Below are 42,523 nucleotides of genomic sequence, written 5' to 3'. Positions count from 1 at the left end.
ACGTCGCCACCGAACTGAACAACAGACCCCGCAAGACACTCGACTGGGCCACCCCAGCCGAACGGTTCGAAGAACTACTCTGCGGCCACGAGATCAAGCGTGGTGCAACGACCGCCTGAAACCGCCGACGGAAACGTCCGTGACTACCCCTGCGACGGTCAGAAACGTCCGTTACTACCCCAGCAGGCGCAGGGTTCGGGGTCAGCGGCGCTAGCGACCCTGCTTGGCGACGGCGGCCGCAGCAGCGGCAGCGGCCTCGGGGTCGAGGTAGCGGCCGGGGACGGCCGGGCGCATGTCCTCGTCGAGCTCGTAGACCATCGGCATGCCGGTGGGGATGTTCAGGCCGGCGATGTCCTCGTCGCTGATCCGGTCGAGGTGCTTGACCAGGGCGCGCAGCGAGTTGCCGTGCGCGGCGACGAGCACCGTGTTGCCGGCGCGGAGGTCGGGGACGATCGAGGACTCCCAGTAGGGGAGGAACCGCGCGATGACGTCCTTGAGGCACTCGGTGCGGGGCAGCTCGTCGCCGAGGTCGGCGTACTGCGGGAGGCCGACCTGGGAGTACTCCGCGTCGTCGTCGAGCGGCGGCGGGGGCACGTCGAAGGAGCGGCGCCAGAGCATGAACTGCTCCTCGCCGAACTCCTCGAGGGTCTGCTTCTTGTTCTTGCCCTGGAGCGCGCCGTAGTGGCGCTCGTTGAGCTGCCAGGAGCGGCGGACCGGGATCCAGTGCCGGTCGGCGGCGTCGAGCGCGATGCAGGCGGTGCTGATCGCGCGGCGCTGCAGCGAGGTGTGGAGGACGTCGGGGAGCACGCCGGACTCGCGCATCAGCTCACCGCCGCGGACGGCCTCGGTGCGGCCCTTCTCGGTCAGGTCGACGTCGACCCAGCCGGTGAAGAGGTTCTTGGCGTTCCACTCGCTCTCGCCGTGGCGGAGCAGGACCAGGGTGTAGGTCACTCGGTGCCCTCCTCGGCCTCCGGCGGGGCGGAGCCCTCGACGTCGTGCGGCTCGACGGAGACGCCCTCGCAGTCGTACTCCTCGCCGGAGCCCGTGGAGCCCGGCGCGTTGTCCAGGCCCTCGTACTCGTCGCAGGCCGGGACGACCGGGACGGTCATCTCGATCTCCTCGCCGGAGGAGAAACCGAGGGTCAGCGGCACGAAGTCGCCCGGGTCGAAGTCTCCGGTCAGTCGGACGCCGCCGGACTGGAGCAGCGTGACCAGGCCGCCCTCCTTGATCTCCAGCGGCTCGAACTCGCCCGCCTCGACGGTCGCGCCGTCGGCGCCGGTGATCGAGTCGAATTCGGTCGGCTCGGCCTCGTGGTAGTTCGAGAACGTGGTGAGGAACGTGCCGGACCCGGCGCGCTCCGACACGATCACGGCCCCGACGACGTCGACGTCCCCGGAGCGGTCGTTGCCGCTCATCGAGATCGTGTTGACCCGGTCGGTCGCGGGGTTGAACCCGCACGCACCGAGCGCGGGCACGGTCAGCACGAGCGCGCCCAGGGCGAGCGCGGTGTTGCGTCGGAGCAGCATGGTCTGGAGCCTCGCAGGGTGAGCGGCCAATGTGCGCCTCAGCCTAGCGGTGGCTACTGCGACAGGCCGACCGAGGTGCCCGCGAAGGCCAGCCCGAGCAGCACCGCGCCGAGGTAGACCGAGGTGAGCGTCAGCAGCCGCGCGGCGCCGAGCCGCAGGCCCAGGCGCAGCGGCAGGTAGGTCCAGCCGTCCTTGTTGTCGGGCACCAGGCCCCACAGCGCGCGCAGCACGTGCACGCCGATGCCGAGCAGCGCGAACAGCGCGACCATCGCGACCTCCGGCGGGTTGCCCTCGTAGCGGCCGCCCCAGCCGCCGTAGGAGAGGTACGCCGGGTACAGCGCGAACGACGCCGCCCACGGCACCCACGACAGCAGCCCCTTGCGGAGCACGACGTTGCCGAGCAGCCCGATCGCGACCGCCAGCAGGTAGCAGCTGCCGGCGGTGATGCCGGTGGAGACGGCCAGCGGCACGAGCAGCAGCACGCCGCAGGCGATCGCGAACCACACCGACCCCGGGTCGAGCCGTTCCTGGGCCACCGGCTTGCCCGGCAGGTCGTGGCGGGCGTCGCGCCTGCGGTCGACGAGGTCGTTGTGCCAACCGAGGATCGTCTGGCCGACGAGCACGGTCAGCAGCACGACGCCGACCTCGCGCAGCTCCCGCCCCGCGAGCGCGGCGCACGCGGCGATGCCGAGCGCGGTCACCACCGCCTGCCGGGGGTGGGCCGCCTGCGCGAGCAGCACCGGCTCGAGGTCGCGGAGGCCGCGCCGACCGCGTACGACGGGTGCTTCGGGCTGCGGCTCGGGCCCCGGCGCGGGCTGCGGCTCGTCGGTCTGCTCGTCGGCGGTGTCCGTCGCGCGGTCCTCGACCGCCACGGAACCACCGTCGTCGGCCCCGGCAGTACCACTTCGACGCCGGAAGCGCTCCCTCATCGCCATGTCGGAAGTATCGCCTGCGTCACGTCCGGGAACGGGCGAACCACGCGGTTCACCTGCGGTTTCGTGCTTCCGAGGGGTGGTCGCCAGGCCTCCGCCTGCACATCGGACCGCAGTCTGTCAAGACCGCAATGTGGCTCTGACCTGCAACAACGCTGTCCGGAGCGGTCCAGACGCGTGATAAGATGGTGCTCTAGGAAGGGGTACCTGACATATGACTTTCACCGTCGGCGAAACGGTTGTTTATCCGAACCACGGGGCCGCTGTCATCGAGGACATCGAGATGCGGACCATCAAGGGAGAGGACCGGCAGTACCTCGTCCTGCGGATCGTCGCCCAGCAGGACCTGGTCGTGCGCGTCCCCGCGTGCAACCTCGACCTGGTCGGCGTGCGCGACGTCGTGGACAAGGCCGGGCTGGACCGCGTGTTCGACGTCCTGCGTGCCGCGCACGTCGAGGAGCCGACCAACTGGTCGCGGCGCTACAAGGCCAACCTCGAGAAGCTCCACAGCGGCGACGTCATGAAGGTCGCCGAGGTCGTGCGCGACCTGTGGCGCCGCGAGCGTGACCGTGGCCTGTCCGCGGGCGAGAAGCGGATGCTGGCCAAGGCCCGCCAGATCCTGGTCTCCGAGCTCGCGCTCGCCGAGAAGACCAACGAGGACAAGGCGGAGGCCCTCCTCGACGAGGTGCTCGCTTCCTGACGCACCTGCGCACCGCGTGACCGAGGCCCCCGGGGATTCCCCGGGGGCCTCGGTGCGTCCGGAGGTCCCGGCGCGGCTCACATGACGGTGCGGCGGCCTAGGCTCGGGCCGTGGACTACGACTGGGACGACGACGAGCAGGTCCGGGCGCTGGGGACGGTCGTGGAGACCGGGCGCGGCTCGCTGCCGTTCGCGCTGGTCCACGGCGAGGCGCTCGTGGTCGCGGCGTCCTGGGCGCTCGGCGAGACCGGCGTGACGCTGGTCGACATCGGCACGGAGTGGGCCGGGCTGGTCGAGGCCGGCGAGCCGCTGGTCCTGCACGACGCGCTCTGCCCGATGGCTCCCGCCGAGTTCCTGGCGGCCTGCCTGGCCCGCGCGGTCGAGCGCGACGTCGTCGTGGTCGGCACCCGGCCGGTGACCGACACCGTCAAGGAGACCGCCGACGGGTTCGTCGGCGGCACGGTCGACCGCAGCGGGCTGGTCGCGGTCACCTCGCCGGTGGTCCTGCCCGCGAGCGTGGTGGCGCAGCTCGACGGGTTGCCGTCGCTGGACTTCGTGGAGCTGGTGGAGGACCTGCGGGCGCGGTTCCCGGTCGAGCTCGCCGACGCCCCGCCGTCGGCGCGCCGGGTGACGAGCGAGGACGACGTACGCCTGCTCGAGGCGCTCACCACGCCCGAGAAGTAGGCCCGAGCGCTAGAAGCCCCGGCTCACCGCGAGCGCCAGGTCGACGTCCTCGGGGAAGGTGATCTTGAGGTTGCTCGACGTGCTCGGCACCGCCGCGATCCGCACCGGCGCGTCGGCCGAGGGGTAGCGCTCGAGGCAGCTCGCGGTGTCGGTGCCCTCGAAGCCGTCGACGTCGGCACGGCGGTACGCCGCCAGCAGCGCGTCCGCGCGGAAGGCCTGGGGCGTCTGCACGCCGGCGAGCCCCGGCGGCAGCGGCCCGGCCGTCGGCTCGACCGGCAGCACGCCGCTCAGCGGCACGACCGGGATCGCGCCCCCGTGCTCGCGCGCCGCGGCGATGGTGCGCGCGAAGAGGTCGGGGCCCGCGAGCGGCCGGGCACCGTCGTGGACCGCGACCACGTCGACCTCGCCGGCCTCGATCGCCGGCGCGAGCGCCCGCAGCGCCTGCCACTCCGAGGCGTGCCGGGTCGCGCCGCCGGTGACGACGCCGACCTCGACGCCGACCTCGACGCCGCCGAGGTGCGGCACGACCGCGTCCGCGACGGCCCGCTCCTCGCCGGCCCGGACGACGAGCAGCACCCGCGCCACGTCCTCGAGCGCCAGCGCGTCGCGCACCGACCAGGCGAGGACGGCGGCGGGGCCGAGGGGGAGCAGGACCTTGTTGACGGCCGCGCCCACCCGCGAGCCGGAGCCGGCGGCGAGGATGACGACGGCAGCGGGCACGCGTCGCAGGCTAACGCCCGGGTGCGCGACGATTTACACGCCCGTTGCACGACGAAACTCAGCCGAGAACATGCCGGACCTACGTTCGGCCGGGTGACCCCGCGAGCCGCGCACGACCAGTGGCAGCCGGTCTGCGCCCTCGACGAGCTCGAGGTCGAGCGCGCGGCGACCGCGCTGGTGCACGGGCAGGCGATCGCGATCTTCCGGCTCGCCGACGACCGGGTCTTCGCGCTCGGCAACCACGACCCGTTCGCGAAGGCCTCGGAGGTCGGCAAGGGGATCGCGAAGGGGATCGTCGGGCGGCGCGGGGACGTGCCGTTCGTGGCCTCACCGGCCCACAAGCACGCCTTCGACCTGCGCACCGGCAAGTGCCTGGACGACCCGACGGCGGCCGTGCCGGCGTACGACGTCCGGGTCGTCGACGGCACCGTCCTCGTCGGCCACCGCAAGGCGGTCGCGGCGTGACCACCCTGGTGACGGTGGCCGAGGGCTCCTGCCCGGTCGCGCGCGAGGTGACCCGCCGGGCCGCGTCGTCGCTCGGCGTGCCCGCGGTCGCGACCTGGGCCGCCGACCTGCCGGCGGCGCTGCGCCGGGTCGTGGGGTCGTACGCCGTCGTACCGATGCTCCTCGCCGAGGAGACCGCGCTGTCCGGGGCGCCCGGGTCGCCCGGTCGCACGCTCGGGCCGCACCCGCTCCTCGCCGCCGCCCAGGCGTCCCGGCTGCTCGCCGCCGGCGCGCGACCCGGCCGTCCGGTCGTGCTCGTGGGCGCGGGGCCAGCCGACCGGCTCCACGGCGCGGCCAGCCTGCTCGCCGACACCTGGACCGGACCGGTGCAGGTGGCGACCCTCGACGCGGGCGGGCCGGCACCGGCCGACGTCGCAGGCCGCGGGGCGGTCGTCTCGCCGTACCTCCTCGCCCCCGGCCCCCTCCACGACCGCCTCCGCGACGAGGCGCTCGCCGCCGGTGCGGCCGTCGTCGCCGAGCCGATCGGCGCGCACCGGTTCGTCGCCGACCTCGTCGCCCGGCGGTACCGCGCCCACGTCCACGCCACCGCCGCGTGAGGCGCCGCGGTCGGGGCGGACGGTCCGGTCGGAGCGGTCGTCGGGGTAGTAACGGACGTTCGTGTCCTCCGCGAGGCCTGGACGGACGTTCCTGCCCGTTACTACCCCGCCGACGGCCGGGTCAGGGGCGGGGCAGGGCGCCGTCGACCAACGCGACGAGGTGCTCGGTGACCAGGTCGGAGCGCTCCAGCGGTAGGTAGTGGCCGGCGCCGGGGGCGACGAGGAGCCGCGCCCCGCGGATGCCGCCGGCCAGCCGGCGGGCGTGCGGCGGCGGGGTGAGCCGATCCGCGCTGCCGACCAGCACGACCGTCGGCACGTCGTCGTACGCCGCCAGGCCGGCCAGCCGCTCGTGCTGCATGAGGTCGCGGTAGAAGCCCTCCATCGTGGCCGGGGGGCAGCAGATGAGCTGGTCGGTGGCCAAGCCGGCGTCCCGCAGCCGCAGCGGCTGGCCGAAGAGCAGCCGGTTGACGACGTACCGCTCGACCGACGGCGTCCGTCGCCGCTCGCGCCGGGTGAGGTGCCGGGCCCGCCACGCGAGCACGTGCGGGATCACCCGCTTGGCCGCCGGGCCGACGTCGGGCAGGCCGAGGGTGACCGTGCCCAAGTCGCCCGAGGAGGTCGAGGCGAACAGCAGGCCCCGGACGCGCTGGACGAGGTCCGGCCGCGTCTCGGGCAGGGCCATGAGGGTCATCCCGCCGATGGAGTGGCCGGCGAGCACGAGGGGGCCCTCGGCGGCGTACGCGTCGATGACGGCACCGAGGTCGCGGGCGAGGTTCTCGACGGTGCACGCCTCGAGCGGCGACTCCTGGGACCGGCCGTGGCCGCGGGCGTCCCAGGTGACGATGCGGAGGTCGGTGCCGTAGCGGTCGAGCAGGTCGCGGACCTGGTAGTGCCAGTCCTCCTCGTCGGCGGTCCAGCAGTGCGCGAGCAGCACGGTGAGGCCGGCGTCCTCGCGCCCGTGTGTCGTGACCGCGAGGGTGAGTCCGTCGTGGGTGGTGAGCGTGTGCCTCACGCGGGGTCCTCCCGGACCAGCAGCGCGGTGGCGACGGCGGCGACCCCGTCGCCGCGGCCGGTGAGGCCGAGCCCGTCGGTCGTGGTGGCCGAGACGGAGACCGGGGCGCCGAGCGCGTCGGAGAGCGCGGCCTCGGCCTCGGCGCGGCGCGGGCCGAGCTTCGGGCGGTTGCCGATGACCTGCACCGCCACGTTGCCGACCTCCCAGCCGGCCGCGCGGACCCGGCGCGCGGTCTCGCCGAGCAGGGTCGCGCCGGACGCGCCGGCCCACTGCGGCTCGGCGGTGCCGAAGTTCGACCCGAGGTCGCCGAGGCCGGCCGCGGACAGCAGCGCGTCGCAGGCGGCGTGGGCCGCGACGTCGGCGTCGGAGTGGCCCTCGAGGCCCTGGGGCTCGTCGGGCCAGGCGAGGCCGGCCAGGTGCATCGGCACCCCGTCGACGAGGCGGTGGACGTCGGTGCCGGTCCCGACGCGGATCCGGCCTGCGAGGTTCGGTGGCACGGCGAGATCATGCCTGAGGGATGATCGGGCTCGTGCGGACGTCTCGCGGTGCGTGGTCGGTCGCAGGGCTGGTCGCAGGCGTGGCCGGTCTTGCGACGTCGTACTGCGTCGCCATGATCCTCACGATCCGCGACTCCCCGGTCGTCGCCGTCGTGGAGCAGGCGATCCGGCTCGTGCCCGGCGGCGTGACCGAGAAGGCGATCCGGCTGCTCGGCGCTCTCGGCAAGCCGTTGCTCGTCCTGGTCGTGCTGCTGGCCGTCGGCGCGGCGTTCGCGTGGGCGGGCCGGATGCGGCGCCGTTCGTGGTGGCGCCCGCTGGTCGTGTACGCCGTGCTGGCCGCGGTCGGCGCGGTGGCGGTGCTGCGGCAGCGGGGCGCCGGCGCGATCGACCTGCTGCCCGTCGTGGTCGGCCTCGGCACGTGGGTGGTCGCGCTGACCGTGCTGGTCGTGCCGCTGCGGAGCGCCGAGCTGGTCGAGTCGGCAGCCGCCGAGCGCGGCGCGGACGACGACCTGCCGGGGCTCGGGCGGCACACGCGGCGCGGCTTCGTGCTGCGGGCGGGCCTGCTGACGGCGGTCGGCGCAGCGCTGGCGGTCTTCGGCCGCTCGGTCGGCCAGGGCCGGCGGGCGGTGGAGAAGACCCGGCGGCTGCTCAAGCTCGACGGCGTCACCGAGGGCGTCGTGCCCGCCCGGGCACGCGTCGACCTCGACGACGTCACGCCGTGGCGGACCCCGAACGACGACTTCTACCTCATCCACACCGCGCTGGTCGTGCCCGCGATCGCCCCGGCCGACTGGACGCTGCGGATCACCGGGATGGTCGACCGGCCGCTGGAGATCAGCTACGCCGAGCTGGTCCAGCGCGAGATCACCCAGTCCTGGGTGACGCTCACCTGCGTCTCCAACGAGGTCGGCGGCGACCTGGCCGGCAACGCCTGGTGGAGCGGCGTGCGCATCGCCGACCTGCTCGCCGAGGCCGGCGTCCAGGAGGGCGCGGACGCCGTCAAGCAGACCTCCGACGACGGCTGGACCTGCGGCACCCCGCTCGAGGCGCTCACCGACGACCGCGGCGCGATGCTCGCCGTCGCGATGAACGGCCGGCCGCTGCCCGTCGAGCACGGCTTCCCGGTGCGGACCGTCGTCCCCGGGCTCTACGGCTACGTCTCCGCGACCAAGTGGGTGCGCGAGCTCGAGGTGACGCGGTTCGAGGACTTCGAGGCGTACTGGACCGACAAGGGCTGGGCCGAGCGCGGCCCGATCAAGATGGCCTCCCGCGTCGACGTGCCCCGATCGGGAGCCGAGGTGCCGGCCGGCCCGGTCCGGTTCGGCGGCGTCGCGTGGGCGCAGACCACCGGCGTCGCAGCCGTCGAGATCGCGCTCGACGGCGGCGCGTGGGAGCCGGTCGAGGTCGCGGACCCCGGCACCGACGACACGTGGGTGCAGTGGGTCGGCGAGCTCGACGTCGAGGAGGGCGACCACGTGGTCCGCGTGCGGATGACCGACAAGGACGGCAACGTGCAGACCAGCGTCGAGGCCGCGCCGATCCCCGACGGTGCGTCCGGGTGGCACGAGCGGTCGTTCCGGGCGGTGTCCGCGTGAGCGGCGGTGCGGGGTACGCCGGTGACTTCGCGGGCCGGCGCGGCTGCGCGCTCGTGGTCGGCGGCAGCGGCGGGATCGGGCTCGCGGTCGTCCGGCTGCTCGCCTCGCGGGGCTCGGCCGTCGCGCTGACCTACCGCTCGCGTCCCGAGGCCGGCGAGGACGCCGCCGCGGCGGCGCGGGAGCACGGCGTACCCGCCAGTGCGCACGCCCTCGACCTCGGTGCGCCCGACGGTCCCGACGCTGCTGCCGTGGTGGCCGCCGTCGCCGAGGAGCACGGCGGGATCCACACGCTCGTGCACGCCGCCGGCCCGCACGTGCCGATGACCCACCTCTCCGCGGTCGCCCCGGCGGCGATGGCGGCGCAGCTGCAGGCGGACGCAGCGGGCTTCTTCGCCGTCGTCTCCGCCGCCCTACCGCACCTTCGCGCCGCTGCCGGCTCCGGCTTGGGCATCGGCTCGGGTGGCGGGTCGGTGGTGGCCGTGACGACCGCCGCGACCTCGCGCTTCCCGGTCCGCGACGGGCTCTCGTCGGCGCCCAAGGCCGCGGTCGAGGCGATGGTGCGCGCGCTGGCGGTGGAGGAGGGCCGGTACGGCGTGCGCGTCAACGCCGTCGGCCCCGGCATGCTCACCGACGGCATGGCCGCGCGGCTGATCGACGCCGGTGAGCTGGACGACGCGGCGCTCGCCGTCACCCGCCGCAACATCCCGCTCCGCCGCTTCGGCTCCGCCGACGACGTCGCCGAGGCGGTCTGCTTCCTCGCCTCCGACCGCGCCGGGTTCGTCTCCGGCCAGAAGCTCGACGTCGACGGGGGCTACTCGGCCTGACCGCCCCGGCTGCGGATGAAGCGTCACTCCCCACGATGAGCTCACCGTGGGAAGTGACGGTTCGTCTGCATACCTCGGTGAAGCGACACCCGCCGGCCGGCCAGCGGTGGGTGGGGCGGCCTACCAGGTGCCGTTGGACTTCGGCAGCGGGTGGGCGTCGTCGTGGATGACGTAGGCGAGGCCGCCGGACCGGGGGAGCCAGGCGTTCTCGAGCTGCCCGCGGTCGTAGGTGCGGCGGACGCCGGCGTTGGTGGCCGCAGCGGGGTCGTTGACGACCACGTCGCCGGTCTGGGTGAAGCCGACGATCACCAGCAGGTGGCCGTTGGTGGCGGAGATCGGGGCGCCGGAGAGCTGGCCGCGCCCGAACGACACCGACACCACGACCGGGATGCCCGCCTTGACGAGCCGCTCGGCCTCGCGGAGCGACCGCAGCCGGGTGACGAACGCGTTGCCGGCCAGCGGGGCGGCGTACGCCGTGTTGAAGGGCCAGTTGCCGGTGCCGCGGTACGCCGCGTCGTACGTCATCCGCGCGGCGTGGTCGACCCACGGGTCGGGGTGGCCGGAGCCGACCCAGGCGCGGTCGGCCGCGGCGGGCAGTGCGCCGTAGTAGCCGAGCACCATCGAGGTCGACGTCGGCGAGCACCACGCCTCGCCGCCGTTGCCCCACTGCGGGGAGTGGCCCTGGTGGATCATCTGGCTGTAGCGCGGCACGTCGAGGGTGATCCCGCGGGCCACGCCCGGCTTCGAGGTGGCGACCAGTCCGGACGGCAGCCGCGAGGCGACCGCGCCGACCGTGTCGAGGGTGGCCTTGGCCTTGGTGCCGGCGCGACGGGCCAGCGAGACGCGCAGCTGGTAGGACGCCAGGCCCTTCTTGGCCTTCCACGTGTCGACGTTGACGTCGGCGAGGTCGTCGCCCTGTCCGCTGACGCTGGTGCGCAAGGTGTGCTCGTCGCCGGACGTCCAGCGCCCCAGCACGTCCCAGCTCGACTGCCCGCCGCCGGCCGCGCGGCCGCGGACCGACACCTCGATCCAGCTGTCGCCGCTGGTGGTCGCCGACCACGAGCCGATCAGCTCGGTCAGCGCGAAGCCGGGCCTGGTCCACGGCGAGAGCCAGTGGCCGACGTCGTACGCCGTCCCGTCGACCTTGCGCCGACCGTTGGCGGCCTTCTTCTGCACGACGGTCCCGCGGGTGACCCGCGTCGCGACGAGCCGGCCGCTGCGCAGCTCGGCGGGGGTGTCCCACTGCTCGTAGGCGATCTGCCGGGCGCCGGCCTTCGCAGCCGGAGCAGCCGGAGCGCCGCCGGGAGCCGCCGACGCGGGGGACACCGGTGCCAGGAAGGCGCCGGTGAGGGCCAGGGACATCAGGGGGAGGGAGAGGGGGAGGAGCCGCCGCATGACGACCACGGTAAGTCACATCCGTCCCACCAGCCACAGGAACGGGCGAGCGGGGAAGCGGGCCGCCGACGATGCGGGGCGCGCCCCGCCGCGTCCCTAGACTGACGGGGTGACCCTGAGGCTCTACGACACCGTGACGCGCGAGGTGCGCGACTTCGTCCCCCTGGAGGAGGGGAGGGCGGGTGTCTACGTCTGCGGACTCACGGTCCAGTCCGAGCCCCACGTCGGCCACGTCCGCTCGGGCGTCAACTTCGACGTCCTGCAGCGGTGGCTGCGGCACTCCGGCTACGACGTGACGTTCATCCGCAACGTCACCGACATCGACGACAAGATCCTCGTCAAGGCCGAGGCGCAGGGCCGCCCGTGGTACGCCCACGCCGCGGTCATGAAGCGCGAGCTCGACCGCGCGTACGCCGCGCTGAACGTCGCGCCGCCGACGTACGAGCCCGCCGCCACCGGCCACGTGCCCGAGATGGTCGAGCTCATCGAGACGCTCATCGAGAAGGGTCACGCGTACGCCGCCGAGGACGGCTCCGGCGACGTCTACTTCGACGTCCGATCCTGGCCGGCGTACGGCGAGCTGACCTCCCAGCGCATCGACGACATGGAGGCCGCCGAGGACGCCGACCCGCGCGGGAAGCGCGACCCCCGCGACTTCGCCCTGTGGAAGGGCCGCAAGGAGTCCGAGCCGTCGACCGCGTCCTGGCCGAGCCCGTGGGGCCGCGGCCGTCCCGGGTGGCACATCGAGTGCTCGGCGATGGCCGGGAAGTACCTCGGCAGCGCCTTCGACATCCACGGCGGCGGCGTCGACCTGCGGTTCCCCCACCACGAGAACGAGCAGGCGCAGTCCCGCGCGGCGGGGCACCCGTTCGCGTCGTACTGGATGCACAACGCCTGGATCACCACCGCCGGCGAGAAGATGTCCAAGTCGCTCGGCAACAGCCTGACGATCCCGTCGGTGCTGCAGCGCTTCCGCGGGATCGAGCTGCGGTTCTATCTCGTCGCGGCGCACTACCGCTCGCACGTGGAGTTCAGCTTCGAGGCGCTCGAGGAGTCCGCGGCCGGCTTCGGCCGGATCGAGGGGTTCCTCGACCGGGTCGGCGGCGCCGCCGAGGTCGAGAAGGGCGCGCTGCCGCCGGCGTTCACCGACGCGATGGACGACGACCTGGGTACGCCGGCGGCCGTGGCCGTTCTCTACGACGCCGTGCGCGAGGGCAACCGCCTGCTGCAGGCCGGCGACGCCGCCGCGGCCCGTGAGCAGGCCGGCGCCGTGCGCACCATGCTCGACGTCCTCGGGCTCGACCCCGCGGACCCCGCCTGGGGCACCGGCTCCGGCGACGCCGGCAAGGCCGACGCACTGACCACCGCCGTGGACGTCCTCGTCCGCGGCCTGCTCGACCAGCGGGCCGAGGCCCGCGCGGCGAAGGACTTCGCCGCCGCCGACGCCATCCGGGACCGGATCAAGGCCGCCGGCGTCGAGGTCGAGGACACCCCCGACGGCCCCCGATGGTCGCTCGGCAACACAGGGAGCACTGTCTGATGGCAGGGAACAGCCAGCGCAAGGGCGCGATCAGCAAGGGCGGCAAGGGCCCCACGGTCGGCTCGGGCGGGCGCGTCAAGCGCGGCCTGGAGGGCAAGGGCCCGACGCCGAAGGCGAAGGACCGGCCCTATCACAAGGCCTACAAGGACGCGCAGCGCAACGAGCGCAGCGAGCGCCGCGCCCCGGCCCGGCCGCGCAAGAAGAAGAGCAACGACGTCGAGTGGATCGCCGGCCGCAACGCGGTCGTCGAGGCGCTGCGCGAGGGCGTGCCGGTGACGGCCGTCCACGTCGCCGAGGGCGCCGAGCGCGACGGCCGGCTGCGCGAGGCCTTCCGGCTGGCGTCGGAGAAGGGCATCGGCCTGCTCGAGGTGCCGCGCAACGAGCTGGACCGGATCACCAGCGGCGCGGTCCACCAGGGCCTGGTCGCGAAGATCCCGGCGTACGAGTACGCCCACCCCGACGACCTGCTCGACGCCGCCGACGAGGCCGGCGAGAAGCCGCTCATCGTCGTGCTCGACCAGATCACCGACCCGCGCAACCTCGGCGCGATCGTCCGCTCGGCCGCCGGGTTCGGCGCGCACGGCGTCGTCATCCCCGAGCGCCGCGCGGCGAGCATGACCGCGGCCGCGTGGAAGACCAGCGCCGGCGCCGCCGCCCGGATCCCGGTCGCGCAGACCGTCAACCTGGTCCGCCAGCTCAAGGCCTACCAGGACGCGGGCTGCATGGTCATCGGTCTCGCCGCCGACGGCGACGTCTCGCTGCCCGACCTCGACCTGGCCGACGGCCCGCTCGTGATCGTCATCGGCGCCGAGGGCGGGGGCCTGTCGCGGCTCGTGGCCGAGACGTGCGACCAGCTCGTCTCGATCCCGATGGTCAACTCCCTGGAGTCGCTCAACGCCGGCGTGGCCGCCTCGGTGACCCTGTACGCCGTCGCCCAGGCACGCAGCTGAGGCTGCCCCGGGTGCGCCGCCCCTCGCGTCGTCGCGTCCTCACCACCACCGTCGCGGTGGTGGTGTGGGCCGTGCTCGCCGTGGCGGTCGGCCTCACGCTGTTCCTCGCCGACTCCCGCACGATCTCGGTGGCCAGCCACGACGCCGTCCTGAGCCCGAACCTCGACGGCACGGTCGTGGTGCGCACCGGTCCCGTGCTGCCCGACCTGCGGCTCGACCCCGGCGGGCGGGTCGGCGTCGACGTGCGGCTGGGCAAGACCGAGGCCAGGACCACCGAGGAGCTGGTCCAGCGCTACGCCTACATCGGCAGCCAGCCCGAGGGCCCGCGGGCGCGGGTCGCCGAGGTCGTCGAGTCGATGGCCCGGGACGCCGCCGTCCGCGGCGGCGCGATCGCCCTGGTGCCGCTGCTCGTGTGGGCGGCGGTCGGCCGCGACCGCCGTCGCGAGCTGGTGCGCGGTGCCCGGTCGTGGCGCGGCGCGGTCGCCGTGCTGGTGGTCGCGGGCCTCGTCGTCGTGCTGCTCGAGCCGTGGCAGGACGAGGAGGAACCGGTCGACGCCGCTCGGGACTGGGTGCCGCTGGCCGAGTGGCTCGGCGGGTCCGTCCCGCTGCCCGCCGAGGTCGCGGGACTCGAGGTGCGCGGCGACATCACCACCGCCCAGACCAAGCGGCTGGTGGAGAGCGCGGTCGCGACCTACACCAAGAGCAAGGAGTGGTACGCCGCAGCCGCCGGGGACGCCGCCGACCTCGAGCTGCGCGAGCCCGCCGAGGACGAGACCGTCGCCCTGCTCGTCTCCGACCGCCACGACAACGTCGGCATGGACGAGGTCGCCCGCGCGGTCGGCGACGCCGGCGGTGCGACCGCCGTCTTCGACGCCGGCGACGACACCTCCACCGGCAAGCCGTGGGAGGCGTTCTCGCTCGACTCGGTGACCGCGGCCTTCGAGGACGTCGACCGGTACGGCGTCGCCGGCAACCACGACAGCGGCCCCTTCGTCCGCGACTACCTCGCCGGCCGCGGCTGGACGATGCTGGACAGCTCCGACGGCGAGGTCGTCGACGGCCCCGGTGACGCCCCGCTCATGGGCATCGACGACCCCCGGTCCAGCGGCCTCGGTGCCTGGCGCGACGACGGCGAGCTCTCCTTCGCCGAGGTCGGCGAACGGCTCGCCGAGGTCGTCTGCGACGCCGACGAGCGGGTCGCCACCGTGCTCGTCCACGACGCCAACCTCGGGCGCGAGACCCTCGACCGCGGCTGCGCCGACCTCGTCGTCGGCGGCCACCTCCACGTCGCCAGCGGACCCGAGCAGGTGGTCGGCGAGAACGGCGAGATCGGCTACCGCTTCACCACCGGCACGACCGGCGGGGCGGCGTACGCCATCGCGATCGGCTCGAAGATCCGCCGCACCGCCTCGGTCACCCTCATCACCTACCGCGACGAGCGCCCGGTCGGCCTCCAGGAGGTCGACCTGCTCACCAACGGCGTCTTCGAGGTCGGGGAGTACGTCGAGCTCACCTACGACGCCGAGGACGAGGAGCCGACCGGGCTGCCGCCGGTCACCCCCGCGCCCGGTCCGGAGAGCGAGGGGACCACGGGGCCCGCCGGTCCCACCGGGCCGCCCACCGATCAGTAGTAGTCGCGGACGTGCGCCGGCCGGCCGCCCAGGAGCAGGTCGAGCACGGCGTCGTCGTCGGTGCGGCCGGACAGGTGGCCGGCCAGACGGAGGTTCGCGGAGTCCTGGGTGCCGGCGTAGGCGAGGGCCAGCCCCTGCGGGGTGTACGTCGCCGCGTCGGCCGGCACGTCGGCGGCCGTGCACGCGCTGACCCCGTCGGAGCTGGTCAACCGGTAGCCGCCGTCCATCGTGCCGAGCACGTCGCCAGCCACCCGGAACGCCACCTCCCACGAGCCCGGCGCGAGCCGCAGGCCGGTGAGCGCGCGGGCCGGGTCGTGCACGCGGAGCATGTAGGGCCGGTGGACGACCCGCCGCCACGGGTAGCCCGGCAGCACCAGCCGCGCCGCGTCCGCGCCCGACGTGGTCAGCCGCACCGTCGGGGCGACCGTCGCGAACGACCCGAGCACCCGCCACAGCGCCCGGTGCGCGTCGCCGGTCAACCCGACCAGGTCGCGGACGGTGATCCGGGCGTGCTCGTCGTAGCCGGTGCCGCGCTCCCACGCCACGAAGCCGGTCACCCGCCCGTCGGCGTCCTCGGCCAGCGTGACGCCGGTGACCTCGGCGAGCAGCTCCGCGTCGGTCGCGGGGAAGCGGGGGCCACGGCGGGTCAGCGGGCCGTTCTGGGCGCGCGCCCAGGCGTCGTACACCGCTCGGACGGCGGGGACGTCGGCGACCGTCGCGCGCCGGACCGTCGTGCCGTCGGTGGGCGGACGGACCGCGGCCAGGTCGGCGGTCAGCAGGTCGACCTCGTCGAACGCCGTCACGATCTCGTAGCCGAGCCGTCGGTAGATGCCCGGCGCGGTCGGGTAGAGCCCGCTGATCGGCTCGCCCCGCTCGGCGCCCTCCTCGAGCACGGCCGCGAGCAGCTCGGCCAGCAGCCCGCTGCCGCGGTGCTCGGCGGCCACCGCGACGTTGTCGATGCCGCAGGTCGGCACCTCGGTGCTGTGGAACCACGACCCGAGCTCGACGCCCCCCACCCGCGCGACGAGCCGTCCGTCCTCGAACACGCCCCACGGCCGGTGGTACGCCCGCGGCCACGGGTCGACGGGCGGAGGAGTCGGAGTGCCGGGCGGCGGGGTGCCGAAACCCTCGACCCCCAGCGCCACCCACTGCTCCCGGTCCTCGCGGGTGGCACGTCGCGTGACCCGTCCCGCCCCGTTCGTCGTGCTCGTCATGCCCGGGAACCTACGACCCCGCGGCCGACCTAGGCTGGGCGCATGCCGACGAACGTGGAGAGGCTCCTGCCCGGCGAGGACGCGGAGGCGCTGCTCGACCTCGCGCGCTCGATCGCGACCGAGAAGCTCGCGCCCCAGGTGGCCGAGATGGAGGAGCGCGCCGAGTTCCCGGCCGAGGCCTACGCGCTGCTCGGCCGCGCCGGCCTGCTCAGCCTGCCGTTCCCGGAGGCGCACGGCGGCAGCGACCAGCCCTACGAGGTCTACCTCCAGGTCATCGAGGAGATCGCCACCGCCTGGCCGAGCGTCGGCGTCGGCGCCTCGGTGCACACGCTGACCGCCACCGTCCTCGCCGCCAACGCCACCGAGGAGCAGCGCGCGCACTGGCTGCCGCAGATGCTCTCCGGCGACTGGCTCGGCGCCTACGCGCTCTCCGAGCCGCAGGCCGGCTCCGACGTCAGCGCCATCGCGACCAAGGCGGTCCTCGACGAGGCGTCCGACGAGTACGTCGTCACCGGCACCAAGCAGTGGATCAGCAACGGCTCCCACGCCGACTACTACATCCTCTTCGCCCGCACCGGCGACGACCCGAAGCGCGGGCTGTCCGCCTTCGTCCTGCCCGGCGACACGGCCGGCGTGTCCTTCGGCGTGCCCGAGAAGAAGCTCGGCCTGCACTGCGACGTCACCACCCAGGTGATCCTCGACGGCGCCCGCATCCCCGCCGCGAACCGGATCGGCCCCGAGGGCGCGGGCATGCGCGTCGCGCTCTCCGCCCTCGACGCGGGCCGCCTCGGCATCGCCGCCGTCGCCACCGGCATCGCCCAGGCCGCGCTCGACCACGCGGTCGCCTACGCCCGCGAGCGCCGGCAGTTCGGCCGGGCCGTCGGCGAGTTCCAGGGGCTCCAGTTCCTCCTCGCCGACATGGGCGCCGAGGTCGAGCGGGCGCGGGCGACGTACCTCCACGCCGCCCGGCTCAAGGACGCCGGCCGCCCCTTCTCCCGCCAGGCCAGCATCGCCAAGCTCACCGCCAGCGACGCCGCCATGCGGGTGGCCACCGACGCCGTCCAGGTGCTCGGCGGCAACGGCTACACCCGCGACTACCCCGTCGAACGGCTCTTCCGCGACGCCAAGATCACCCAGATCTTCGAGGGCACCAACCAGATCCAGCGGATGGTCATCGGGCGCGACCTGCTGCGCTAGCGGCTGGGCTCGGCACACTCTGCACGAAACAGACGTGTGGGCGGCGTCACCTTTCGACAGGGGCCTCGTTGAGAACTAGTACCTGTTCTAGTTCCAGGAGGACCCGTGCCCAGCCTTCGCCGTACCCGAGCACGTCGCCGCGCCGGATCGACAGCACTCGGCGTCCTCGCCGGCGCGCTCACGCTCACCCTCGCTGCGTGCGGGTCCCAGCTCGACCCGAACCAGGTGGTCGGTGCCGGCGGCACGGCTGCTGGCGTCGAGGGCGGCGCGGTCGCGGGCGGCGAGGTTCCGGGTACGACGGCGGGCGGCGGCCTCGGTGCCGGCGGTGACCTCGGCACGAGCGGCAGCACGGGCGGCTCGACCGGAGGCACGACCGGCGGCACCGCGGGTTCCGGGTCCGGAGGCAGCGGCGGCAGCGGCGGTGGCGACGCGCCGCAGCCGGGCGGCGACAACGCCGCCGACGGCGGCACCAAGGCCGGCTCCTGTGACGGGTTCAAGAACGGCCCCGGCATCACCGACAGCACGATCACGATCGGCAACGCCTCGGACATCTCCGGCCCGGTGCCGGGCATCTTCGAGTCCAGCCAGGACGCGGTGAAGGCGTACGTCGCCTACTTCAACGCCTCCACCGACATCTGCGGCCGCAAGCTGGCGCTGAAGTCCTACGACAGCCGCACCGACGCCGCTGCCGACCAGCAGGCCTACGCGGACGGCTGCGAGAACGTGTTCGCGATGATCGGCTCGATGTCGGCCTTCGACTCCGGTGGCGCGGCGGCGGCCCAGGGCTGCGGCCTCCCCGACATCCGGTCCGCGATGGTCACCAACGACCGGCAGGACTGCAGCACCTGCTTCGGCGCCCAGTCGACGGTCGCCAACCAGTTCCAGAACGCCGTGCCGGACTACGTGAAGAAGAACTTCCCCGACGCCGCGAAGAACGCCGCGATGCTCTACATCAACGCCGGCGCGGCCGCCGAGAACGGCAAGCTCCAGGCCTCGGCGATGACCAAGCGCGGCATGAAGTTCGCGATGGTCCAGGCGATCGACATCGCCGAGTTCAACTACGCCCCCTACGTGCAGCAGATGAAGGACAAGGGCGTGAAGTACGTCCAGATGATCGCCCAGCCGCCGCAGTTCGTGCGGCTCGCCGACGCGATGCAGCAGCAGGGCTTCAAGCCCGACGTCTTCATGATCGACCCCTCGGCGTACAGCAGTGAGTACATCGAGAGCGGCGGCGCGGCCGTCGACGGCACGACGGTGTTCACCAACTTCGTGCCGTTCGAGGAGGCCAGCAGCAACAAGGAGATGCAGACCTACGTCAGCTGGCTGAACCAGGTGCGCCCGGGTGCCGAGCCGTCGTTCTTCGGTGTCTTCTCCTGGTCCGCGGCGCGCCTGTTCGTCGAGCGGGCGGTCGCCCTGGGCGGGAAGCTGAGCCGCGAGAGCCTGGTCGCCGACCTCGGCAAGGTGTCCGACTGGACCGCCAACGGCATGCACTCCCCGCAGTACCCCGGCCCGCGGCGGACCGGTGACTGCTGGCGGTTCCTGAAGCTCGACGGCACCAGGTGGGTCGCCACCGGCGGCACGAAGTACACCTGCGCCGGCCTGACGACGGCCTGACCGGCGGCGACGCGCGCCGTGGACGACGAGGCCGAGGCCGTGACCGGGGTCGGACGCGAGACGTCCGGGAAGTGGTCCAGATCCGTGCGCGGCGGCTGCGATCGGCGTCACCCGGCCGGTCGTCCCTCGTTCTACCGGTACGCGTCCACCCCGCGGAGGAACCCATGACGACCCAGCTGCGCCGGCCCCGTGCCGCTCCGCGACCGCTCGGCACCCGCCGGGCGCGCCGCGGCGCGGTGCTGCTCGTCGCCGCGCTCATGGCCGTCTCCCTGGCCGCGTGCGGGTCGCGGATCGACCCCGCCACCGTCAGCCTCAGCGCCGGGGCGGGAGCGGCGGGCGCGGGCGTCCCCGGAGCCGACGGCGCCGTCGTCGGTGCCGGCGAGGTCCCCGGTGCCGACGTCGCTCCCGGCACGACGACCGGCGACGTCACCAGGGGCGGCAGCGGCTCGGGCACCGTCGCCGGCGGGACCGCTCCCGGCGGCGCCGCGGACGACGCCGGTACGCCGTCGGCCGGCGGCGAGCAGGGCGGCGGCGAGAACGCTGCGGACGGTGGCGTGCGGGCCGGGTCCTGCGACGGGTTCGAGAACACCACGGGCATCACCGACGACACGATCACCATCGCGAACGTCTCCGACATCTCCGGCCCGGTGCCGGGCATCTTCGAGGCCGCCCAGCAGGCGACCCAGGCGTACGCGGCGTACGCCAACTCCGCCGGCGACATCTGCGGCCGCTCGCTGAAGGTGCTCGACCTCGACAGCCGCGCGGACGCCGGCGCCGACCAGCAGGCCTACACCCGGGCGTGCGACGACGCGTTCGCGGCCGTCGGCTCGATGTCGGCCTTCGACTCCGGCGGTGCCGCGACCGCGCAGCAGTGCGGTCTGCCCGACATCCGCTCCTACTCCGTCAACGGCGACCGCACCCGCTGCACCACCTGCTTCGCGGCGTACGCCGTGCAGCCCCACCTGGTGCCGAACGCGATGCCGCAGTACTGGGCGAAGAAGGCGCCGGAGGCGGTGGAGTCGGTCGCGATGTTCTACGTCAACGCCGGCGCCGCGCCGGCCAACGCCGAGAACTTCCGCGCCGCGTGGGAGAAGAACGGCTGGGACGTCACGGTGTTCGAGGCCATCGACACCGCCGAGTTCAACTACGCGCCCTACGTCCAGCAGGCGAAGGACGCCGGCGCCCGGCTGGTCAGCTACACCGGGCCCTACCAGTTCACGATCCGGTTGCAGCAGGCGATGAGGCAGCAGGGCTACGAGCCGGAGATCTTCCTCCAGGACGCCACCGTCTACGACCAGCGGTACGTCGACGAGGCCGGCGCGACCGGGGACGGCACCTACGTCTACGCCCAGACCGCGATGCTCGACTCCTCCGTCGCGGAGATGAGGCTCTACCGCTCCTGGCTCCAGCAGGTCGACCCGGGCGCCGAGCCCAACACCTACGGCGTCTTCGCCTGGTCGGCCGCCCGGCTCTTCGTCGAGCAGGCGGTCGCGCTCGGCGGGAAGCTCAGCCGCGCCTCGCTCGTCGAGCGGCTGCGCGGCGTCAAGGACTGGACCGGCAACGGCATCCACGTCCCGCAGCAGGTCGGTGCGGAGCGCACCGCCAACTGCGCCTCGATCATCCAGCTCAGCAACGGGACGTGGAAGAAGGTCTCGCCCGGCGAGTACCTCTGCGGCTCGATGACGAACACCGGCCTGGGAGGCTGACCGATGAGTTCCCTGATCTCCTTCACCATCCTCGGGTTGTTCACCGGGGCGGCGTACGCGATCGCGGCGTCGGGCCTGGTGCTCACCTACACCACGACCCGGGTGTTCAACATCGCCCACGGCGCGTTCGGCATGGTGATGGCCTTCGTGTTCTGGGACTTCTCCCAACGCCAGGGGCTCAACCTGTTCCTGTCGCTGTTCCTCGTCCTCGGCGTGATCGCGCCGGCCATCGGGTGGGGCATCCAGCGCTTCGTCACCAAGGGCCTCGGCGAGGGGCCGGTCTCGGTCGCGCTGGTCGTCACCGTCGGCCTCTTCGTCGGTCTCATCGGCCTGGCGCAGCAGGTCTGGCCGCCGGAGCCGCGCACGGTCCCGCCGTTCATGGCGTCCTCGGGCGTCCAGCTCGGCGACACCTACGTCACCGCCCACCAGATCATCACGATCGTCATCTCGATCGGCGTCGCGCTCGCCCTCTACGTCCTGCTCAACCGCACCCGCATCGGTACGGCCATGCGCGCCTCGGTCGACAACCCCGAGCTGCTCCGCCTCTTCGGCGGCAAGCCCGACACGGTCGCGGCGCTCTCGTGGGCGATCGGCATCAGCCTCGCCGCGCTCGGCGGCATCCTGCTGTCCTCGGTGATCGGCCTGTCCTACTACGACCTCACCCTGCTGGTCATCAACGCGTACGCCGCGGCGATGCTGGGCCGGCTCAAGTCGCTGCCGCTGACCTTCGTCGGGGCGATGGGGCTCGGCATCCTGCAGTCGTTCGCGGTGGCCTACCTGCCGAGCGACGGCTTCCTCGCCGGCACCCGGGCGGTCGTCCCCGCGCTGTTCCTCTTCGTGGTGATCGTGCTGATGCCGCAGGCCCAGCTGCGGATCGGGCAGGTCAAGGGCATCGTCTCCGCCCCGCTCCCGTCGATCACCAAGTCGGTCGGCTGGGGCGGCGCGCTCCTGGTCCTCGTCGCGCTGCTCGTCGGCGGCGGGATGTCCACCGCGAACCTGCTGCTCGTCGGCACCGCGGCGACGTACGCGATGGTCATGCTCAGCCTGGTGCTGCTCACCGGCTACGGCGGCCACGTGTCGCTGGCCCAGCTGACCTTCGCCGGCGTCGGTGCGCTGGCCTACGCCAAGCTCGAGCAGCCCAACCTCGCCGGCCTGTTCCTGGCCGCCGCGATCGCGGCCGGCGTCGGCGCCCTCGTGGCGCTGCCGGTGCTGCGGCTGACCGGCCTCTACCTCGCGCTGTCCACGCTGGCCTTCGGCGTGCTGATGGACAAGATGATCTTCCAGGCGGAGTTCGCCTTCGGCTTCAACGGCACCCTCCAGGCCGGCCGGCTCTCGGTCCTCGGCAACGCGATCGAGTCGACCGGCGGCTACGTGCTGGTGATGACCCTCTTCCTGGTGCTGATGGGCATCGCGCTGCTGCTCCTGCGGCGCGGCCCGCTCGGCCGGGTCCTCATCGCGATGCGCGACAGCCCGGCGGCCTGCGGCACGCTCGGCCTGGACATGCGGTGGTTCCGCGTGGGCCTCTTCGGCCTCTCCGCGGGGATGGCCGGCCTGGCCGGGGCGCTCTTCGCCGGCCTGCGCGGCACGATCGGCGCCGCCGACTTCCAGTTCTTCAACAGCCTCCCGCTGCTGCTGCTCGCGGTCGTCTTCGGCGTCACCTCGGTCACCGGCGCGACGCTCGGCGGCGTCGGCCTGATGCTGCTGCCGGTCATGCAGTCCAACAACCCCGGCATCGCCGGCCTGATCTTCGCGATCCTCGGCTTCGGCGCCGTCGCGCTCGGCCGGGACCCGAACGGCCTGGCCAACCTGATGTTCGGCCTCGGTCGCCGGATCCAGGCGGTCGTCCTGCCCCAGCTGCGCGACAAGCTGCCGGTCCTCCCCGGCAGCCGCGCCGACGCACCCGACGACGGCGAGGACGCCGGCCTCGACGACCTGCTGCCCGAGACCCCTGACGCCACCGGGAAGGTGCCCGCCCATGCCTGACCACTCCCTCCAGCACGTGGCCGGCGCGGACGTGCCGCTCCTCGAGGTCGACCACGTGGTCGTCCAGTTCGGTGGCGTCACGGCCGTCAACGAGGCGACCTTCGTGGCCGAGGCCGGCACGGTGACCGGCCTGATCGGCCCCAACGGCGCCGGCAAGACGACCTGCTTCAACGTCATCTCCGGCCTGCAGAAGCCCACCCGCGGCAAGGTCCGCTTCCGCGGCCGCAACGTCACCGGCGCACCGGTGCACCGCCGCTCGAAGCGGGGGATGGGGCGCACCTTCCAGCGGCTCGAGGCGTTCGGCTCGCTCTCGGTGCGCGACAACGTCCGGGTCGCCTACGACATCCACCGCGGCCTCGCCGGCCTGGTGAAGCCCGGCGCCAAGGACATCGACGCCCTGCTCGAGCGGGTCGGCATCTCGGCGTACGCCGACGAGCGCGCCGACTCCATCCCGACCGGCACCGCGCGCCTGCTCGAGCTGGCCCGCTGCCTGGCCGGCGACCCGAAGCTGCTGCTGCTCGACGAGCCCTCCTCGGGCCTCGACGAGACCGAGACCGACGACTTCGGCGACCTGCTGCGCGACCTCGCCGCCGAGGGCCGCGGCATCCTCATGGTCGAGCACGACATGGACCTGGTGATGGGCGTCTGCGACACCATCCACGTCCTCGACTTCGGCTCGATCATCGCCTCGGGCACGCCCGGCGACATCCGTCGCGACCCGGCCGTGCAACGCGCCTACCTCGGCTACTCCGACGACGTGCCCGAGCACGAGCTGGTCGGGGCGCGGGCCGGCGTCGGGGCCGGCGCCGTCGAGGAGACCCGCACCGACCTCGTGCCGGTCGGTGCGGCCAGCGACGCGACGACCGTGATCCCCGCGGTCGGCGCCACCACCCCGGAGGACGTCCGATGAGCATCCCCATCCTCGAGGTCGTCGACCTCCACGCCGCCTACGGCCGGATCGAGGTCCTCCGCGGCGTCGACCTGGCGGTGCCGAAGGGCGCGGTCATGGCGCTGCTCGGCCCCAACGGCGCGGGCAAGTCGACGCTGGTCAAGGTCATCTCCGGGCAGAAGAAGCCCACCTCCGGCGACGTCCACCTCGGCGGCGTCAACGTCCGCGGCGCGGGCTCCGAGGAGCTGGCGCGGCTCGGGCTGTGCACGGTGCCCGAGGGCCGCTCGGTCTTCCCGAACCTCACCGTGGAGGAGAACCTCCGCCTGATGTCGTACGCCGGCGTCCCCACCGAGGCGGTCCTCGACACGGCGTACTCCTACTTCCCGCGGCTCTCCGAGCGGCGCCACCAGCTCGCCGGCACCATGTCCGGCGGGGAGCAGCAGATGCTGGCCATGTCGCGGGCGCTGGCCTCGGACCCGGCGCTGCTGCTGCTCGACGAGCTGTCGATGGGGCTCGCGCCGCTGATCGTCGACGAGCTCTACGACACCGTCGCCCAGATCGCGGCGTCCGGCGTCTCCATCCTCTGCATCGAGCAGTTCGCCCGCACCGCGCTGCGGGTCTCCGACTACGCGGCCGTCATGTCCGGCGGACGCATCGTGGCCTCCGGCGAACCCGCCGAGGTCCTCGAGACCATGTCCGACGTCATCCTCGGAGGTGCCGCGTGAAGCGGACCGTGCTCCCCCTCGTCGCCAGCGGGCTCGTCGCCGCGGTGCTCCCGCTCGGCGCCACGACGGCGTCCCCCGCGGCGGCCGCCGGCCTGCCCTCGGCCGCCAAGGAGACGCTCGACTACGGCTACAGCTCCGAGGGGTCGGCGACGCCGATCAAGCTCGAGATCTACGAGCCCGTCATCCCGATCCCGGCCACCCCGCAGTTCGAGCTGAGCCTCGGCTACAGCAAGGTCTCGGCCGACAGCAGCGGCGGCAAGGGCCGTGCGGCGTACTTCTGGCCCGGCGACTCCATCGGCGAGGGTCTCAAGACCGTCGTCGAGAACCTCGGCCTCCCGCCGGAGATCGCCAACCCGATCGCCGAGCAGGGCTACCCGGTCCAGGTGAACTCGGCCTACCCCGGCGGGCCCGAGTCCGAGGTCCAGGAGCCCTTCCCGGGCTCGGTCTCGCGCACCAGCGCCGCCGAGGGTGACGTCCGTGCCGCGGCCGGCTTCTCCACCGACTGCGACGTCGACGAGCCCGCGGGCAGCGGCGACGGCGGCGGTGGCGGCGGTGGCGGTGGCGGGCTGCCCGGTCTGCCCGAGCTCCCGGGGCTGCCGACCGGCGGGCTCGGTGACGGTCTGGGTGGTCTCCTCGGCGGGCTGACGGGTGGCCTGACCGGTGGGCTCACCGGTGGCCTGCTCGGCGGCTCCGGCGGTGGGGCCGGCGGTGCGACCAACCCGCTCGCCGACTTCGGCGCCGCGATCACCGGCCAGGGTGCCGCGCAGAAGGCCGCGGAGGAGAAGGCGGCGGAGGAGGCCGCGGCCTGCCAGATCCCCTCGGCGCTCAACGCGCTCATCGACATCGGCGGCATGGCCTCCACGAGCCGCTCGAAGGTCGAGAAGGGCGTCGTCACCACGACCACGCGCTCCGCCCTCGGCGAGGTCCGCCTGCTCGGCGGCATCATCGGCCTCTCCGGCGTCACCGCCAAGGCCGTGACCAGCAGCGACGGCGCGAAGGAGAAGGCCTCGGGCAAGGCCCGCTTCGGCACGCTCTCCATCGCCGGCCAGGAGTTCTCCGTCGGCCCCGACGGCTACGAGGCCGTCGGCCAGGGCGGACCGATCCCCGGGCTCTCCGACGACCCCGCCAAGGCGCTCGAGCAGCTCGGCGTCTCCATCACGCTCCCGAAGCCGGAGCTGACGAGCAAGGGCAAGGAGGCCAGTGCGGTCGTCGAGGCGCTGCGCATCCAGGTCGACCTCTCGATCCTCAAGCCGATCCTGTCCCAGATCCCGCTCGGCGACATCCTGGCGCCGATCCCGTTCCCCGGGCAGGCGGCGATCGTCAAGAGCCTGCTCGGCGCGCTCACCCAGCTCTCGCCCCGCATCGTCCTCCACCTCGGCGTCGCCGGCAGCGAGGTCAAGCGGGCCCCGAAGCTCGACCTGCCCGACGGCGAGATCCCGGACAACGACCCCTCCGGTGAGGGTGGCGACACCAGCGGCGGCGGGTCCGGCGGCACCGCCGGTGGCAGCACCGGCAGCGGCTCGACCGGTGCCCCGACCTCCCCGAGCGACGTCGGCTCCGCCGGCGCCGGTGGCGGCGGAGCCGCTCCTGCCGACGGCGACCTCGTCGACGCGGCCCCGGTCGGTTCCGGCCTCCCGCCGCTGAACTCCATCCCCGGCGCCCTGCTCTTCGGCGGCATCGCGCTCGCCGCGGTCGCGGGCAGCTACCTCCGCAAGATCGGCGCGCTCGCCCTCGGGGCCGGCGGCGCCTGTCCCCACGGCCTCGACAGCGGCCTGCCCGACCTCCGCAAGGCCTGACCCCGCCCGGCTCCACCCGAAAGGCACCCCGAGATGACCACGATGCAGAACACCGGCTCCCTGCCCGCCTCGGGCGCCCGCATGGGCTCCGGCACCGCGCTCCCGCGCGCCGGCCGGGGCGGCAGCGCCACCGGCGCGGCCCCGATGAAGAACAACAACTACCAGCTGCTCCAGGTCGTGCTGTTCTGGGCCGGCGCGATCCTGCTCCCGCTCGGCCTGGTCGTCATCGTCCTGGGCTGGTACGGCGCCGCGAACACGCCCTACCAGTACGACCAGCTCTCCTACCTCGTCTCTGGCGGCCTCCTCGGGCTCGGCCTGACCTTCGTGGGCGGGTTCCTCTACTTCGGGGCCTGGCTCGCGCGGATCGCCGACGACGGTCGGGAGTCCTCGAAGCGGCTGGCCGACACCCTCCTCGTGCTGGCCGACGTGACCTCCCGGGCCGCGGCCGTGAACGACCAGGGCGTCGACACCTCCGCGCTCCCGGTCACCGCCGGCGAGGGCACCACCATCCACCGCCGCGACTGCGCCCTCATCGCCCACCGCCAGGACCTCCACCCCCTCGGCGAGGCCGAGGCCCAGGGCCGCGTCGCCCAGCTCACCACCTGTCGCGTCTGCAAGCCCTAGCCGGAACGACTCGCCGGCACCTCGGCTTGTCGCTCCGGTGAGCCGACTGCGGCCTCGCGGACGTGCCGCCGGGCCGTCGGCGGACGGGCAGAAGTCGCACCCGGGTGACGTCTTCGCAGGTCGGCGTGGCCGGGACGGCGGTTCTGCCCGTCCGTCGACGAGGGCGTCGGGTCAGGTCGGATCGTCGGGGTCGGCGGGAGGCGGGGTGAGGGCTTCCTCGGGCTTCTTCGACAGCACGGTGTCGATGTAGTCGCGGGCGGTCTCGAAGAGGTCGACCTCGTGGCCGGCGCGCTCGGAGAGGTACCACCGGTGGACGAGCACCTCGTGGAAGATCTCGGCCGGCTCGAGCTTGCCGCGGGCCTCGGGCGGGACCATCGCCATGAGCGGCTCGAAGACGTCGGTGAGCCAGCGGCTGGCGACGAGGACGCGGTCCTCGCGGCCGAGGTCGCGGTGGGCGGTGAAGCGCGCGATGTCGTTGAGGAGCCGCTGTGCCTGGGCGTCCTCGACGTCGAGGCCGGTGAGGGAGCGCAGCTCGCGGCGGTGGTGGCCGAGCTCGACGGCGCGGGGCTGGATGCGGACGGAGTCACCGTCGAAGTCGGTGACGATGTCGAGCTCCTCGACGTCGAAGCCGAGCTCGTTGAGCCGGGCGATCCGCTGCTCGATGCGCCACATCTCGGCGGCGGAGAACTCCTCGACGCCGGTCAGCTCGTCCCACAGCTCGTGGTAGCGCCGGTGCAGCAGCGCGACGATCTTCTCGGCCGGCACCTCGGCAGGGACCAGCCGGCTGGCCTGGAGGTCGAGCAGCTCGGCGAAGACGTTCTCGGTGGCGATGGTGAGGTCGTGCTCGCGCATCTGCCGGGACAGCGACGGGCGCAGCTCGCCGGTCTCGGCGTCGACGAGGTACGCCGCGAACCCGCCGGCGTCGCGGCGGAACAGCACGTTCGACAGCGACACGTCGCCCCAGAAGAAGTCGGCCAGGTGCAGCCGGACCAGCAGCACGACCATCGCGTCGATCAACGACGGCAGCCCCTCGACGGTCGTCCCGTGGCTGAACAGGCTGCGGTAGGGCAGCGAGAAGCGCAGGTGCTGGGTCAGCAGCGCGGCGGGCAGCTCCTCGCCGTCGGCGTCCACGCGTCCGGTCACGACCCCCTGCGGCACCACCGCGGGCAGCCCGAGGCGCTGGAGGTCGCGGAGCAGGCGGTACTCGCGGAACGCGATGTCGGCGACCGTCTCCTTGACGGCGTACGTCGCGGGGCCGAGGCGCACGATCCGCACCACGTGCCGGGACAGGCCGCGGGGGAGGGGGACGACGTGCTGCTCGCCCCACTCCTCCAGCGGCACCGACCACGGCAGCCGCATGAGCGCGGGGTCGGGTCGGTGGGCGACGACGTGGAGGGCCACGCCGTCGAGCCTAGACCCGCCAGAGCCAGAGGCCCGGTCCCTCGGCCGCCGGGACGGTGACCGTGCCGCCGGACTCGACCAGCGCCGTGGCCTCGCCCTCGGTCGCGAGCAGGGGCGAGCCGTCGGCGAAGCCGAGCAGCCCGGCGTCGAGGTCGACCGCGGGACCGCCGGCGCGGCGGGCGCAGACCAGCACCGAGCCGGACGGGTGCTCGCGCACGAAGACGAACGCGTCGTCGTCGACATGGGCCCACCGCAGGCCGCCGCGGCGGAGAGCGTCGTGGTCGCGGCGCGCGGCGGCCAGGGCGGCGTACGTCGCCAGCGTGGCGTGGTCCCAGTCCTCGCGGCGGTCCCAGGGCATCGGCCGGCGCGAGTCCTCGCCGAGCACGCCCTCGAGGCCGATCTCGTCGCCGGCGAACAGCATCGGCACGCCGGGCAGCGTGAACTGCAGGCCGGCCGCGACCCGGTGCACCGCTCCCGAGCCGGCCACCGTGCGGATCCGGGCGCTGTCGTGGGAGCCGAGGATGTTCCACGACTGGCTCGCCGCGCGCCAGCCGAAGCGGGCCAGCCACTCGCGGAAGGACCGGAGCACCAGCGGGCCGGGCCGGCGCGGCACCGGCAGCGGGCGGCCGAAGGGGCGGGCCGGCGAGGCGGGGTCGCGCACCCACGACCAGACCGGCCAGGAGAAGCCGGAGTAGTTCATCGTGCCGTGCCAGCCGTCGCCGTCGATGTCGCCGGAAGCGTCGTGGTTGTGCTCGCCGATGACCAGCGGGTCGGGGCGCTCGGCCTCGGCCGTGCGGCGCACCGCCCGGGCCACGTCGTGGTTGACGTCGACCGCGCCGAGCCGGCCGGTCATGTTGGCGACGTCGATGCGCCAGCCGTCGACGTCGAAGGGCGGCCGCAGCCAGCGGGCGACGACCGAGTCGGGCCCCTCGACCATGGCGGCGCGCAGGTCGGGGTCGGCGAGGTTGAGCTTGGGCAGCGTGCCGTGGCCCATCCAGCACTCGTAGGAGCCGTCGTGGTTGAAGTAGTACCAGCCGCGGGTGGGGGAGGCCGGGTCGCTCGCCGCGCCGCGGAACCACTCGTGGGTGTCGCCGGTGTGGTTGGTGGTCAGGTCGCCGAGCAGCCGCCAGCCGCGCTCGTGGACGGCGGCAGAGAGCCGGGCGTACGCCGCGTCCCCGCCGAGGAGCGGGTCGACGCCGTCGAAGGTGGAGGCGTTGTAGCGGTGGTTGCTCTCGCCGGGGAAGACCGGCGTCGTGTAGACGACCGAGACGCCGACCTGCTCGAGGTGGTCCAGGTGCTCGACGACGCCGTCGAGGTCGCCGCCGAAGAACTGCGTCGGCGTGCGCGGGTCGGAGCCCTCGAAGACCACCTCGTCGTCCCAGTCCGCCGGCACGGCCCAGTCGGGGGTCGGCCGCTCGTCGGCGGCGGCCGAGCGGGCGAACCGGTCGGGGAAGACCTGGTAGACGACGCCGTCGCGGCCCCAGTCCGGCGCGGGCGCGTAGGTGGAGACGCGGAAGTCGAAGGTGTCCGGCACATCGTGGCGGTGCACGCCCGCGGCGGTCAGCCAGCGCTGGTCCTCCTCGGGGGTGCCGGCGCCGGTGCTGATGAGGAAGCGGTAGTGCGCGACCGGGTTGTGGACCGGGAGCTCGCCCTCCCACCAGACGGTGTGCTCGTCGCGCTCGACCGGGCCGCACGCGTGGTAGACCGGCTCGGCGTCGTACGTCGTGCGCAGCCAGACCTGGTCGACCGGGTCCGAGGCGGCGGTGCGGACGCGGACCTTGACCGTCCAGCCGAGCGTCGGTGCCTCGTGCTCGAGGTAGAGCGGGGACCCGTCGTGGTGCGGTTCGTGCAGGAGGCTCACCGCACCAGGGTCGCCCGCGCCGTCGCGCCGGCCAAAGCCGCGCCGACGTGACGCTGGTCCAACGCTCGCCGAGCGAGGCTGGTCGAACGAGGCTGGCCGAACTAGAACGTGTTCCAGTACGGTCCGCGCATGACTTCTGCTCCCACGTCTCCCGAGCCCCGCGTCGTCGTCGTCACCGGCGCCGCCTCCGGCATCGGCCGCGCCACCGCCGAGCTCTTCCGTGACCAGGGCGCGACGGTCTTCGGCCTCGACGTGCAGCCCGGAGCGCCGGACGGCGTGACGTACGTCGAGTGCAACGTCGCCTCCCGCGGGTCGGTCGAGGCCGCGGTCGCCGAGTGCGCCCAGCACGGCCGGATCGACGTGCTGGCCAACGTGGCGGGCGTGGTGCAGTTCGGCCACTTCGACCAGATCACCGACGCCGAGTGGGACCGCGTCCACGCGGTCGACCTCAAGGGCCCGTTCATGATGATCCAGGCCGCGCTGCCCCACCTGCGCGCCTGCGGCGGCAACATCGTCAACGTCAGCTCGGTCGCCGGCCGGATCCCCCAGCCGTACGCCGTCGCGTACGCCGCCGCGAAGGGCGGTCTGACCCAGCTGACCAAGTCGCTCGCGCTCGAGCTCTCGCCCGAAGGCATCCGGGTCAACGCGGTCTGCCCGGGCACCGTCGACACCCCGATCGTGTCGCACGTCGCCGGCATCATGCCCGCCGACATGGACGCTCGGGTCGCGGACCGGCTGATCATGATGCTGCCCGGCCCGGCCATCTCCCCGGCCGAGATCGGCGAGTCGATCGTCTACCTCGCCTCGCCCGCCGCCCGGATGATCACCGGTGCCGTCCTCGCCTTCGACGGCGGCATGGGCTGATCCCTGCGGCGCCTGCCCCGGCAACTAGCATGTGCGCGGCCGCTCGACCTCCGCGTCGGCCGGCCGCGCCGGTGTAGCTCAGTTGGTAGAGCGTTCGCCTTGTAAGCGAAATGTCGCGGGTTCGACTCCTGTCACCGGCTCCAGGACTGTCGGGGGTCCTCCGTAGCGTCGCGGCATGTTCGAGTGCCGAGGTTGCGGAGTCACGGGCCCGGGACGATCCGGTCGCAAGTTCTGCAGCAACGCCTGTCAGCGCGAGCACGACCGGCGGGTCCTCGTGGCCCGGTGGCTGGAGACTGGGTTCGCCCAACCGGGGACGCATCCCGGCCACTACGTCCGGCGCCACATCGCTGAGGAGCAGGACGGCCGCTGCGCCATCTGCAAGACGTGCGAGTGGAACGGGCGGCCGCTGGTCCTCGTCCTCGACCACATCGACGGTGATGCCGGCAACAACCGTCGGTCCAACCTGCGGCTGGTCTGCCCGAACTGCGATTCCCAGCTCGAGACCTACAAGGGCAGGAACGCAGGCCGAGGTCGCCACGCCCGCCGTGCGCGTTACGCCTCGGGCTTGTCGTACTGATTCGACCGCCGCGGAGGTCGGCCTCACCCGCAGGGATGTGATGTACGCCGAAGCGTGCGGACCCCGGCATGGTGCGGTGGAGCGTCGGGTATCGGCTCCTCAATCGATCCGGGGAGTGATTCCACGATGGCAGCGAACACGTCTGCACCGAGCACCACCGCGGCCGCCGAGGGCCGGGACACGATGATCGCGCTGGCGATCCTGTGGCTGATCCCGGCGTTGGCGTTCCTCGCCGCGCTGATGATGGTCGGCTGACCGGGCGGTCGGCCAGGAGATGACGAACGGGTCCGTTCAGCGGACCTGACGGACCTCGAACGACGCCGGCGGCAACGCGATCGCGTCCTGCGCGGCGACCAGCTGGATCTCGCGGGTGCCCGCGGCGATCGTCGCCTCGAGCACCGCGAACATCGACGACGTCGTGCGCGAGAGCGCCTCGGCCGGGGAGCCGGTCGAGCGCAGGTGTGCGAGGTAGAGGGCGGCGGTGACGTCGCCGCAGCCGTTCGGCGTGATCGGCAGCAGCGGGGTCGTGACGACCCACGCGCCGGCGTCGGAGACGGCGACGACGTCGAGCGAGCCCTCGGGCACGTCGCCGTGGAGGACGCTGGTCACCAGCACGTCGCGCGGCCCGCGGTCCCGGACCGCGTCGACGGCCTCGAGCACCTCGTCGAGCGTGGTGGTCGTGCGACCGGCGAGGAAGTCGAGCTCGAAGTGGTTCGGCGTGAGGATGTCGGCCTGCGGCACGACGCTGTCGCGGAGGTACTCCGGGATGCCGGGCTTGACGAACATGCCGCGGCCGACGTCGCCCATGACCGGGTCGCAGCAGTAGACCGCGTCCGGGTTGGCGGCCTTGACCTTCGCCACGGCGTCGAGCACGACCGCCCCGACCGCCGGGTCGCCCTGGTAGCCCGACAGCACGGCGTCGGCCTGGCCGAGCACGCCGCGGTCCTCGATGCCCGCGATCACGTCGGCCACGTCGGCCGGCGCGAGGAGCGGCCCGCGCCACGCGCCGTACCCCGTGTGGTTGGAGAAGTGGACGGTCAGCACCGGCCAGACCTCGTGGCCGAGTCGCTGGAGCGGGAACACCGCGGCGGAGTTCCCCACGTGCCCGTAGGCGACCGACGACTGGATCGACAGGATCTTCACGACGTCGATCCTCCCGCCAGACCGTGGTCCAGCCAAACTAGAACAAGTTACAGTCATGCCCTACTGTGGGCGCCGACACATTCCGAGAGTATGTGAACTCGGACCCGACCGCCGCTCCGCGACACGAACCACCCCCAGGGGACGACATGGCCAAGCAAGCCCTGAAGAACGAAGCCGACTACGTCGTGGTGGGCTCCGGCAGCGCCGGGGCCGCGATCGCCGGCCGGCTCGCCGAGTCCGGCGCGAGCGTGATCGTGCTGGAGGCGGGCAAGAGCGACAACCAGTTCCTCACCAAGAAGCCCGGCATGATCGGCCCGATGCACGCGGAGCCGAAGATCAAGCGGCTCAACGACTGGGGCTACTACTCGGTGCCGCAGAAGCACATCCTCGACCGCAAGATGCCGGTCCCGCGCGGCAAGGTCCTCGGCGGGTCCAGCTCGGTCAACGGCATGGTCTACGTCCGCGGCAACCGCGCCAACTACGACTCCTGGGCGGCCGAGGGCTGCACCGGCTGGGACGCCGACTCGGTCAACGCGGCGTACAAGCGGATGGAGGACTACGAGGGCGGCGAGAACGCCTTCCGCGGCACCGGCGGCCCGATCAGGGTCACCCGCAACAAGACCCCGCAGGAGGGGTCACTGCAGTTCCTCCAGGCGACCGCGGACACCATCGGCTGCAAGATCCTCGACGACTACAACGGCGAGTCGCAGGAGGGCGTCAGCCGGATGCAGCAGAACGCCGCCGACGGGCTGCGCTACAGCGCCTCGCGCGGCTACATCCACCACCTCGCGCCGCCGACCCTCGACGTGCAGACCCAGGTGCTGGTCACCAAGGTCGTCATCGACAACGGCCGCGCCACCGGCGTCGAGGTCCGCGACAAGGACGGCAGCCGCCGCACGGTCCGCGCGGGCAAGGAGGTCATCCTCGCCGCCGGGTTCGTCGGCTCCCCGCAGATCCTCATGCTCTCCGGCATCGGCCACGCCCAGCACCTCAAGGACCACGGCATCCCGGTGGTCGCGGACCTTCCGGTCGGCGACAACCTGCACGACCACATGTTCCACGCGATGACCTTCCACGCGACCTCGTCGAAGATGCGCGGCAACGCGTTCTTCTTCGCCAAGGGCGTCGCCAAGGAGGTCGTGCGGCCCGGCTCGACGTTCCTCGCGAACTCCGTCTTCGAGATCCTCGCCTTCCTCAAGACCTCGCAGGCCACCGACGTCCCGGACCTCCAGCTGCACCTGCTGCCCTGGTCCTACGTCTCGCCGAACCAGGACGAGCCGATCCGCCACGAGGTCTCGCCGCTCCCGGCGCTGACCGTGCTCACGACGCTCATCTACCCGCGCAGCCGCGGCACGCTGCGGCTGGCCTCGGCCGACCCGGCCGCCGCGCCGCTCATCGACCCGCAGTACCTCGCGGAGTCCGCCGACCTCGACCTGCTCACCGAGGGCTCGGAGATGGTCCGCGAGATCATGGGCGCGGCGGCGTTCGGCGGGGCGGTCAAGGACGAGATCCACCCCGGTCGCAACCTGCAGGGCTCCGAGCTGCGCCAGGCCATCCTCAACCGCGCGACCTCGGTCTACCACGGCGTCGGCACCTGCCGGATGGGCGTCGACGAGCTCGCCGTCGTGACCCCCGACCTCAAGGTCCGCGGCGTCGAGGGGCTCCGCGTCGCCGACGCCTCGATCATGCCGTCGATCACCGGCGGCAACACCAACGCGCCCGCGATCATGATCGGCGAGCGCGGCGCGGACCTCGTCCTCGGGAGGGGCTGACCATGACCACCACCGCCGACCGCTCGGCCACCGCCGGACCCGGTGCCGCCGGTCCGGGCGCACCCGCGCCCCGCCTGCGCCGCCCGGCCACGCTCACCGACGCGTTCCTGCGCGACCTGGTCGCGCGCGTGCCCGGCTCGGGCGGGCAGACGTGGGACCTCGCCGAGGTCTACACCGGCGAGACGCTCGTGCAGCTGCCGCAGTCGACCGCGGCCGACATCGAGCGCGCCTTCGCGGCCGCTCGCTCGGCCCAGCAGGAGTGGGCCTCCTGGCCGCTGCGCAAGCGGCTGAAGGTGTTCAAGAAGGCCCACTCGCTGCTCGTCGACAACGCGCAGACCACCGCAGACCTCATCCAGGCCGAGAGCGGCAAGAACCGCCGGATGGCCATCGAGGAGACCTGCGACCCGGTGATGGTGATCAGCCACTACCTCAAGCGGGCGCCGAAGCTGCTCAAGCCGGTCACCCGCGGCGGGCCGGTCCCGGTCGTCTCCAGCTCCACCGAGATCCGCCAGCCCAAGGGCGTCGTCGGGATCATCGCGCCCTGGAACTTCCCGTTCGCGACCGGCCTCTCCGACGCCATCCCGGCGCTCATGGCCGGCAACGCGATCGTGCTCAAGCCGGACAACAAGACCGCGCTCTCCCCGCTCCACGGCATCGCGCTGCTGGAGCGGGCCGGCCTGCCGAAGGGCCTGTTCCAGGTCGTCTGCGGCGAGGGCCCCGACGTCGGCCCGACGCTCATCGACAACGCCAACTACGTGATGTTCACCGGCTCGACCGCCACCGGCCGGGTCATCGGCGAGCGCGCCGGCCGCAACCTCATCGGCTGCTGCCTCGAGCTCGGCGGCAAGAACCCGATGATCGTCCTCGACGACGTCGACCCCGACGAGTGGGTCGCCGGCGCGCTGTTCGGCGTCTTCGGCAACACCGGCCAGATCTGCATGCACATCGAGCGCATCTACCTGCCCGAGAGCCGGTACGACGAGCTCAAGGCCCGCTTCGTCGCGGCAGCCGAGAGCCTGCGCATCGGCGCGGCGTACGACTTCGGTCCCGAGCTGGGCTCGCTGATCTCCGTCGACCACATGCAGCGGGTGCACAGCCACGTGCAGGACGCCGTCGCCAAGGGCGCCACGATCGTCACCGGCGGCAACCCGCGGCCCGACATCGGCCCGGCGTTCTTCGAGCCGACCGTGCTCGAGGGCGTCACCGGCGACATGCTCACCGGCTGCACGGAGACCTTCGGGCCGGTCGTCGCGCTGCACGAGTACCGCACCGTCGACCAGGCCGTCGCGCTGGCCAACGACACCGACTACGGCCTCAACGCCTCGGTGTGGGGCGCCGACCTCGACCGCGCCGTCGGCGTCGCCCGCCGCATCCACGCCGGCAACGTCAACGTCAACGACTCCCTCGCCACGGCCTACGCCTCGAAGGGCACGCCGTCGGGCGGCGTCAAGCAGTCCGGCGTCGGCGCCCGCCACGGCGACCAGGGCCTGCTGAAGTACACCGACGTCCAGAACCTCGCCGTCCTCAAGAAGCAGGTCATGGGCGCCCGCCCCGGCCAGGACTACGACGAGTACGTCAAGGGGATGCTCACCGGCCTGAAGATGATGCGGCGGACACGGATCCGCTGATCCGCTGGCGAGTTGCAGTCGCAGGGGGTGCGAGGAACCCAAGTTGACTTGGGATGCTCGCACTTCCCTGCCATCGCGATAGCCGAGAAGCGTCGGCATCCCAAGTGAACCTGGGATGCTGACGACCGCGCTCAGGCCATCTGCAGCGACCGCTTCGACAGCCCCATCCAGAACCCGTCGATGACCTGGAGGCCGGGTTCGTCGGGGGTGGTTGCGGCGCCGAGGGTGACGAAGAGCGGCGTGTAGTGCTCGACGGTGGGGTGGGCGTACGGCATGCCGGGCGCCTTGGAGCGGTACGCCGCGAGCGTGTCGACGTCGCCGCGGGCGAGGGCCTCGCCGGCCCAGGCGTCGAACTCCGAGGACCAGCCGGGGGCCGCGGCCTCGATGCGCCAGTCGGTGAGGAACGGCAGGCCGTGGGTGAGGAAGCCGGAGCCGATGATCAGCACGCCCTCGTCGCGCAGCGGACGCAGCCGCTCGCCAAGCGCCATGAGGCGGACCGGGTCGTGGGTGGGCAGCGACATCTGCAGGACGGGGATGTCGGCGTCGGGGTACATGATCGTCAGCGGCACCCACGCGCCGTGGTCGAGCCCGCGCGAGGTGTGCTGGTGGACCGGCTCGCCGGCCGGCATCATCGCTGCGACGCGAGCGGCGAGCGCGGTGGCGTCGGGGGTCTCGTAGGTCATCCGGAAGTACTTCGGGTCGAAGCCGCCGAAGTCGTAGACGAGCGGCGCGTGGCTCGCCGAGAGCGAGACCGGCGCCGACTCCCAGTGGGCGCTGACGATGAGGATCGCCGTCGGCCGGGGCAGGTCGGCGGCCCAGGCGGCCAGCTGGCCCGACCAGGTCGGGTCGTCGAGGAGCGGGGGAGCGCCGTGGCCGAGGTAGAGGGTGGGCATCCGGTCGGCGGGCGGCGTCGTCATCGCGTCTCCAAGTGGTTGATAGTTCAACCTTAGCCGGTCGGGAGCCGCCAGTCCACCCCGGGGGCGCCCTGCCGGGCGAGGAGGTCGTTGACCCGGCTGAACGGCCGCGAGCCGAAGAACCCCCGGTGCGCGGAGAGGGGCGAGGGGTGCACCGACGCGACGTACGGCGTCCGGCCGAGCATCGGCACGAGGCCCTGCGCGTCGCGGCCCCACAGGACCGCCGCGAGCGGCCCGCCCCGCGCGACGAGCGCCTCGATCGCGCAGGCGGTCACCTCCTCCCAGCCCTTGCCGCGGTGGGCGGCCGAGGCGCCGGGCTGCACGGTGAGCACCCGGTTGAGCAGCATCACGCCGGCGTCGGTCCACGCGGTGAGGTCGCCGTGCTCGGGTGTCTCGATCCCGAGGTCGCTGCGCAGCTCGGTGTAGATGTTCGTCAGCGACCGCGGCACCGGCCGCACATGGGCGTCGACCGCGAAGCTGAGCCCGATCGGGTGGCCCGGCGTGGGGTAGGGGTCCTGGCCGACGACGAGCACGCGGACGTCGGCGAGGGGTCGGCGGAACGCGGCGAAGACCCGGTCGCCGGCCGGCAGGTAGCCGCGCCCTGCGGCGATCTCGGCCCGCAGGAAGCGACCCATCTCCGCGATCCGGTCGTCGACCGGGGCCAGCGCCGCCGCCCAGTCCGGTGCCACGAGTCCCTGGTCGACGAGTCCGGCGAGCGCGCTCACGGGCGCGACCGTAGCGGCCCGCCGATCGATCCGCTCAGGCCGATCCGCTCAGGCGAAGATCATGCAGCTGGAGGTCGCGTGCGCGACCAGGCGGTCGCGGGCGTCGAAGAGCTGCGCCTCGGCGAGCGCCGTACGTCGTCCGCGGTGCACGACCCTGCCGACCGCGCGCAGCCGGCCGGACTCGACGGTCGCGGGCCGGAGGAACTTCACGGTCAGGTCGAGCGAGGTGTAGCCCTCACCGGCGGTCAGCGTGGAGTGGACCGAGCAGCCGGCGGCGGTGTCGAGCATCGTGGAGATGACGCCGCCGTGGACCGTGCCGAGCGGGTTGTAGTGCCGGTGCTCGGGCTCGAGCGCCACCGAGATCGAGCCGGGCTCGCCGTCGAAGTCGACCATGCCGAGCGTCTCGGCGATCGGGGCGGGTGGGAACAGGCCGTCGCGCATCGCCATGAGCAGCTCGAAGCCGGACATCGACGCCGGGTCGAGCGGGGACTTGGCGGCGGCGGTCTCCTGGGTCTCGGTCATGGACCCAGCCTGGCGCCCCGCCGCTCGGTCTGTCAACGAGACCCAGCCCGGCTTAGGCTGTGCTCGTGACCACACCGCCGTCCGCGCTCGCGTGGTCGACCGAGAACTGCACGGTCGGCCGGGCGATGGCCGTGCTCGGCGAGCGGTGGACCTTCGTGGTGCTGCGCGAGGTCTTCAACGGCGTGCGCCGGTTCGACGACATCCGCCGCCACAGCGGCATCCCGCGCCAGGTGCTGAGCAACCGGCTGGCGCTGCTGGTCGAGCAGGACGTGCTGCGCAAGGTGCCCTACCGCCCCGAGGGCGAGCGCGAGCGGCACGAGTACCGCCTCACGGACAAGGGGTTCGACCTCTACCCGGTGCTGGTCGCCGTCGCCGACTGGGGCGACCGCTACCTCGCCGACCCCGAGGGCGCGCCGGTCGAGGTCGCGCACCGCGACTGCGGCGGCGCGCTCCACGCCGAGCTGGTCTGCGAGCACGGGCACCGGGTCGCCGACCTGCGCGACGCCGTCCCGCGGCCCGGGCCCGGCGCCAAGCGGGCCCACGCGGGCTGAGGCACCGCCAGGGATCAGGCGGGGGTCGTGTGCCTGGGCACGCGCGCCGCCGCGTCGTCGGGCACACGACCCGCGGACGGCGACCCGGATGACGACCCGGACGGCGACCCGGAGGGGTCAGGCGGGGGTCGGCCGGCTGAGCCGGTCGAGGAAGGTGAGGAGCAGGGCCTCCCGCATGGCGGGGGAGGCGAGGTCGAGCATGGCGTTGACCTCGGCCATCCGGTCGGGGAGGGCCAGCTCACCGTCGGCGCCCTCGCCGACGAGGCCGGAGGCGGCGAGGAGGCCGTCGAAGTCCTCGTCCGTGAGCGCGGCCGGGTCGAGGGAGCGGATGTAGTCGGCGACGCCCTCGTCGACGGCGACCGGGCCGGCGGCCAGGGCGGCGGCGACGGACTCGCGCAGGGCGACCAGGAAGTCGTCCACGCCGCCGAGGGTCGCGGCGCTCACCGAGAGATGGATGGTCGGGGGCTGGTCGCCGTAGGACATCTGCGGCTGGACGTACCACCCGCGTGCGGTCATCTCGTCGCAGACCGTGAACGCGTCGCAGGTGCCGTCGGTGGCGAGGGCGACGAGGGTGGAGTCGGGCGCCGCGACCAGGCGCAGCCCGGCGATGTCGGCGGTGCCTGCCACGATCCGGTCCACGGCCTCGAGGACGTCGGCCGTCAGCCGCTCGTAGCCGTCGTCGCCGAGGGTTCGCACGACCGCCCAGGCGCCCGCGGTGGGGCCGCCCGAGCGGGTGGACTGCATCGTCGGGTTGAGCATCGTGTAGCCCGGCCAGGCAGCGGAGGCGAACAGCTGGGGACGACGCAGCGCCGGGGTCCGGTGCAGCAGGAGGGAGGTGCCCTTGGGGGCGTAGGCGTACTTGTGCAGGTCGACGCTGATGGACGTCACGCCTTCGACGGCGAAGGTCCACGTCGGCACGTCGCGGCCCAGTCGCGCGGCGTACGGCAGGACCCACCCGCCGATGCAGGCGTCGACGTGGCAGCGGATGCCCCGCGCGCTCGCGAGCGCCGCGAGCTCGGTGACGGGGTCGACGACACCGTGGGCGTACGACGGCGCGCTGGCGACGACGAGCACGGTGCTGTCGTCGATCGCGGCCTCGGTGGCGGCGACGTCGGCGCGGAAGTCCGGGCCGACCGGGACCATGCGAGCCTCGACGCCGAAGTAGTGCGCGGCCTTGTGGAAGGCGGCGTGCGCGGTGGCCGGGATGACCATGTTCGGCCGGACGACCTGCGGGCTGCCGTCGCGGGCGGTCTGCACGGCGAGCAGCACCGACTCGGTGCCGCCGGAGGTGACGGTGCCGACGACGGTGCCCGGCGCGTCGAGCAGGCGGGCGGCGAAGGCGACCAGGTCGTTCGCCATCCGCAGCAGGCTGGGGAACGCGGTCGGGTCGAGCCCGTTGGAGCCGGCGTACGCCGCGACGGCCTCCCGGCCGACGCGGTCGACCTCGGCGAGCCCGGAGTCGTAGACGTAGGCGAGCGTGCGGCCGCCGTGGACCGGCAGGTCCGCGCCCTGGCGCGCGTGCAGCTCGGCCAGGACGTCCTGCGCGCTGGTCGGGCGGGCGGTGGTGGTCATGCGTCGACCTCTTCGGCGTCGAGGGTGTAGCGGGCGAGCCACCACAGGCTCACCAGCACGAGCAGGGCAGGGAGGAGGGAGAAGCCGAGCACGATCGCAGTCACGGCCGAGCCGGGCTGCGCCGCGGCGCCGTCGGTCGAGGACTGGTAGTCGCCGAGTGCGAGCACGAGCGCGAAGACGGCCGGGCCGAGCGCGAGGCCGAGGGTCTCGCCGGCGGTCCACACACCGGTGTAGACGCCGGCGCGGCCGCTCCCGGTCCGGCGGGCGTCGACGGCCGCCGCGTCGGGCAGCATCGCCATCGGGAAGACCTGGCAGCCGGCGTACCCGACGCCGGCGAGGCCGACCGCGGCGAAGACCACGGCGGCCGGCGCGACGTCCGCGAACGCCGCGAGGGCGGCGCCGACGGCGAGGAACAGCGAGGACGCGAGGTACCCGCGCTTCTTGCCGATCCGTTGCCCCAGCGCGGACCAGGCCGGCGTGAGCAGCAGCGCCGGGCCGACGAAGCACAGGAACAGCACGGTCGCCGCGCCGGTGCTGTCGAGGACGTCCTCGGCGAGGTAGTCGACGCCCGCGAGCATGGCGCCGGTGGCCAGCGCCTGGACCACGAAGGTGGTGAGCAGCAGCCGGAAGTCGCGGGCAGTCGCCACGATCCGCAGCTGGTCGCGCAGGCTCCCCGCGCCCGGCTGGACCGAGCCGACCGGAGCACGGCGCGTGCCGACGTACGACGACACGACACCGATCAGGATGATCAGCGCCATCACCACGCCCATGACGCGGTAGCCGTCGCGGCCACCGACCGCGTCGCGGATGAGCGGCGCGGTGCCGCCGGCGACGAGGATCGTGAGCGCCAGGATCGCGACGCGCCAGGTCATCAGCCGGGTGCGCTCGTCGTACGACGTCGTCATCTCGGCGGGCATGGCGACGTAGGGGACCTGGAAGAACGCGTAGGCCGACGCGCAGCCCAGGAAGCACACGAGCACCCACGCGGCCTCGAGGCCGGTGGCCATCGACGGCGCGGCGAAGATCAGCGCGAAGCTGGCCGCGAGCACCAGCCCGGCGCGGAGCAGGAACGGCCGACGCGGACCACGGGGGTCGGTGCTGCGGTCGCTGATCCGCCCGGCGATCGGGTTGAGGACGACGTCCCACGCCTTCGGCAGGAACACGATGACACCGGCCAGCACCGCGGCGATGCCGAGCGAGTCGGTGAGGAACGGCAGCAGCATGAGGCCCGGCACCGTGCCGAAGGCGCCGGTCGCGACCGAGCCCGAGCCGTAGCCATGCGTACGCCGCGGGGCAGCGCGCCCGCCTCCACGGGGCCGTCGCCCGCGGTCGCGCCGCGGGCCGTCTCCTGCGTCGCCACCTCAGCGCGCCAACGAGCGGGAGCCGCCGGAGCCGTAGCGCCGGTCCGGGTTCGTGCCGATCGCGTCCGGGCCGGTCGCCGCCTTCTTCGTCGCCTTCTTCGTTGCCGTCTTCCTGGGCGCAGCCTTCTTGGCCGGCTTCTTCGCGGCCTTTCCCGCTGTCTTCTTCGCTGCCTTCTTTGCAGGCTCGGCGGCCGGGTGGTCCGACCACTGCTCGAGCCACTCGTCCAGCACCTCCCAGGTGGTGCCGCGGGCCTGCCGGCCGGTGAGCATGCCGAGGTGGCCGCCCGGCACGATCTCGAACCGCACCTCCGCGGCCGACCCGAGGTGGGGCAGCAGCGCCCGGACCGCGCCGACCGGGGCGATCCCGTCGTTGGCGCCGGCGAAGACGAGCACCGGCGCGGTGATCGAGTCGAGGGTGATCGTCCGGTCGCCGAGCACCACCTCGCCGGTGTTGAGCACGTTGCCCTTGACGAAGCGGTGGTAGAGCTGGCCGAAGGTCCGGCCGGGGTAGGCGGTCATGTTCGCGGTGAACCGGTCGACGGCCTCGAGCTGGGCGAGGAAGTCGGCGTCGTCGAGGTGCGTGGCGACGGCCAGCGGCTTGGTGACGAGCTTCTGGAACGAGCTGAGCTGGAAGGCCCACCGCACCAGCGGCGTCGGCGCGCCGCCCATCAGCTGGTAGGCGCGGGTGATCGCGCCGCGGCCGTCGGTCGGGTTCAGGTTGAGCAGCGGCCGCAGCGGCGCGACCAGCGGCACCTGCGCGACGTCGAACGGCGTGCCGAGGGCGGTCACCGACGCGATCGGGAGGTCCGGGTCGGCGG

At 73.4% G+C, this 42,523-nt stretch carries 40 protein-coding genes and 1 tRNA gene (1 of these 41 only partly in view); 24 read left to right on the top strand and 17 right to left on the bottom strand.

Translation table 11 applies throughout. The features are described 5' to 3' along the window. Positions 1-210: 210 nt before the first annotated feature. The 3 genes from H7344_RS15415 to H7344_RS15405 are packed head-to-tail and all read right to left on the bottom strand — an operon-like array spanning position 211 to position 2,398. Complete coding sequence (locus tag H7344_RS15415) at positions 211-951, bottom strand: phosphoglyceromutase (protein WP_186346890.1); 741 nt, start codon at positions 949-951, stop codon at positions 211-213. After that, positions 948-1,526, bottom strand: coding sequence for a copper chaperone PCu(A)C (locus H7344_RS15410; RefSeq protein ID WP_186346889.1), 579 nt, complete (start codon positions 1,524-1,526; stop codon positions 948-950). The genes H7344_RS15415 and H7344_RS15410 overlap by 4 nt, the downstream gene beginning before the upstream one ends. Before the next feature lie 53 nt (positions 1,527-1,579). Continuing rightward, positions 1,580-2,398, bottom strand: coding sequence for a UbiA family prenyltransferase (locus H7344_RS15405; protein ID WP_229707126.1), 819 nt, complete (start codon positions 2,396-2,398; stop codon positions 1,580-1,582). Between the two features lie 274 nt (positions 2,399-2,672). Here H7344_RS15405 and H7344_RS15400 point away from each other — a divergent pair, with 274 nt between their 5' ends. Together H7344_RS15400 and H7344_RS15395 are read left to right on the top strand one after the other, a co-directional pair. Continuing rightward, positions 2,673-3,158, top strand: coding sequence for a CarD family transcriptional regulator (locus H7344_RS15400; protein ID WP_154615342.1), 486 nt, complete (start codon positions 2,673-2,675; stop codon positions 3,156-3,158). 110 nt (positions 3,159-3,268) lie between these two features. Beyond that, positions 3,269-3,841 (top strand): 2-C-methyl-D-erythritol 4-phosphate cytidylyltransferase, encoded by a 573-nt coding sequence (locus H7344_RS15395; protein ID WP_186346887.1) that lies wholly within the window; start codon positions 3,269-3,271, stop codon positions 3,839-3,841. A 9-nt stretch (positions 3,842-3,850) separates the two neighbouring features. Here H7344_RS15395 and H7344_RS15390 read toward each other — a convergent pair whose 3' ends face one another. Continuing rightward, on the bottom strand, positions 3,851-4,561 hold the full coding sequence (locus H7344_RS15390; protein WP_186346886.1) for an IspD/TarI family cytidylyltransferase: 711 nt from the start codon (positions 4,559-4,561) through the stop codon (positions 3,851-3,853). 93 nt (positions 4,562-4,654) lie between these two features. On the opposite strand from H7344_RS15390, the gene nirD reads away from it, so the two are divergent. Continuing rightward, entirely contained in the window at positions 4,655-5,026 is a 372-nt protein-coding gene (gene nirD, locus H7344_RS15385; RefSeq protein WP_186346885.1) for a nitrite reductase small subunit NirD, read from the top strand. Continuing rightward, positions 5,023-5,622, top strand: coding sequence for a sirohydrochlorin chelatase (locus H7344_RS15380; protein ID WP_186346884.1), 600 nt, complete (start codon positions 5,023-5,025; stop codon positions 5,620-5,622). The genes nirD and H7344_RS15380 overlap by 4 nt, the downstream gene beginning before the upstream one ends. Positions 5,623-5,743: 121 nt before the next feature. Here the strand turns inward: H7344_RS15380 and H7344_RS15375 are convergent, their stop codons facing one another. Next, positions 5,744-6,634, bottom strand: coding sequence for an alpha/beta fold hydrolase (locus tag H7344_RS15375; protein WP_186346883.1), 891 nt, complete (start codon positions 6,632-6,634; stop codon positions 5,744-5,746). Then, the gene (ispF, locus tag H7344_RS15370) at positions 6,631-7,131 is read right to left on the bottom strand and encodes a 2-C-methyl-D-erythritol 2,4-cyclodiphosphate synthase (protein WP_268238550.1); all 501 of its coding nucleotides are present in this window, start codon (positions 7,129-7,131) and stop codon (positions 6,631-6,633) included. Before ispF ends, H7344_RS15375 begins: the two co-directional genes overlap by 4 nt. Positions 7,132-7,163: 32 nt before the next feature. Here ispF and H7344_RS15365 point away from each other — a divergent pair, with 32 nt between their 5' ends. Together H7344_RS15365 and H7344_RS15360 are read left to right on the top strand one after the other, a co-directional pair. After that, the gene (locus tag H7344_RS15365; protein ID WP_186346882.1) at positions 7,164-8,726 is read left to right on the top strand and encodes a molybdopterin-dependent oxidoreductase; all 1,563 of its coding nucleotides are present in this window, start codon (positions 7,164-7,166) and stop codon (positions 8,724-8,726) included. Continuing rightward, on the top strand, positions 8,723-9,550 hold the full coding sequence (locus tag H7344_RS15360; RefSeq protein ID WP_186346881.1) for an SDR family NAD(P)-dependent oxidoreductase: 828 nt from the start codon (positions 8,723-8,725) through the stop codon (positions 9,548-9,550). The genes H7344_RS15365 and H7344_RS15360 overlap by 4 nt, the downstream gene beginning before the upstream one ends. 120 nt (positions 9,551-9,670) lie before the next feature. On the opposite strand, the gene H7344_RS15355 is transcribed toward H7344_RS15360, so the two are convergent. Next, positions 9,671-10,945, bottom strand: coding sequence for a C39 family peptidase (locus H7344_RS15355; RefSeq protein WP_186346880.1), 1,275 nt, complete (start codon positions 10,943-10,945; stop codon positions 9,671-9,673). Between the two features lie 109 nt (positions 10,946-11,054). On the opposite strand from H7344_RS15355, the gene cysS reads away from it, so the two are divergent. The 3 genes from cysS to H7344_RS15340 are packed head-to-tail and all read left to right on the top strand — an operon-like array spanning position 11,055 to position 15,066. Further along, positions 11,055-12,485 (top strand): cysteine--tRNA ligase, encoded by a 1,431-nt coding sequence (gene cysS / locus H7344_RS15350; RefSeq protein ID WP_186346879.1) that lies wholly within the window; start codon positions 11,055-11,057, stop codon positions 12,483-12,485. Then, complete coding sequence (rlmB, locus tag H7344_RS15345) at positions 12,485-13,435, top strand: 23S rRNA (guanosine(2251)-2'-O)-methyltransferase RlmB (RefSeq protein WP_186346878.1); 951 nt, start codon at positions 12,485-12,487, stop codon at positions 13,433-13,435. Before cysS ends, rlmB begins: the two co-directional genes overlap by 1 nt. An 11-nt stretch (positions 13,436-13,446) precedes the next feature. Next, positions 13,447-15,066 (top strand): metallophosphoesterase family protein, encoded by a 1,620-nt coding sequence (locus tag H7344_RS15340; protein ID WP_186346877.1) that lies wholly within the window; start codon positions 13,447-13,449, stop codon positions 15,064-15,066. On the opposite strand, the gene H7344_RS15335 is transcribed toward H7344_RS15340, so the two are convergent. Then, positions 15,060-16,280 carry a GNAT family N-acetyltransferase gene (locus H7344_RS15335; RefSeq protein WP_186346876.1) on the bottom strand — a complete coding sequence of 407 codons (1,221 nt, stop codon included), beginning with the start codon at positions 16,278-16,280 and terminating at the stop codon, positions 15,060-15,062. The two genes, H7344_RS15340 and H7344_RS15335, sit on opposite strands and share 7 nt — an antisense overlap. Positions 16,281-16,322: 42 nt before the next feature. Between H7344_RS15335 and H7344_RS15330 the strand changes: the two genes are divergently transcribed. From H7344_RS15330 to H7344_RS15295, 8 genes are all read left to right on the top strand, one after another. Next, complete coding sequence (locus H7344_RS15330; protein WP_186346875.1) at positions 16,323-17,477, top strand: acyl-CoA dehydrogenase family protein; 1,155 nt, start codon at positions 16,323-16,325, stop codon at positions 17,475-17,477. Between the two features lie 105 nt (positions 17,478-17,582). Further along, positions 17,583-19,091 (top strand): ABC transporter substrate-binding protein, encoded by a 1,509-nt coding sequence (locus tag H7344_RS15325; protein ID WP_186346874.1) that lies wholly within the window; start codon positions 17,583-17,585, stop codon positions 19,089-19,091. 164 nt (positions 19,092-19,255) lie between these two features. Next, positions 19,256-20,797, top strand: a complete 1,542-nt coding sequence (locus H7344_RS15320) for an ABC transporter substrate-binding protein (protein ID WP_186346873.1) — start codon at positions 19,256-19,258, stop codon at positions 20,795-20,797. Between the two features lie 3 nt (positions 20,798-20,800). Next, positions 20,801-22,780 carry a branched-chain amino acid ABC transporter permease gene (locus H7344_RS15315; RefSeq protein WP_186346872.1) on the top strand — a complete coding sequence of 660 codons (1,980 nt, stop codon included), beginning with the start codon at positions 20,801-20,803 and terminating at the stop codon, positions 22,778-22,780. Next, positions 22,773-23,690, top strand: a complete 918-nt coding sequence (locus H7344_RS15310; RefSeq protein ID WP_186346871.1) for an ABC transporter ATP-binding protein — start codon at positions 22,773-22,775, stop codon at positions 23,688-23,690. Before H7344_RS15315 ends, H7344_RS15310 begins: the two co-directional genes overlap by 8 nt. Beyond that, positions 23,687-24,394 (top strand): ABC transporter ATP-binding protein, encoded by a 708-nt coding sequence (locus H7344_RS15305; protein ID WP_186346870.1) that lies wholly within the window; start codon positions 23,687-23,689, stop codon positions 24,392-24,394. Before H7344_RS15310 ends, H7344_RS15305 begins: the two co-directional genes overlap by 4 nt. Then, complete coding sequence (locus tag H7344_RS15300; protein WP_186346869.1) at positions 24,391-26,190, top strand: choice-of-anchor P family protein; 1,800 nt, start codon at positions 24,391-24,393, stop codon at positions 26,188-26,190. Before H7344_RS15305 ends, H7344_RS15300 begins: the two co-directional genes overlap by 4 nt. 33 nt (positions 26,191-26,223) lie before the next feature. Next, entirely contained in the window at positions 26,224-26,814 is a 591-nt protein-coding gene (locus tag H7344_RS15295) for a hypothetical protein (protein ID WP_186346868.1), read from the top strand. A 171-nt stretch (positions 26,815-26,985) separates the two neighbouring features. On the opposite strand, the gene H7344_RS15290 is transcribed toward H7344_RS15295, so the two are convergent. Next, on the bottom strand, positions 26,986-28,215 hold the full coding sequence (locus H7344_RS15290; protein ID WP_186346867.1) for a DUF4032 domain-containing protein: 1,230 nt from the start codon (positions 28,213-28,215) through the stop codon (positions 26,986-26,988). 10 nt (positions 28,216-28,225) lie between these two features. Next, positions 28,226-30,076: a glycoside hydrolase family 13 protein gene (locus H7344_RS15285; RefSeq protein ID WP_186346866.1), complete on the bottom strand. Its 1,851-nt coding sequence runs from the start codon at positions 30,074-30,076 to the stop codon at positions 28,226-28,228. A gap of 129 nt (positions 30,077-30,205) precedes the next feature. Here H7344_RS15285 and H7344_RS15280 point away from each other — a divergent pair, with 129 nt between their 5' ends. From H7344_RS15280 to H7344_RS20795, 4 genes are all read left to right on the top strand, one after another. Beyond that, positions 30,206-30,940 (top strand): SDR family NAD(P)-dependent oxidoreductase, encoded by a 735-nt coding sequence (locus tag H7344_RS15280; RefSeq protein WP_186346865.1) that lies wholly within the window; start codon positions 30,206-30,208, stop codon positions 30,938-30,940. 67 nt (positions 30,941-31,007) lie between these two features. Further along, positions 31,008-31,083 (top strand) — tRNA-Thr (locus tag H7344_RS15275). 32 nt (positions 31,084-31,115) lie between these two features. Further along, positions 31,116-31,517: an HNH endonuclease signature motif containing protein gene (locus H7344_RS15270; protein ID WP_186346864.1), complete on the top strand. Its 402-nt coding sequence runs from the start codon at positions 31,116-31,118 to the stop codon at positions 31,515-31,517. Between the two features lie 126 nt (positions 31,518-31,643). Beyond that, entirely contained in the window at positions 31,644-31,772 is a 129-nt protein-coding gene (locus tag H7344_RS20795; RefSeq protein WP_260989591.1) for a hypothetical protein, read from the top strand. Between the two features lie 36 nt (positions 31,773-31,808). Here the strand turns inward: H7344_RS20795 and pdxY are convergent, their stop codons facing one another. Continuing rightward, a complete protein-coding gene (gene pdxY / locus H7344_RS15265) occupies positions 31,809-32,660 on the bottom strand; it encodes a pyridoxal kinase PdxY (protein WP_186346863.1) in 852 nt (283 codons plus the stop codon). 146 nt (positions 32,661-32,806) lie between these two features. Between pdxY and H7344_RS15260 the strand changes: the two genes are divergently transcribed. Continuing rightward, a complete protein-coding gene (locus tag H7344_RS15260) occupies positions 32,807-34,432 on the top strand; it encodes a GMC family oxidoreductase (protein WP_186346862.1) in 1,626 nt (541 codons plus the stop codon). A 2-nt stretch (positions 34,433-34,434) separates the two neighbouring features. Continuing rightward, a complete protein-coding gene (locus tag H7344_RS15255; protein ID WP_186346861.1) occupies positions 34,435-36,060 on the top strand; it encodes a succinic semialdehyde dehydrogenase in 1,626 nt (541 codons plus the stop codon). A gap of 131 nt (positions 36,061-36,191) precedes the next feature. Here H7344_RS15255 and H7344_RS15250 read toward each other — a convergent pair whose 3' ends face one another. Genes H7344_RS15250 through H7344_RS15240 form a run of 3 tightly spaced genes read right to left on the bottom strand, consistent with a single transcriptional unit; the run spans position 36,192 to position 38,296 of the window. Continuing rightward, positions 36,192-36,977: a dioxygenase family protein gene (locus H7344_RS15250; protein ID WP_229707124.1), complete on the bottom strand. Its 786-nt coding sequence runs from the start codon at positions 36,975-36,977 to the stop codon at positions 36,192-36,194. 29 nt (positions 36,978-37,006) lie between these two features. Continuing rightward, positions 37,007-37,699, bottom strand: coding sequence for a uracil-DNA glycosylase (locus H7344_RS15245; protein WP_186346860.1), 693 nt, complete (start codon positions 37,697-37,699; stop codon positions 37,007-37,009). 48 nt (positions 37,700-37,747) lie between these two features. Next, on the bottom strand, positions 37,748-38,296 hold the full coding sequence (locus H7344_RS15240) for a PaaI family thioesterase (protein ID WP_373286521.1): 549 nt from the start codon (positions 38,294-38,296) through the stop codon (positions 37,748-37,750). Here H7344_RS15240 and H7344_RS15235 point away from each other — a divergent pair. After that, positions 38,287-38,772 (top strand): winged helix-turn-helix transcriptional regulator, encoded by a 486-nt coding sequence (locus tag H7344_RS15235; protein WP_229707123.1) that lies wholly within the window; start codon positions 38,287-38,289, stop codon positions 38,770-38,772. The genes H7344_RS15240 and H7344_RS15235 overlap by 10 nt on opposite strands. Before the next feature lie 117 nt (positions 38,773-38,889). Here H7344_RS15235 and H7344_RS15230 read toward each other — a convergent pair whose 3' ends face one another. From H7344_RS15230 to H7344_RS15220, 3 genes are all read right to left on the bottom strand, one after another. Beyond that, entirely contained in the window at positions 38,890-40,344 is a 1,455-nt protein-coding gene (locus tag H7344_RS15230; RefSeq protein WP_186346858.1) for a pyridoxal phosphate-dependent decarboxylase family protein, read from the bottom strand. Next, complete coding sequence (locus H7344_RS15225) at positions 40,341-41,567, bottom strand: MFS transporter (RefSeq protein ID WP_229707122.1); 1,227 nt, start codon at positions 41,565-41,567, stop codon at positions 40,341-40,343. The genes H7344_RS15230 and H7344_RS15225 overlap by 4 nt, the downstream gene beginning before the upstream one ends. 138 nt (positions 41,568-41,705) lie before the next feature. Continuing rightward, positions 41,706-42,523 carry the 3' portion of an alpha/beta fold hydrolase gene (locus tag H7344_RS15220; RefSeq protein ID WP_186346856.1) on the bottom strand. The gene runs 451 nt beyond the window's last position, so only the last 818 of its 1,269 coding nucleotides appear in the window; the start codon falls outside the window, past its right edge; it ends in the stop codon at positions 41,706-41,708.

It is taken from the genome of Nocardioides deserti, assembly GCF_014266025.1.
Classification (GTDB): domain Bacteria; phylum Actinomycetota; class Actinomycetes; order Propionibacteriales; family Nocardioidaceae; genus Nocardioides; species Nocardioides deserti.
The sequence above is the reverse complement of the archived record's forward strand: the minus strand, read 5'-3'. Positions and strand labels throughout refer to the sequence as shown.

Excerpts from the sequence above, each read along its gene's own strand:
- H7344_RS15295 (WP_186346868.1), top strand. The coding sequence starts at position 26,224 with ATGACCACGATGCAGAACACCGGCTCCCTGCCCGCCTCGGGCGCCCGC.
- H7344_RS15305 (WP_186346870.1), top strand. The coding sequence starts at position 23,687 with ATGAGCATCCCCATCCTCGAGGTCGTCGACCTCCACGCCGCCTACGGC.
- H7344_RS15335 (WP_186346876.1), bottom strand. The coding sequence starts at position 16,280 with ATGACGAGCACGACGAACGGGGCGGGACGGGTCACGCGACGTGCCACC.
- H7344_RS15255 (WP_186346861.1), top strand. The coding sequence starts at position 34,435 with ATGACCACCACCGCCGACCGCTCGGCCACCGCCGGACCCGGTGCCGCC.
- H7344_RS15250 (WP_229707124.1), bottom strand. The coding sequence starts at position 36,977 with ATGACGACGCCGCCCGCCGACCGGATGCCCACCCTCTACCTCGGCCAC.
- H7344_RS20795 (WP_260989591.1), top strand. The coding sequence starts at position 31,644 with ATGGCAGCGAACACGTCTGCACCGAGCACCACCGCGGCCGCCGAGGGC.
- rlmB (WP_186346878.1), top strand. The coding sequence starts at position 12,485 with ATGGCAGGGAACAGCCAGCGCAAGGGCGCGATCAGCAAGGGCGGCAAG.
- H7344_RS15280 (WP_186346865.1), top strand. The coding sequence starts at position 30,206 with ATGACTTCTGCTCCCACGTCTCCCGAGCCCCGCGTCGTCGTCGTCACC.
- H7344_RS15310 (WP_186346871.1), top strand. The coding sequence starts at position 22,773 with ATGCCTGACCACTCCCTCCAGCACGTGGCCGGCGCGGACGTGCCGCTC.
- H7344_RS15225 (WP_229707122.1), bottom strand. The coding sequence starts at position 41,567 with ATGCTGCTGCCGTTCCTCACCGACTCGCTCGGCATCGCCGCGGTGCTG.
- H7344_RS15260 (WP_186346862.1), top strand. The coding sequence starts at position 32,807 with ATGGCCAAGCAAGCCCTGAAGAACGAAGCCGACTACGTCGTGGTGGGC.
- H7344_RS15230 (WP_186346858.1), bottom strand. The coding sequence starts at position 40,344 with ATGACCACCACCGCCCGCCCGACCAGCGCGCAGGACGTCCTGGCCGAG.
- H7344_RS15320 (WP_186346873.1), top strand. The coding sequence starts at position 19,256 with ATGACGACCCAGCTGCGCCGGCCCCGTGCCGCTCCGCGACCGCTCGGC.
- H7344_RS15330 (WP_186346875.1), top strand. The coding sequence starts at position 16,323 with ATGCCGACGAACGTGGAGAGGCTCCTGCCCGGCGAGGACGCGGAGGCG.
- H7344_RS15270 (WP_186346864.1), top strand. The coding sequence starts at position 31,116 with ATGTTCGAGTGCCGAGGTTGCGGAGTCACGGGCCCGGGACGATCCGGT.
- H7344_RS15355 (WP_186346880.1), bottom strand. The coding sequence starts at position 10,945 with ATGCGGCGGCTCCTCCCCCTCTCCCTCCCCCTGATGTCCCTGGCCCTC.
- H7344_RS15400 (WP_154615342.1), top strand. The coding sequence starts at position 2,673 with ATGACTTTCACCGTCGGCGAAACGGTTGTTTATCCGAACCACGGGGCC.
- H7344_RS15410 (WP_186346889.1), bottom strand. The coding sequence starts at position 1,526 with ATGCTGCTCCGACGCAACACCGCGCTCGCCCTGGGCGCGCTCGTGCTG.
- H7344_RS15315 (WP_186346872.1), top strand. The coding sequence starts at position 20,801 with ATGAGTTCCCTGATCTCCTTCACCATCCTCGGGTTGTTCACCGGGGCG.